Genomic DNA, 57,671 nt, shown 5'->3' on the forward strand with positions numbered 1-57,671 from the left:
CTTGCCGGCGCCGTTGGGGCCGAGCACGCCAAGCACTTCGCCGGGACGCACGTCGAGATCGACGCCCCCAAGCACCAGGGTGTCGCGACGGCGAACGTCCAGCCCACGACAGCACAACATCAGGCGCGTCCCCGCAGCAGCAGATAGAGGAAGAAGGGCGCGCCGATCATCGCGGTGACGATGCCTATCGGCAGCTCCGCGGGCGCCAGCGCCAGACGTGCGACCAGGTCGGCGAGCAGCAGCAGGCTGGCGCCGGCGAGGGCCGAAGCCGGCAGCAGGATGCGGTGATCGGGCCCGGCGATCAGGCGCACCAGGTGCGGCACCACCAGCCCGATGAAGCCGATCAGCCCGGCCGCCGCCACCGCGGCGCCGACGCCCAGCGCGGTGCAGAACACCAGCTCGCGCTTGAGTCGCTCCACCTCGAAGCCCAGGTGACGCGCCTCGGACTCACCCAGCAGCAGCGCATTCAAGGCACGCGCCCGGCGCGGCAGCCAGAGCGACACCGCCAGCGCCACGATCAGCAGGGGCCAGAGCCGCGCATAGCTGGCTCCGTTCAGGCTGCCCATGTTCCAGAAGGTCAGGCTGCGCAGCGTGCTGTCGTCCGCCATGTAGGTGAACAGTCCGATCGCCGCGCCGGCCAGCGCGGTCAGGGCGATGCCGGCAAGCAGCATGGTGGCGACGCTGGTCTGGCCATCGTGACGACCGAGCCGATAGACCAGCGCGGTCACGCCGAGTCCACCGACGAAGGCGCAGAACGACAGCAGGTAAGGCTCGAACGCCACGGGCACACCGCCCAGCGAGGCCCCGGCGACGATCGCCACCGCGGCGCCGAGGGCGGCCCCGCTGGACACGCCGACCAGGCCCGGATCGGCCAGTGGGTTGCGGAACAGCCCCTGCATCGCCACCCCGGACAGCGCCAGCACCGCGCCCACGGCGAGGCCGAGCAGCGTACGCGGCAGGCGGATCTGCCCGAGGATCAGTTCGGCCTGCTCCAGGCCGGCGGCGGAAACGGGCAGTCCCACCATCCGCAACGCGGCGCGCAGCGTATCCAGCAACGGCAGGCTGACCGGCCCAAGGGCCAGCGACAGCCAGATGGCAAGCACGAGGAGGACGCCCAGGAAGATCAGCAGCCGGCGTGAACGAACGGAAGCACTCATGGTTGGCGGTCGGCGACCTTCAACGGCGGTGCCGCAGGATAGAAGCCTGCCGACAGGTCGGCCAACGCCTGGGGAATCCGTGGTCCCAGGCCGCCGACCAGCAAGGTCGGATCGACCCAGAGGATGCGCCCGCCCTTCGCCGCCTTGGTCGAAGCCAGCGCCGGCGTGCTCTTGAGCAGCGCGGCGATGGCGTCGTCACCGCTCAGCCGGCGGTCCGCGAAGACCACCACGTCAGGGTCCAGCGCCGCCATCGACTCGGCAGAGATCGGCTTGTAGCCGTCGTGCCCGGTCAGGTTCCGGCCACCGGCGTGCTCAACGAACCAGGCAGCGGCCGTGTCCTTGCCCGCGGCCATCGGGCTGTTGCCGACGTGACCAAGGAGAAACAGCACGCGCGGCGCCGGTGCGGTAACCCGCGCCTGCTCGACCCACTGTGCCTGGCGCTGCAGGCGTGCCTCGTAGTCGGCCAGGGTTCGTGCGGCTCGCTGGGGGTCGCCGAGCAGTTCGCCGAGCCGTTTCAGATTGGCTTGCAGGGCGGGCACTTCCGGCGCGGCGGAGAGGGTTTCGATACGCACCCCGGCGGCCTTGAGCTGCGCCAGCACCGTGGGCGGGCCCATCTCCTCGCTGCCCAGCAGCAGGTCGGGCTTCAGCGCGAGGATGCCTTCCGCCGCCAGTTGGCGCTGGTAACCAATGCTCGGCAATGCGCGCAGGCTGTCGGGATGCTGGCTGGTGCTGTCGACGCCGACCAGCTTGCGCTCGCTACCGAGCGCCACGATCCATTCGCTCAGCGAGCCGCCGGCGCTGACCCAGCGCTGCGGCAGGTCTTCGGCGCCAGCCAAGCCAGGCGCTGCGAGAACACCCATGAACAGCGCGAGCGCGCCTGCGATTCGCCGCATGCTCATGCCTCCAGTACCGAAGCCTGCTCGGCCAGGGTCCGCCAGTCCTGACGTTCCGGGGTGCCGGGCTTGCGTTCGCCGAACAGTTGAAGGATCAGCTCGCCGTCGGCATCGAAGGCTTCCAGGCTGGTGACCACGCCGTCGACGCTGGGTTTGCGCACGCGCCACAGTTCGTGGACACCGGAGGTTTTCAGGTGCAGGTTGAACAGGGGGTCGAGCACGTTGAACCACTCGCCCATCCAGCGCAGGTTGCGCACCGGCCCGGTGTGGATCTGGATGCAGTGGCGGTTGCCGACGAAGACCATCACCGGCACTTCGCGCACGCCGGCCACATCCAGCGTGCGCGGCAGTTCGGCCGGCTGCAGCGGTTCGGCCCACTCAGCGCCGGCCAGGCGCAGCGCCTGGGTGCGGGCGACGGCGTGTTTCCTCAGCATCGCGTGGAAATGGTGGGTGTCCTTTAGGTCCGCCCAGTCGGCACGCAGCGCCTCGACGTCGACCGACGCGTCGGCCACGGTCGCGCTAGGCTCGGCGGCGGCCTGCTGCTCCAGCTCGGCGCTCTGCGATTCGGCACGGAAGCGCTCGATCAACGGTTCCCAGGCGGACACCTCGCTGGCCTCGGTGAGAAAGACCTTGTGCACCGCCGCGCCCTGGCGATCGAAGAACTGCAGGCTGCGGTGGGCGCCGTGGTCAGTCTGCTCGACGATGGCGAACGCGAACGTCCAGCCGGAGAGGAAGAAGCGCAGGTCGATGTCCGGCGAAACCACCAGCCCCATCTGCCCGTTCGGCGCGATGCTGACTTCGCGGTACGGGCCTTTGCGTTCATGCACGCATTGCTCGTTGCGGGTCAACGCCATCACCTGGCCGAGGTCGCCGAGCGCCGGCAGCAGCGCTGCCCACTCCGGACGCAGGCGCACCGCGTCGAGGCCGATCCGGCTGGCGATCAGTTCGGCCTCGCTGACACCCAGCGCGGCCGCGGCATCGCGGGCGCGCAGATGTGGCTGCTGCTCGCGCAGCGATTGCCAAGCCTGGTAGAGCCGCGAGGCGGACGACGCGCCGGGAGGGGAAAGACTCATCTTCGAGGTTCCTTGGACGATCAGAAAGGCGTTGGACCATAGCGCAAGCGTTTTGCACGGGTCATCCAAACTTACACTTACTGCGCCCTTATTCTCAATTGAGATTTACTTGCAATAAAGTACCGCCGCTGCTTCAGTCGAGGTCTCAGCGGCGCGAGGAACAGATGAAGCCCAAACGCCTGCGTTGACTTGCGCACATTCGGACGAATAATGCGCAGCCCGAATGGAGACCGCCGTGCACCTGCTCTGCACATCCGATCAACTGGCCGAGGGCCAGAGCCGCAGCTTCGTCTGCGCCGACCTGCCGCTGCTGGCGGTGCGCCGCGACGGCCGCGTGCACCTCTACCGCAACCGCTGCCCGCACCGCGGCGTGCGCCTCGACTGGCAACCCGACCGCTTCCTCGACGACAGCGGCAGCCTGATCCGCTGCGCCGTGCACGGAGCGTTGTTCCTCATCGAAAGCGGCGAATGCGTGACCGGCCCCTGCGAAGGCCTGGCACTGGAAGCGCTGGACTGCCTCGAGGACGAGCGCGGCATCTGGTTGAACGCGCAGCCGTAGGGCGGCTGAACCCCGCGAACGCCTGCTCGATGCAGACGTAGGGTGGGCTTCAGCCCACGCGACACACCGATGCATGGGGGGCGATGTTGGGCTGAAGCCCACCCTACGTGCAATTCACCCCTACCTGTCGATCAACGCCGTCCCAGGCGCTGCGCCGCTTCGCGCAGCACCCGCTCGGTGCCGTCCCAGCCCAGGCAGCCATCGGTGATCGAGACGCCGTAGCGCAGTTCGCAACCCAGCGACTGGCTGCCGTCGAACAGGTGGCTTTCCAGCATCACCCCACGCAGCGAGTCATCGCCGGCCAGGCGCTGGTCGATCACCGCGCGCAGCACCTCGGGCTGGCGCAGCGGGTCCTTGCCGCTGTTGGCGTGGCTGCAATCGACCATGATCCGCGCGGCGATGCCCTGGCGATGCAGGTCGGCACGGGCGCTGGCGACGCTGGCGGCATCGTAGTTCGGTCCGCGATGGCCGCCGCGCAAGACCAGATGGGTATCCGGATTACCCTGGGTGTGCACGATGGCCGGGCGGCCCTGGCCGTCGACGCCGAAATGCTGGTGCGCGTGGGCCGCCGAGCGCATGGCGTCGCAGGCGATGATGAGGCTGCCATCGGTGCCGTTCTTGAAACCTACCGGCAGATCCAGGCCGCTGACCAGTTCGCGGTGGACCTGCGATTCACTGGTCCGTGCCCCGATCGCCGCCCAGCCGAGCAGGTCGTCGAAGTAGCCGGCGAGCAGCGGCTGCAACAGTTCATTGGCTAGCGGCAGGCCCATCTCCGCGAGCCGCAGCATCAGCCCGCGCGAACGCTCCAGCCCGGCGTGCATGTCGCCGCTGCCATCCAGGTGCGGGTCGTAGACCAGGCCTTTCCAGCCGACGGTGGTGCGCGGCTTCTCGACGTAGGCGCGCATCACCAGCAGCAGGTCCTGGTCGACGTCGCGGGCCAGTCCGGCGAGTCGTTCGGCATAGTCGAGCACGGCCGTCTCGTCATGCAGCGAGCACGGGCCGACCACCACCAGCAGGCGCGGATCGCGGCCATCGAGGACGGCGCGGATGGCCTGGCGCTGTTGCTGGATCTGCTGGGTGAGGACGGGAGCGAGCGGCAGTCGCTCGCGCAGCTCCAGTGCGCTGGGCAGCGGCGAGGTGTGACGGCGGGGCTGGCTGGGGAAACTACGCAGTTCGGCGGTAGGCGGCGTGGCGAGGGTGGCGGCGGAAACGGCGGATGACATGGACGGGCTCCTTGGCCGGCGCGGGCATTGGCCGCGCGCGGCGCGCTATCGTGTGGTTGTTCGTTCGAGGGGAATGGCGGTGGCGAAGCGGGTAAATCGCCAGGCGTAGCGGGAGTCGTCGAAGGAGCGGCGGTAGGTGGTCATGGGTTGTTCCTCGGGTTGAAAAAACGTAGGGCTGAAAAAACGAAACCCCCGGTCGGGTTACCGACCGGGGGTTCTGAGAACTCTGTGGTGGCGACCCGTCTTGCCGGGCGCCTGGTGGGTATCAGGCGCGCGCGTGGCTAAACCAATACCCGTAAAAGAAGAAACGCACGGCAGCGCCGGTAGCCCGGACACGCGCGGTCGCACTGCGTTGGGCAGCGGAACGAACGAGGGGGTTGGCGGCGTTGTGCATGGTTGTCTCCGTTGAATGTGAGCCACGTTACTGCATCGCCCGGCGTCGATCAATCGCCTGTGGCTATGGCGGTGATCGATCCGGCGCGCCGTCGTAGTCCGGGAAGATCGCCTTGCGGATGATCGCGTGCACGCCGAGGTTGCCGTCCACCACCTGGGTGACGCCGAAATCCACCGCCACCGAGATCAGCGAGATTGCCTCGTCCTCGGTCAGTCCGTGAGCCTTCATCAGGTAGTGCCGGGTCTTGCGGAAGGCGTCGCGCATCGCCGCTTCCATCGAGGACTCCTTGTACACCTGGGTCTGCGCGTTCGGTCCCAGTTCGGCCTGGTAGTTGGCGAAACTCAGCCCCTGCAGCACCCACTCCTCGGCGGTTTCGAGGAACGGGTAGCTGAGCTCGGCGAGGAAGCTGCCGGCCATCTGCACCTTCTTGTGCAGCACCAGTTGGAAGACGCCGGTCAGCGAGCACTCGATGGCGGTGCCGCACAGCTCGGAGTCGCCCTGCGAGGCGTGCGGATCGCCCACCGAGAACAGCGCGCCGTCCACCGACACCGGCAGGAATACCTTGGCGCCCTTGCCGGCCCGCCAGTTGTCGAGGTTGCCGCCGAAGTAGCTGGGCGGGATCGAGTCCACCGGGCCGAACTCCTTCGGCGCCACCGCCAGCACGCCGAAATGCGGGCGCACCGGCACCACCGCCTTGGCCAGGACGCCGTACTGCCGCTCGATGGTGGCCGGGTCGACCGGCACGCCGGGATAGTCGATGGTGGCGTGGCGCACGCCGAACGGGTCGGTCTGCGGCGTCCAGCGGAAGTTGTAGAGCGCCTTGGCGTGGGGCGGATGGGTGCGCGCGTCGATCTCGTAGACGGTCACCACCTCGCGCTTCTTCGGCTCGGTGAGCAGGTCGTCGTAGTGGAAGCCCCACCAGGCCGCCGCGTTGCTGCCGAAGCTGCGGCCCTGGTGCTGCGGATGGCGACTGGGCCGCGGCAGGATGTCGAGGATGCGGATCTCCAGCACGTCGCCCGGCTCGGCACCGCGCACGTGGACCGGCCCGGTGCAGATGTGCACGCCAAAGCCTTCGCCGGCGCCGCGACCCAGAATGGAGGCGTCCATCGGGCCGGCGCCGCGGCGCTCGACGTTCTTCTTCTCGGCGCTCCAGTGGAACACGCTCTCGGCGCCGGGATCGCCTTCGATCATTCGCTCGCAGTCGTCCGAAGCGTGCTGGGTCAGCGTCTCGATGGTCAGGATGTCGCCGGAATTGACCGTCAGCACCGGCGCGATGGAGCGGCTGAAATAGCCCCAGTGCACGGTCTTCTCCGAGACCGGGATGTAGTAGTGGTTGGGCAGCGCCTCGCCGGCGGGACCTCCCGGCGAATCCTTCTCCGCCACCGCCGCCGCGCGTTTCGGCGCCAGCGCCAGGCTCAGTGCGTAGCGCGCATGGTCGTCGAGCACGCCCTGGAACGCACGGCGCTGGCGCTCGCCGGGATCGTCGCCGGGACGCGGCGGCGCCAGGTTCAGCCGCTGGCTTTGCGGTGGACGACCGCGCTGCAGCGTCTCGTGCGGATTCTTCGGCGGCTCGGCGCGGTAGGCGCGCGGCGACAGGCCGAACTGCGCGGAGAAGGCGCGGCTGAAGTTCGCCGCGTCGCCGAAGCCCCAGCGAAAGCACAGCTCGGAAATGCTGAAGTGCGCCAGCGCCGGGTTGGCCAGGTCGAGCCGGCAGCGCTCCAGCCGGCGGTTGCGCAGGTATTCGCCGAAGGTGGTGGCGCCGGTCTTGAACAGCTTCTGCAGGTAACGCACGGAAAGCCCTTCCAGACGGGCGACATCCTCGACCTGCAGCTCGGCGTCGCCGAGGCGCGCCTCGATGCAGCGGCAGACGCGGCGCAAGTGGGCCAGTTGCACGGAGGTGGAATCCTCCGGCTGGCTGCGCTCGCGGTGCGACAGGCAGGCCACCAAAAGCTCGGTAAGCGTCGCCTCCAGCGGCGGCAACTGGTCGCGGTCCAAATGGGCGAGTTCGTCGGCGATCGACTGGATCAGGTTCAGGCACACCGCGCCGACACCGTTGCGGGTGGCGATGCGGTTGAGTTCCTGGCTGCCGGTACGCACCAGCCGCAGGATGAAACTGGCCGATTCGAGCTTGACCAGCAGCGCGCGGAAATCGCTGTCCAGCTCGATGCGCCAGGCCTGCGCCGGGTCGAACAGGACGATGTCGCCGGCACCGATGGCGACACGCTGGCCGTCCTCCACCAGCGCCCCGCTGCCGCCGAGCAGGGCCAGCACCAGCACGGTGCTGCCCTGGCACAGGCGCGCGTTGTCGGGGTGCGGGCTGAGCACCTGCGGCGAGGCGCTGACCTGCAGGAACACCGAATCCAGCGCCGAACTGCACAGCGCCACATGGCCGTCGGCCGGCTGGCCGACGAGGCTGCTGGCCAGGCGCACGCGCTGGAACACCTCGTCCCAGGCGGACTGGCGCAGCTCCTCGGGGAAGGCGCTGCTGGAAAAACGGCGCAGGTCGTTGAGCATCGCTATCCCGTGCAAAAGAAAGAAGTCTGGCCAGTGTACCCACCGCGCCGCGACACCGGCCGAAGCGACCGGCATTGCGAAGCGAGGGTCATGCCAGGGCGGTTCAACCCTCGCGGGCGGGGAAGATGCTCTTCTTGATCACCGCGTGCACGCCCCAGTTGCCGTCCACCACCTGGGTGATGCCGAAGTCCACCGCCACCGACATCAGCGAGATCGCCTCGTCCTCGTCCAGGCGCTGGGTGGTCATCAGGAAGTGCCGCATCTTGTGGTACGCATCGCGCAGCGCCAGGTCCACCGAGGACTTGGAGTAGATCGACTGCTGCGCACCGGCGCCCAGCTCGGCCAGGTAGTTGGCGAAGCTGAAGCCGTGCAGCACCCAGTCGTCCTGGGTTTCCAGCAGCGGATAGTTGAGTTCCGCCAGCGGCGTGCCGGGCAGTTCGGCCTTCTTGTGCAGGACGAACTGGAAGGTGCCGGTCAGGGAGCACTCGATCGCCGTGCCGCACAGCTCGGAGTCGCCCTGCGACGCGTGCGGATCGCCCACGGAAAACATCGCGCCGGCAACCGCCACCGGGAAATACAGGGTCGCGCCCTTGCCGATGCGCCAGTTGTCGATGTTGCCGCCGGTGTAGCTGGGCGGAATCGAGGTGACCATGTCGGCCTCGGCCGGGGCCACACCGATGGTGCCGAAGTGCGGACGGATGGGGACGCGGATGTTCTTCAGCACGTTCTCGTTCTTCCTGATCGTGCTGTGGTTCACCGGAATGCCGGGGTAGTCGATGGTCGGGTGGACCACGCCGAACGGGTCGGTCTGCGGCGTCCAGCGATAGTTGTAGACCGCGCGCGCCCAGTTGCGCTCGCCGGTGGCGTCGATCTCGTAGAGGGTCACCACCTCGCGTTTCTTCGGTTCGCTGAGCAGGTCGCCGTAGTGGAACCCCCAGTTGGCGGCGGCGTTGCTGCCGAACGACTTGCCCTTGAACGCCGGGTTGGCGCTGGGCCGCAGCGCCACGTCGACGATCCGCACTTCAAGGATGTCGCCCGGTTCGGCGCCCTTGATGAACACCGGACCGGTGCAGATGTGCACGCCCTCGCCGCCGCCGGCACCGATCTTCGCGTCCATCGGCCCGGCACCGCGGCGGTTCACGCCCTTGCGCTTGGCGTCCCAGTAGAAGACGCTTTCCGCGCCCGGATCGCCCTTGACCATGCGTTCGGCATCGTCGTTGGAATGGTGGGTCAGGGTCTCGATGGTCACGTAGTCGCCGGTTTCGATCTCCACCACCGGCTTGGCCGACTTGCTGAAGTAGCCCCAGAGCACGGTCTCCGCGCTGGCCGGAATATAGTAGTGGCTGGTCGGGCCATTCCCCGGCTTGGCGCTGGCGCTCGCCGCCATCGCGCTGGGCGACATCGATACGCCCAGGGCGCCGAGCGTCGCCGCACCGCCGCCGACCACCATGGCGTCACGCAGGAAGCTGCGCCGCGCGGCGTGGAATTCACCCTTGATGTCTTTTTCGTTCTCGGCGGTAACGCCGTGCATGCAACCCGGACTGCAAACGTGATCGTCCATAGGAACCCCCTTGGTCAGCGCGAAAGGCGCCGGCACCTGGCGGGCCGGCGTGTCGATTATTCGCGGGGGTGGCGGCAAAGCGCTTGTCGGGCGCCGCACAAATCCTTGTCGCCGGCGCTAATCCAGCAGCACCGGCAACCGTCGGTCGATGAACAGGCCGTCGAGCGTCACCTGCGCAGCGTAGGCGAGGATTTCCACTCCGGCCGCGTGGGCGTCCTGCAGCGCCGCGGCATAGAGCGGGTCGATTTCCCGCGCCGGGCGCACCGCCTCGACCCCGGAGAGGTTGACGCAATACAGCTGCACCGCGCGAACCCCGGCCCGCGCCAGCGCCGCCAGCTCGCGCAGGTGACGCGCGCCGCGCAGGGTCTGCGCATCGGGGAAGGCGGCCACTGGGCTGTCGTCGAAACCGAGGGTGACGCTTTTGACTTCGACGAACGCCGGGCCGCTGGCGAACTCCAGGCGGAAATCGATGCGGCTGTTCTCCACGCCGTAGGGCACCTCGCGCTTGAGCGCCTCGAAACCGGCCAGCTCGGCGATGCGGCCGGCACGCAACGCCTCCTCGATCAGCGGGTTGGCCCGCGCGGTGTTCACGCAGGCCAGCCGGCCCTGTGGGGTTTCCGCCAGTTCCCAGGTGCCCGGCAGCTTGCGCCTGGGGTCGCTGGAACGCTGGAACCACACGCGCCCGCCGGGCGCCATGCAGTTGAGCATCGACCCGGTGTTCGGGCAGTGGATGCACAGTTCCTCGCCGCCGGCAGTGACCACGTCGGCGAGGAATCGCTTGTAGCGGCGCACCAGCAGCGCCTCTTCGAGGGGAGCGGCGAAGCGCATCAGCCCTGCCAGCTCTTCAGCCCGCGGGCGATGCGCTCGACGGCTTCCTGCAGGCGCGGCAGGCTCTGGGTGTAGGCGAAGCGCACGTGCTGGGTGGCCAGGTGGCGGCCGAAATCCAGCCCCGGCGTGATGGCGACGAACTCGGTTTCGATCATGTGCTGGCAGAACGCGAAGGCGTCGCCGCCGAACGCGGAAATATCCGCATATAGATAGAAGGCCCCTTCCGGCTCCACGGCGATGCGGAAACCCAGCTCGCGCAACGCGGGCAGGAGAAAGTCGCGGCGCCGGCCGAATTCGGCGCGACGCTCCTCGAGAATCTCCAGCGTGGCCGGCTCGAAACAGGCCAGAGCCGCGTGCTGGGCCATCGACGGCGCACTGATGTACAGGTTCTGCGCCAGCTTCTCCAGGTCGGCGACCGCCGCCGGGGGCGCCACCAGCCAGCCGAGCCGCCAGCCGGTCATGCCGAAATACTTGGAGAAACTGTTCAGCACGAACGCCTGATCGTCGACTTCCAGCACGCTGGCGGCGTCGGTGCCGTAGGTCAGCCCGTGGTAGATCTCGTCCACCACCAGATGCCCGCCACGCACCTTCAGGGCGGAGGACAGCGAGGCCAGTTCATCGCGCTGCAACAAGGTGCCGGTAGGGTTGGCCGGAGAAGCGACCAGCGCGCCGACGCTGTCGCCGTCCCAGTAGCGCTCGACCAGATCGGCGGTCAGCTGGTAGCGGGTGTCCGCGCCGACCGGGACCAGTTGCGCGGCGCCTTCCACCAGGCGCAGGAAGTGCCGGTTGCACGGATAACCGGGGTCGGCCAGCAGCCAGTGCTTGCCCGGATCGACCAGCAGGCTAGCCGCCAGCAGCAAGGCGCCGGAACCGCCGGGAGTAATCAGGATGCGTTCGGGGTCAATGCTTAACCCGTAGCGCTGCGCGTAGAAGCCGGCGATGGCCTGGCGCAGCGGTGGTAGACCGCGAGCCGCGGTGTAGCGGGTATGTCCCGCCGCCAGCGCAGCCTGCCCGGCGGCAACGATCGGCGCAGCGGTGGAGAAATCCGGCTCGCCGATTTCCAGGTGGATCACGTCATGGCCTTCACCCTGCAATTGATTGGCGCGGGCCAGCAGGGCCATGACGTGAAACGGTTCGATAGCGCGACTACGTGCGCTGTAGGACGGGGCCATTGGCCTTCCTTTATCAGGGCAAAAACGGTGATTCTAACCAAGGCTTCACCGAAGCGGCAGCATCCGGGAGTTTGGAGTAGCGCGCCCAGTTTTGATCTGGTAAGTTCGCCCGCTTGCAGACGCGGGGCCGGGTTGACCGGCGAAGGACATCTTCCTGCGCAGTGGACCAAAAAGAGTTGAGAGGCGGCCATCCATGCCCACCAAAGCTAAAGAACAGAGCAGCCAGCTGAACCGTGGCTACGAGCCCTACCAGGAAACCAAGGGCGAGGAGTACATGAGCGACAAGATGCGCGCTCACTTCACCGGCATCCTCAACAAGTGGAAAAAGGAGCTGATGGAAGAGGTCGACCGTACCGTGCATCACATGCAGGACGAAGCCGCCAACTTCCCCGATCCGGCCGACCGCGCCAGCCAGGAAGAAGAGTTCAGCCTGGAACTGCGTGCCCGTGACCGCGAGCGCAAGCTGATCAAGAAGATCGACGAGACGCTGCAGCTGATCGAAGACAACGACTACGGCTGGTGCGATTCCTGCGGCGTGGAAATCGGCATCCGCCGGCTCGAAGCCCGCCCCACCGCCACGCTCTGCATCGACTGCAAGACGCTGGCGGAAATCAAGGAAAAGCAGATCGGTTCATGATCTCGACGGGGCGCCAAGGCGCCCCGTTTCGTTTCTGCCGTTTGCCCTTCGAGCAGGCGATTTGCGTGGAACCAGGCCGTCTGGCGCAATGCCGGGCAACGCATCGATAATCCGCCGATGAACACCTCTTCCTATATAGGCCGCTTCGCGCCGACGCCCAGTGGTCATCTGCATTTCGGTTCGCTGGTCGCCGCCCTCGCCTCCTGGCTCGACGCCCGCGCGCTCGGCGGTCGCTGGCTGCTGCGCATGGAAGACCTCGACCCGCCCCGCGAAGTCCCTGGCGCCCAGGCCGGCATCCTGCAGACGCTGGAGCGCTACGGCCTGCACTGGGACGGCGAGATCGTCCGCCAGAGCGAGCGTCACGCCGCCTACCTGCAGGTCATCGAACGCCTGCAGCAGCAGGGCCTGGCCTACGCCTGCATCTGTTCGCGCAAACAGCTCGAAGGCCAGGGCGGCGTCTATCCCGGCACCTGCCGCGAAGCCCGGCACGCCAGCGAACACGCCGCGATCCGCCTGCGCGTGCCGCAGCTGGACTACCGCTTCGTCGATCGCGTGCAGGGCGAGTTCAGCCAGCACCTGGGCCGCGACGTCGGCGATTTCGTCATCCGTCGGCGCGACGGGTTGTTCGCCTACCAGTTGGCGGTGGTGCTCGACGACGCCTGGCAGGGTGTCACCGATATCGTCCGCGGCGCCGATCTGCTCGACTCGACGCCGCGCCAGCTCTACCTGCAGGAACTGCTGGGGCTGCCCCAGCCGCGTTACCTGCACGTGCCGCTGATCATCCAGCCGGACGGGCACAAGCTGGGCAAGTCGTACCGCTCGCCGCCGCTGGCCGCCGGTCAGGCATCGCCATTGCTGTTGCGCGCGCTGCGGGCGCTCGGCCAACCCACGCCGGACGCCGCCGAAGGCGCCGCCCCCGAGCAGCTGCTCGCCTGGGCCGCACGGCACTGGGACGCCGGCCTCATTCCGCGCTGTCGCACCCTGGCCGAGGCACAGCTGCGCTAGGCGCCGCCCCACGACCTTGCGCTTATAGCTTGCGGCGCGCCGCTTCCATTACCATCGCCCGACTTCCGAATCGAGACCGAGCATGTACATCTACCGACTGGTCTTGCTCCTGGTGGTGGGGATCTACCTGTTTTCCCCGGCCATCATGGATTGGTGGATCGACCCCAACGGCGCCTGGTACCGGCCGTATCTGCTCTGGCTGATCCTCATCGTGGTCACCTTCATCCTGCAGAGCCAGCGAGACGCCGATGAGCTTTAGCCTGAGCCAGCTGACGCTGGTCAGCGCCGTCTACCTGTTCGCCCTGTTCGGCGTCGCCTGGCTCAGCGAGCACGGCGTGGTGCCGAGGCGCCTGGTTCGCCACCCCCTGGTCTACACGCTGTCGCTGGGCGTCTACGCCAGCGCCTGGGCCTTCTACGGCACGGTCGGCCTGGCGTACCAGTACGGCTACGGCTTCCTCGCCAGTTACCTCGGCGTCTCCGGCGCCTTCCTGCTGGCGCCGGTGCTGCTCTATCCGATCCTGCGCATCACCCGCGCCTATCAACTGTCGTCGCTGGCCGACCTGTTCGCCTTCCGCTTCCGCAGCGGCTGGGCCGGGGCGCTGACCACGCTGTTCATGCTGATCGGCATCCTGCCGCTGCTGGCCCTGCAGATCCAGGCGGTGGCCGACTCCATCGGCATCCTCGCCGGCGAGGCACAGCAGGCGAAGATGGCACTGGGCTACTGTCTGATGATCATCCTCTTCACCATTCTCTTCGGCGCCCGCCACATCGCCACCCGCGAGAAACACGAGGGGCTGGTCTTCGCCATCGCCTTCGAGTCGATGGTCAAGCTGATCGCCCTGGGCGGCATCGGCCTGTATTCGCTGTACGGCGTGTTCGGCGGGCCGCACCAGCTGGAGGTCTGGCTGCTGCAACACCAGACGGCGCTGACCACCCTGCACACGCCGCTGCAGGAAGGGCCATGGCGCACGCTGCTGCTGGTGTTCTTCGCGTCGGCGATCGTCATGCCGCACATGTACCACATGACCTTCACCGAGAACCTCAACCCGCGCGGGCTGGTGAGCGCCAGTTGGGGCCTGCCGCTGTTCCTGCTGCTGATGAGCCTGGCGGTGCCGCCGATTCTCTGGGGCGGCCTGAAGCTGGGCGCCACCACCAACCCGGAATACTTCTCCCTGGGACTGGGCCTCGCCGCCGGCAAGCCGGCGCTGGCGATGCTCGCCTACGTCGGCGGCCTGTCCGCCTCCAGCGGGCTGATCATCGTCTCGACGCTGGCGCTCTCGGGAATGGTCCTCAACCACCTGGTGCTGCCGGCCTACCAGCCGCCGGCCGAGGGCAACATCTACCGCTGGCTGAAATGGACCCGCCGCGGCCTGATCGCCGCGATCATCCTCGCCGGCTACGGCTTCTACCTGCTGCTGGGCGCGCAGCAGGACCTCTCCAACCTGGGCATCGTATCCTTCGTCGCTACCCTGCAGTTTCTCCCTGGCGTGCTCTCGGTGCTCTACTGGCCGACCGCCAACCGGCGCGGCTTCATCGCCGGCCTGCTGGCCGGCATCGCGGTGTGGACGGTGGGCATGCTGCTGCCGCTGGTCGGCGACATGGAGGGCTTCTACCTGCCCTTCTTCGACCTCATCTACGTGCTCGACGACACCAGCTGGCACCTGGCGGCGATCGCCTCGCTGGCCGCCAACGTGCTGGTGTTCACCCTGGTTTCGCTGTTCACCGAGGGCAGCGTCGAGGAGAAGAGCGCCGCCGAGGCCTGCGCGGTGGACAACGTGCGCCGTCCGCAACGCCGCGAGCTGCTCGCCGCCTCGCCGCAGGAGTTCGCCGCCCAGCTGGCCAAGCCGCTCGGCGGCAAGACCGCGCAGAAGGAGGTGGCCCAGGCCCTGCGCGATCTGCACCTGCCCTTCGACGAGCGCCGCCCCTATGCCTTGCGCCGCCTGCGCGACCGTATCGAGGCCAACCTGTCGGGGTTGATGGGGCCGAGCGTGGCGCAGGACCTGGTGGAAGGTTTCCTGCCCTACAAATCCGGCAGCGAGGGCTATGTCACCGAGGACATCCACTTCATCGAGAGCCGCCTGGAAGACTACCAGTCGCGCCTCACCGGCCTTGCCGCCGAGCTCGACGCGCTGCGCCGCTACCACCGGCAGACCCTGCAGGAACTGCCGATGGGTGTCTGCTCGCTGGCCAAGGACCATGAAATCCTCATGTGGAACCGCGCGATGGAGGAACTCACCGAGATTCCCGCCCAGCGGGTGGTCGGCTCGCGCCTGTCGGCACTCGGCGAACCCTGGAAGAGCCTGCTGGAGAACTTCATCGCCGCCGACGACCAGCATTTGCACAAGCAGCACCTGGACCTCGCCGGGCACACGCGCTGGCTCAACCTGCACAAGGCGGCGATCGACGAGCCGCTGGCGCCGGGCAACAGCGGGCTGGTGCTGCTGGTCGAGGACCAGACCGAGACCCAGTCGCTGGAAGACAAGCTGGCGCACTCCGAACGGCTGGCCAGCATCGGCCGCCTCGCCGCCGGCGTCGCCCACGAGATCGGCAACCCGATCACCGGCATCGCCTGCCTGGCGCAGAACCTGCGCGAGGAGCGCGAGGCCGACGAGGAGCTCAGCGAAATCAGCAGCCAGATCGTCGAGCAGACCAAGCGCGTGTCGCGCATCGTCCAGTCGCTGATGAGCTTCGCCCACGCCGGTAGCCGCCAGGTCGAGAGCGAATCGGTCTGCCTGGCGGACATCGCCCAGGAAGCCATCGGCCTGCTGTCGCTGAACAAACGCAGCGTCGACGTACAGTTCTACAACCTCTGCGACCCCGCGCACTGCGCCGAAGGCGATTCGCAACGCCTGGCCCAGGTGCTGATCAACCTGCTGTCCAACGCCCGCGACGCCTCGCCGGAAGGCGGCGCGATCCGGGTACGCAGCGAGGCCAGCGAGCACAGCGTCGAGCTGATCGTCGAGGACGAAGGCGGCGGAATTCCGAAGGCGATCGCCGACCGGCTGTTCGAGCCTTTCTTCACCACCAAGGACCCCGGCAAGGGGACCGGCCTGGGGCTCGCGCTGGTCTATTCGATCGTGAAAGAGCATTATGGCCAGATAACACTCGACAGCCCGGTCGACACCGAGCACCAGCGCGGCACCCGTTTCAGGGTCCGTTTGCCGAGGTATGTCGAAGCGACGTCCGCAGTGATCCCCGGGAGCTGAAATGCAGGCTGCATGCCGCTTGGCGGCTATTTCCGCGCAGCCCCGAGACCGTCGAGAGAATTCTATTGATGCCGAATATCCTGATCGTCGAAGACGAAACAATCATCCGCTCCGCCTTGCGCCGACTGCTCGAGCGCAACCAGTACGAAGTCAGCGAAGCCGGCTCCGTGCAGGAAGCCCAGGAGCGCTTCAGCATTCCATCCTTCGACCTCATCGTCAGCGACCTACGCCTGCCGGGCGCGCCCGGTACCGAGCTGATCAAGCTCGCCCAGGGCACCCCGGTGCTGATCATGACCAGCTACGCCAGCCTGCGCTCGGCGGTGGATTCAATGAAGATGGGCGCGGTCGATTACATCGCCAAGCCGTTCGACCACGATGAAATGCTCCAGGCCGTGGCCCGCATCCTGCGCGATCGCCAGGGCGCCAGCAGCGCGCCGGCCGAACAGCCGAATGCGACGCGCGGTGCCGACAAACCGGCGTCCGCGAACGGCGAGATCGGCATCATCGGCTCCTGCGCGGCGATGCAGGACATGTACAGCAAGATCCGCAAGGTCGCGCCGACCGACTCCAACGTATTGATCCAGGGTGAATCCGGCACCGGCAAGGAGCTGGTCGCGCGCGCCCTGCACAACCTGTCCAGGCGCGCCAAGGCGCCGCTGATCTCGGTGAACTGCGCGGCGATCCCGGAGACCCTGATCGAGTCCGAACTGTTCGGCCACGAGAAAGGCGCCTTCACCGGCGCCAGCGCCGGCCGCGCCGGCCTGGTCGAAGCGGCCGACGGTGGCACGCTGTTTCTCGACGAGATCGGCGAGCTGCCGCTGGAAGCCCAGGCCCGCCTGCTGCGCGTGTTGCAGGAAGGCGAGATCCGCCGGGTCGGGTCGGTGCAGTCGCAGAAGGTCGACGTGCGCCTGATCGCCGCCACCCACCGCGACCTGAAAACCCTGGCCAAGATCGGCCAGTTCCGCGAGGACCTCTATTACCGCCTGCACGTCATCGCGCTGAAACTGCCGCCGCTGCGCGAGCGCGGCGCCGACGTCAGCGAGATCGCCCGCGCCTTCCTTGCCCGCCAATGCGCGCGCATGGGCCGCGACCTGCGCTTCGCCGCGGACGCCGAACAGGCGATTCGTCACTATTCCTGGCCGGGCAACGTGCGCGAGCTGGAGAACGCCATCGAGCGTGCGGTGATTCTCTGCGAGAGCCCGGACATCTCGGCCGACCTGCTGGGGATCGACGTGGAGCTGAGCGACCTCGACGACGACGATTTCGTGGAAAGCGCCGCGCAGGGCAGCAGCAACAGCCACGAGCCGACCGAGGACCTGTCGCTGGAGGACTACTTCCAGCACTTCGTCCTCGAACACCAGGACCACATGACCGAAACGGAACTGGCCCGCAAGCTCGGCATCAGCCGCAAGTGCCTGTGGGAACGTCGCCAGCGCCTGGGCATCCCACGCCGCAAGAGCGCCACCGCGGACGTATCCGAGATCCGGTAACGTCTCGCGACACACACATCCTGTTACCGCACACGGATGCGACGTAACAAAGCCGGGTTCATCGGTAACGGGGACCCGGCTTTTTTTCACTCCCGCCGCCGCCCATAAAAATCAAATTATTGATTTATAAGGACTTTTAAAAACTGGCACAGCTTCTGCTTTATCTATTGCACAACAACAATAACAAACGCTGAACCCCACAATAAAAACAAGACGTATCGACTCCAGCACAATAAAAACAACACGGCGGAGGCGCAGCTAACTGATTCTTTTGGAGAGGAATTGCTTTTGGGGCTTGCCCCACAGCCAGGACAAGAACAATAAAACTGCCTAGAGGCAGCGCGGACTGGTTGGATCACAAGGTCATGGCAGCGTCAGCGTCCAAAGTAATCCGTTTGCTATTAGCTCCCAGAGTGGGAGTCCGTCCTCAGGCCCCTGGCCTCGAGGAACGGGTCGGACAACAAAAACAACAAGCCGACATAATAATAAAAACAAAGAAAGCATTACTTAGGGGGAGCTTCGGCTCCCCCAGTAGCTTTACCCCCCGCAAGATCCGTCGTTCACCATCCCCCCTCGTAATGTTAGAATCCGCGAAAATCAAGCGGTCATTCTCAATCCTGGCCGATCATCCCGCCAAACAGTGCCATCCATGCTGAAGAAGCTGTTCCAGTCGTTCCGCTCACCCCTGCGCCGTGCCCAGCACCCGCGTAGCACCCCCGAGGTGCTGAGTAGTCGCCAGCATTCCCTGACCCATTCCCAGATCAGCCGTCACGCCGTGAGTGTGGTAGAGCGCCTGCAGAAGGCCGGCTACGAAGCCTACGTGGTCGGCGGTTGCGTGCGCGACCTGCTGCTCAACTACACGCCCAAGGATTTCGACGTCGCCACCAGCGCCACGCCCGAGCAGGTCCGCGCCGAGTTCCGCAACGCGCGGGTGATCGGCCGCCGCTTCAAGCTGGTCCATGTGCATTTCGGCCGCGAGATCATCGAGGTCGCGACCTTCCGCGCCAACCACCCGCAAGGCGATGACGAGGAGGACAGCAACCAGTCCTCGCGCAACGAGAGTGGGCGAATCCTGCGCGACAACGTCTACGGCACGCTGGAGGACGACGCGCAGCGCCGCGACTTCACCATCAACGCGCTTTACTACGATCCCAGCACCGAGCGCATCCTCGACTACGCGCGCGGCGTGAAGGACATCGACGATCACCTGATCCGCTTGATCGGCGTGCCGGAGCAACGCTACCAGGAAGATCCGGTGCGCATGCTGCGGGCGATCCGCTTCGCCGCCAAGCTCGACTTCGACATCGAGAAGCACAGCGCCGAGCCGATCCGCCGACTGGCTCCGATGCTGCGCGAAATCCCCTCGGCGCGGCTGTTCGACGAAGTGCTCAAGCTGTTCCTCTCCGGCGTGGCCGAGGAGACCTTCGAGCTGCTGCTCGAGTACGACCTCTACGCGCCGCTGTTCCCGGCCAGCGCGAAGGCGCTCGAGCAGCGCCCGGAGTACGCAGGCTCGCTGATTCGCCAGGCCCTGGCGAACACCGACGAACGCGTCCACCTGGGCAAACCGGTGACGCCGGCATTCCTCTTCGCCGCCTTGCTGTGGCCCGCCCTGCCGGCCCGCGTGCTGCAACTGCAGGATCGCGGCCTGCCGCCGATCGCGGCAATGCAAGAAGCCGCGCACACGCTGATCGTCGAACAGTGCCAGCGCACCGCGGTGCCGAAGCGCTTCACCATCCCGATTCGCGAAATCTGGGACATGCAGGAACGCCTGCCCCGTCGCCACGGCAAGCGCGCCGACCTGTTGCTGGAAAACCCCCGTTTCCGCGCGGGCTACGACTTCCTCCTGCTGCGCGAAAGCGCTGGCGAGGAAACCGACGGCCTGGGCGACTGGTGGACCGACTATCAGGACGCCAGCGACAGCGAACGGCGCGCCATGATCCGCGACCTCAGCGGCAAGGATGATGCCGGCGGTGCGCCACGCAAGCGTCGCCGTGGCGGCAATCGTCGCCGCCGCGGCCCGCAGGATGGCGCGCCGAGCTCGGCCGACTGATCCGTGGAACGGGTCTACCTCGGCCTGGGCAGCAACCTCGCCGAGCCACTCGCCCAGCTCGGCGCGGCGCTGCAAGCCATCGGCGAGTTGCCGCAATCGCAGCTCGTCGCCGTCTCTTCCTTCTATTCCAGCGACCCGCTCGGCCCACCGGACCAACCGCGCTACCTCAACGCCGTCGCCGCGCTCGATACCTCGCTGGCGCCCCTCGCATTGCTCGACGCACTGCAGGCCATCGAGCAGGGGCAGGGCCGCCAGCGCAAGGCCGAACGCTGGGGCCCGCGCACCCTCGACCTGGACATCCTGGCGTTCGGCGACCGGCTGATCGACGAGCCCCGGCTGCGCGTGCCGCACTACCATATGCACGCGCGGCCCTTCGTCCTCTATCCGCTGGCGGAAATCGCCCCGGGGCTGCGCCTGGCCGATGGCCGGACGCTCGACGAGCTGCTCGTCGCCTGCCCGTTCAGCGGCCTCGAGCGACTGCCGGTAACGCCGTAACACGGCGGTAACACCACCTAATTGACTTCACGCCCCCCCATCGGGACTATAGGCGTCCCGTTGCCCAGAGCCGGTGCCAAAAACCGGTGCGATCAGGACGGGTGAAGTGTCGTGCGAGCAATCCCCGCGGGCTTCCAGGCCGCCAAAACCGCCTCGTGCAGTACCATCACACCGCCTGCGAAGAGGACCTTTTCCATGCCTGAAACAACCCTGACGTCCCTGCAACAACTCAAGCTGCAGGGCGAGAAGATCGCCATGCTGACCTGTTACGACGCCACCTTCGCCGACGCCTGTTGCGCCGCTGGCGTCGAGATGCTGCTGATTGGCGACTCCCTGGGCATGGTCCTACAGGGCCACGACAGCACGCTGCCGGTCAGCGTCGAGGACATGGTCTATCACACGGCCTGCGTGAAGCGCGGCAACAAGGGCGCAATGATCGTCGCCGACCTGCCGTTCATGGCCAACGCCACGCTCGAGCAGACGCTGAACAATTCCGCGCGGCTGATGAAGGCCGGCGCACACATGGTCAAGGTGGAAGGCGCCGCCTGGCTGGCCGAGTCGATCCGGCTTCTCGCCGAGCGCGGCATTCCGGTCTGCGCGCACCTGGGCCTGACGCCGCAGGCGGTGAACATCCTCGGCGGCTACAAGGTGCAGGGACGCGGCGACGCCCAGGCGCGTCAGCTGCGCGCCGACGCCGTGGCGCTGGAACAGGCCGGCGTGGCGATGCTGCTGCTCGAATGCGTACCCAGCGAGCTGGCCGCGGAGATCACCCAGGCGGTGAAGATTCCGGTGATCGGCATCGGTGCCGGCAGCGATACCGACGGCCAGGTGCTGGTGTTGCACGACATGCTCGGGCTGTCCCTCTCCGGCCGCATGCCGAAGTTCGTGAAGAACTTCATGGAAGGCCAGAGCAGCATCCAGGGCGCCCTCGCCGCCTACGTGCGCGAGGTGAAGGCCGTCAGCTTCCCCGCCGCCGAACACGGGTTCTCCGCATGATCACCGTGCATACCGTCGCGGAACTGCGCGCCGCCGTGCTGCACGCGCGCCGCGCAGGCAAACGCATCGGCCTGGTGCCGACCATGGGCAATTTGCACGCCGGCCACGCGGCGCTGGTCGAACGGATCGCCGAGCACGCCGACTTCGTGGTCGCCAGCATCTTCGTCAATCCGCTGCAGTTCGGCCCGCGCGAAGACCTCGCGACCTACCCGCGCACGCTCCCGGCCGATCAGGAAAAGCTCCTCGCCGCAGGCTGCGACCTCTTGTTCGCGCCCAGCGTCGAGCAGATGTACCCCAACGGCGCCGATGGCCAGACCCGGGTCAGCGTGCCCGAAGTGTCCGAAGGCCTGTGCGGCGCCAGCCGGCCGGGCCACTTCGAAGGCGTGGCGACGGTAGTCAACAAGCTATTCAACATGGTCCAGCCGGATGTCGCGGTGTTCGGCCAGAAGGATTTCCAGCAACTGGCGGTGATCCGCAAGATGGTCGCCGACCTCAACCTGCCGATCGAGATCATCGGTGCGCCGACCGTGCGCGCCAGCGACGGGCTGGCGCTGTCCTCGCGCAACGGCTACCTCGACGAACGGCAGCGCGCCACGGCGCCGGCCCTGTATCGCAGCATGACGCGCCTGGCCGACGGCCTGCGCGCCGGCAACACCGACCGCGCCGCGCTGCTCGAGCAGGCACGCACCGAGCAGGAAGCGTCCGGCCTGCGCGTCGACTATCTGGAAATCCGCGAAGCCGCCCACCTGCGCGCAGCGCGTCCGGAAGACCGTAAACTGGTGATTCTGGCCGCCGCGTACCTCGGTAGCACGCGCCTGATCGATAACCTGACCGTCGAGCTGCCGCCGACCGGCTGAGCGTCGCGGGGATGCCGCCAGGCCTCCGGGCAGAGCGGCGCGCTAGATTCGAAAAGCCCCGGAACACTGGGGGCTTTTCCTGTTCCAAGCAGTTCAGCGGTATAGGACATGCGCCCGGTCGACGCGACCGCGGTGCCTGAACAAGGCTCAAGCTAAGGAAGCCGGACATTCATGGCGTACTACCAGAATCCCCTCGACGTAACTTCCCTCCCCTCCTGGAAAGCCCTCACCGATCACCGGCTGAACCTGCAGAACTTCAGCATGCGCGAGGCCTTCGCCTCGGACCCGCAGCGCTTCAGCGACTTCTCCCTGAGCGCCTGCGGCCTGTTCCTCGACTACTCGAAGAACCTGATCACCCACGAGACCCGCGACCTGCTGGTCAGCCTGGCACGCGAGGCCGGCGTCGAGCAGGCGCTGCACGCGATGTTCGAGGGCCAGCCGATCAATGCCTCGGAAAAGCGCCCGGTGCTGCACACCGCCCTGCGCCGCCCGGTGGGCGAATGCATCATGGTCGACGGGCACAACATCATCCCCGACGTGCACCAGGTGCTGAACCAGATGACCGACGTGGTCGGCCGCATCCACACCAACCAGTGGCGCGGCTACAACGACAAGACCATCACCGACGTGGTGAACATTGGCATCGGCGGCTCCTTCCTCGGCCCCCAGCTGGTTTCCGAGGCGCTGCTGCCGTTCACCCAGAACGGCGTGCGCTGCCACTACCTGGCCAACATCGACGGTAGCGAATTCCGCGAGGTGATGGCCAAGCTGAACGTCGAGACCACGCTGTTCATCATTTCCAGCAAGACCTTCAGCACCCTGGAAACCCTGAAGAACGCCCAGGCCGCGCGGGCCTGGTACCTGGCCCGTGGCGGCACCCAGGAGAAGCTCTACCGGCATTTCATCGCGGTCACCAGCAACAAGCCGGCCGCCGTGGCGTTCGGCATCCTCGAGAAGAACGTGTTCCCGATGTGGGACTGGGTCGGCGGGCGCTACTCGCTATGGTCGGCCATCGGTCTGCCGATCGCGCTGGCGGTGGGCATGTCCAACTTCAAGGAGCTGCTTTCCGGCGCCTACACCATGGATACGCACTTCCGCACCGCGCCATTCGAGAAGAACATGCCGGTGCTGCTGGCCATGCTGGGCGTCTGGTACAGCAATTTCTGGGATGCCCAGAGCCACGCCTTCCTGCCGTACGACCACTACCTGCGCAACTTCGTCAAACACCTGCAGCAGCTGGACATGGAGTCCAACGGCAAGAGCGTGCGCCAGGACGGCTCGCCGGTGTCATGCGATACCGGGCCGATCATCTGGGGCGGCGTCGGCTGCAACGGTCAGCACGCCTATCACCAGTTGCTGCACCAGGGCACGCCGCTGATCCCGTCGGACTTCATCGTGCCGGTCGTCAGCTTCAACCCGGTCGCCGACCACCACCAGTGGCTGTATGCCAACTGCCTGTCGCAGAGCCAGGCGCTGATGCGCGGCAAGACCCGCGCGGAGGCCGAGGCCGAACTGCGCGAGAAGGGCTTGGACGATGCCGAGGTGCAGCGCCTGGCGCCGCACAAGGTGATTCCCGGCAACCGCCCGAGCAACACCCTCGTGCTGGAACGCATCAGCCCGCGCCGCCTCGGCGCGCTGATCGCGCTGTACGAGCACAAGGTGTTCGTCCAGGGTGTGATCTGGGGGATCAACTCCTTCGACCAGTGGGGTGTCGAGCTGGGCAAGGAACTCGGCAAATCGGTGTACCAGAAGCTCACCGCCTACGAGGCGGACGCCGCCGAGGATGCTTCCACCCAGGGCCTGATCGACTACTTCCGCGGCCGTCACCGCGGCTGATCGCCCTTCGCGCCGCGCGGCGAATCCTCGTCGCGCGGCCGCTCCCGCCGAAACATTCCTACAACTAAAGACAGCCGTCGCCCGGCCATCGGTACTTGAATGCGCCGGCGGCGCGGGTGCACCCTACGAACACAGCGGATACAAAAACAAAGGAACCCGCCCATGTTCGAGATCAGCACCCACCCCGTCAGCGACGCGGTGCGGCAGTACGCGCACCTGGACCGCGACGACTACCAGCGCCTTTACCGGCAATCCGTCGAACAGCCCGAGACGTTCTGGGCCGAGCAGGCAACGACCTTCCTCGACTGGGTCAAGCCCTGGGACAGCCTCCACGAAAGCGACATGCGGCGCGGCCACGCCTCCTGGTTCAAGGGCGGCCAGCTCAACGTCAGCTACAACTGCATCGACCGCCACCTGGAAAAGCGCGGCGAGCAGATCGCCATCGTCTGGGAAGGTGACAATCCCGCCGAGTCGGCGCAGATCACCTACCGCAAGCTCCATCACCACGTCTGCCGCCTGGCCAACGTGCTGAAGAGCCGCGGCGTGAAGAAGGGCGACCGGGTGTGCATCTACATGCCGATGATTCCCGAAGCCGCCTACGCCATGCTCGCCTGCACGCGCATCGGCGCGATCCATTCGGTGGTGTTCGGCGGTTTCTCCCCGGACGCCCTGCGCGACCGCATCCTCGATGCCGACTGCCGCACCGTGATCACCGCCGACGAGGGCGTGCGCGGCGGCAAGTACGTGCCGCTGAAGAATAACGTCGACCAGGCCCTGCAGCGCTGCCCGGAGGTCTCCACCGTGCTGGTGGTGGAACGCACCCAGGGCGAGATCGAATGGGTCGAAGGCCGCGACCTCTGGTATCACCAGGCGGTGCGCCAGGCCTCCGCCGAATGCCCGGTGGAACCAATGGATGCCGAGGACCCGCTGTTCGTCCTCTACACCTCCGGCAGCACCGGCAAGCCGAAAGGCGTGCTGCACAGTACCGCCGGCTACCTGCTCGGCGCGGCGATGACCCACCGCTACGCGCTGGACTACCACGACGGCGAAATCCACTGGTGCACCGCCGACCTCGGCTGGATCACCGGCCACGACTACGTGGTCTACGGCCCGCTGGCGAACGGCGCCACCACCCTGATGTTCGAGGGCGTACCGAGCTACCCGGACGCCTCGCGCTTCTGGCAAGTGGTCGACAAGCATCAGGTGAACATCTTCTACACCGCGCCGACGGCGATACGCGCGCTGATGCGCGAGGGCGACGAACCGGTCCTGCGCACCTCGCGCGCCAGCCTGCGCCTGCTCGCCAGCGCTGGCGAGCCGATCAACCCGGAAGCCTGGGAATGGTTCTACGAGGTGGTGGGCGACAGCCGCTGCCCGATCGCCGACACCTGGTGGCAGACCGAGACCGGCGCCATCATGATCGCCCCGCTGCCCGGCGCCATGGCGCTCAAGCCCGGCTCCGCGACGCAGCCGTTCTTCGGCGTGCAGCCGGTGATCCTCGACGAACAGGGCCAGGAAATCGAAGGCCCCGGCGCCGGCATGCTCGCAATCAAATCAAGCTGGCCGAGCCAGATCCGCAGCATCTACGGCGATCATCAGCGGCTCATCGACACCTATTTCTCGCAGTATCCCGGCTACTACTTCACCGGCGACGGCGCGCGCCGCGACGAGGACGGCGACTACTGGATCACCGGCCGCGTCGACGACGTGATCAACGTCTCCGGCCACCGCATCGGCACCGCCGAGGTGGAAAGCGCGCTGGTCAGCCATGACGATGTCGCCGAGGCCGCGGTGGTCGGCTGCCCGCATGCGGTGAAGGGCCAGGGCCTGTACGCCTTCGTCACCCTGATGAACGGCGCCCAGCCGAGCGACGGGCTCAGGCTGGACCTGCTCAAGCGGGTGGCTGGCGAGATCGGCAGCTTCGCCAAGCCGGACGCGCTGCAATGGGCGCCGAGCCTGCCGAAGACCCGGTCCGGCAAGATCATGCGACGCATCCTGCGCAAGATCGCCTGCAACGAACTGGACGAACTCGGCGACACCTCGACCCTGGCCGACCCTGGCGTGGTCGACGACCTGATCGAGAACCGCCTGAACCGTTGAGCCGTACGCGTCGTCGGCGTACGCGCCGGCGACCTGTAACGCGCGCTGCATCCGTTATCATCGGCCGATGGAAATCCTTCGCCGCCGCATCGAAACTCAGGTCCTCAGCCTTACCGGCCTCGCGCTCGGCGGGGTCGACTTCGAGCATCCGCCGGGCGACCCCGGCCTGTTCGGTCCGGACTCGGCGTGCTGGAAGGTCCACGGCGACTTCACCTCGATGCTGATCGGCGGCATCTCCGCGCTGATGCTGCAAGCGCTGCATCCGCTGGCGCTTGCGGGCGTCTGGGACCATTCGAATTTCCGCGAGGACATGCTCGGCCGGCTGCGCCGCACCGGGCAGTTCATCTCGGCCACCACCTACGGCAGCCGCGCCGATGCCGAACGGCTGATCGAGCGGGTCCGGCGTATCCACGAGGGCGTGGTCGGGCGGGCCGCCGACGGGCGCCCCTACGCGGCCTCCGACCCGGCATTGCTGACCTGGGTCCACGTGGCCGAGGTCAGCAGCTTCCTCAAGGCCCACCTGCGTTACCTCGACCCGGATCTGCCGGGCGCCGAGCAGGACCGCTACTACGCCGAAATCGCCCGGGTCGCCGAACGCCTCGGCGCCCATGACGTGCCGCGCTCGCGGGTGGAGATCGACCACTACCTGCAAGCGCAGCGCGCGCAGTTGGTCTGCGATGGGCGCTCGCGCGAGGTGCTGCGCATTCTCCTCGATGCGCCGGCGCCCAGCCTGCTGGCCAAACCGTTCGGCACGTTGATGATGCAGGCCGGCATCGACCTGCTGCCCGACTGGGCGCACGGCATGCTCGGGTTCGACTTCGCACCCGGCAAACGCCGGCTGATCCGCGCCGGCGTGCGCAATGCCGCGCCACTGCTGCGCTGGGCCGTGCGCAATGGCTCGCTGGCGCGCGCCCGGCGACGCATGGGGCTGGCGCCGCTGCGCTGAGCTGGCCCGGTACGTGACCGCCCGGTTCGCGTTTTGAGCGCCGCCACCGGTCTGTGCCAACATAGCGAATCGTCGCGCCAGCCGCGCCCACGCTCGAGGAGTCGTCATGCAAGAAGTCGTTATCGTCGCCGCCACCCGCACCGCCGTCGGCAGCTTCCAGGGCTCGCTGGCGAACCTGCCCGCCGTCGAACTGGGCGCCGCGGTGATCCGTCGTCTGCTGGAACAGACCAGCCTCGACCCCGCCGAGGTGGACGAAGTGATCCTCGGCCAGGTGCTCACCGCCGGCGCCGGGCAGAACCCCGCCCGGCAGGCCGCGATCAAGGGCGGCCTGCCTTACTCGGTGCCGGCGCTGACCCTGAACAAGGTCTGCGGCTCCGGCCTCAAGGCGCTGCATCTCGGTGCCCAGGCGATCCGCTGTGGCGATGCCGAGGTGGTGATCGCCGGCGGCCAGGAGAACATGAGCCTGGCGCCCTACGTCATGCCCGGCGCGCGCACCGGCCTGCGCATGGGCCACGCCAAGCTGGTCGACACGATGATCGAGGACGGCCTGTGGGACGCCTTCAACGACTACCACATGGGCATCACCGCCGAGAACCTGGTGGAGAAGTACGCGCTGACCCGCGAGGAGCAGGACGCCTTCGCCGCGGCCTCGCAGCGCAAGGCCGTCGCCGCCATCGAGAGCGGACGCTTCAAGGACGAGATCACCCCGATCAGCATTCCGCAGCGCAAGGGTGAGCCGCTGGTCTTCGACACCGACGAACAGCCACGCGCCGGCACCAGCGAGGAAACCCTGGCCAAGCTCAAGCCGGCGTTCGCCAAGACCGGCTGCGTCACCGCCGGCAATGCCTCGGCGCTGAACGACGGCGCCGCCGCCGTGCTGCTGATGAGCGCTGACAAGGCCCGCGCGCTCGGCCTGCCGGTGCTGGCGCGCATCGCCGCCTACGCCAGCGCCGGCGTCGACCCGGCGATCATGGGCATCGGCCCGGTCCCGGCCACCCGGCGCTGCCTGGAAAAGGCCGGCTGGACGCTGGAACAGCTCGACCTCATCGAAGCCAACGAGGCGTTCGCCGCGCAATCGCTGTCAGTGGGCAAGGAGCTGGGCTGGGACGCCGCCAAGGTCAACGTCAACGGCGGCGCCATCGCCATCGGCCACCCGATCGGCGCATCGGGCTGCCGCGTGCTGGTCACCCTGCTCCACGAGATGCTCAAGCGCGACGCCAAGAAGGGCCTGGCAACCCTGTGCATCGGCGGCGGCCAGGGCGTGGCGCTGGCGCTCGAGCGCTAGGCCGCCGGCCCGCACGGGGCCTCGACCGGCTTTTTTCGCTACACTGCGCGGCCCTCTCTTTCGAGTCGCCGCGCATGCCCTCTCTCGATCAGGCGCTGCGCGCCGCCCTCCTCCAGCGCCAGCCGCTGCTCGCCCAACTGCACGCCCAGACCACCGACTGCTACCGGCTGTTCCACGGCAGCCAGGAAGGCGCGCCCGGCCTGACCATCGACCGCTACGGCCGCCAGTTGCTGATCCAGAGTTTCCACCAGCCGCTGGATCAGGCCCTGCTGCCGGACCTGCTCGGCCAGGTCGAGGCGGCCCTCGGTGTTCCCTTGCTGCTGGTCTACAACGACCGCTCCGGTGGCAATTCACGCATCGACCGCAGCGCCGGAGCGCACCAGCCCGACGCCGCCGCGCTGGCCGACCTCGTCGGGCGCGAATGGGGGCTGAACTATCGCGTGCGCGGTCGCCATCCCGGCCAGGACCCGCTGCTGTTTCTCGACCTGCGCAACGCGCGCGTCTGGGTCAAGGCGCACAGCGCCGGCAAGTCGGTGCTCAACCTGTTCGCCTATACCTGCGGCGTCGGGCTCTGCGCGGCGGCCGGCGGCGCGAGCGAGGTGTGCAACCTGGATTTCGCCGAAGGCAACCTGGCGGTCGGCCGGCAAAATCTGGCGCTCAATCCGGGGCTGGCGATGAGCTTCGTGCAGTCCGACTACTTCTCGGCGATCCGCCAGCTCGCCGGGCTGCCGGTCGGCAGCCGCCGTGGGCACAGGCTGCCGTCGTACCCACGCCTGGCGCAGCGCACCTTCGACCTGGTGTTCCTCGACCCGCCAGCCTGGGCGAAGAGCGCGTTCGGCACCGTCGATCTGCTGCGCGACTACCAGAGCCTGCTCAAGCCCGCGCTGCTGGCCACCGCGGAGGATGGCGTGCTGGTCTGCTGCAACAACCTGGCGAAGGTCGCCCTCGCCGACTGGCGCGAGCAGGTGCTGCGCTGCGCCAGCAAGCTCGGTCGCCGCGTGCGTGACTGCCAGCAGATCGAACCGGCGGCGGACTTTCCCTCGCGCGATGGCCAGCCGCCGCTGAAGACACTGGTGCTGCGCTTCTAGCGAAACCGCAGCGGCGCTTCGGAACCGCGACGACATGCCATACTCCAACGAACCTTTCGTCGGGACAGAAGACTACCCATGCCCAAAGGATTGAAACGCGCCGGCATCGCCGCCCTGGTCGCCCTCGCGCTGTATGCCCTGATCGGTTTCCTGATCCTGCCCGCCGTCGCGGTGCGCGTGGTCAACGCGAAGCTCGCCGAGTACGCCACGGTTCCGGCGCATCTGGAAAAGGTCCGCTTCAACCCCTTCACGCTGGAGCTGGAGCTGACCGGGCTGCGCTTCGGCGAGGTCGGCGGCGAGTCGCTGGCCTTCGCCCGGCTCTACGCCAACCTGCAGCTGAACAGCCTCTGGAGCGGTGCGCTGCACCTGGCCGATGTGGAACTCGAGCAGCCGCTGGTGGACCTGCGCTTCGCCAAGGACGGCGCGTTGAACCTCGCCCAACTGTTCAAGTTGCCGCCCGCCGAAACGGCGGCCGAAGCACCGGCCGACGCCGATGAAGGCCCGTTCCCCGTGCGCATCGACCGCCTGGCGATCGCCGGCGGCAAGCTGCACTTCGAGGACCTGCGCCCGAGTGAGCCGATCGAATTCTTCTACGACTCGCTGGAGCTCGACCTGGCGAACCTCAGCACACTGCCCGATGGCAACGCCGAGGCCACGCTGTCCGCCAGCAATCCGGCCGGTGGCCGCATCGACTGGCAGGGCCAGGTGAGCCTGGCGCCGATCCGCTCCAGCGGGCACCTGCAGGTCACCGACGTCGCCTTGAAGACGTTCTGGCCCTACGTGCGCGACGCCGCGCCGCTGGACCTCGAGGAAGGCAGCGCCAGCCTGGACAGCCGTTACGAGCTGGACCTCAGCCAGGGCACCGAGCTGCGCCTGAGCGACGCCAGCCTCAAGCTGGCGCCGTTCTCGATCAAGGCACCGGATGGCCGTCCGCTGCTCAAGCTCGCCAGCCTGGACGTGGCCAAGGTGGCGCTGGACCTGGCCCGGAGCCATGTGGAAATCGGCGAGGTGCGCAGCCAGGGCCTGGAAGCCTGGGCCGCCCGCGAGGCCGACGGCCAGATCGACTGGCAGAAGCTGTTCGCGCAGAACGCCGCCGAGCCCGCCCCGGCCGCTGCCGTCGAAGCCGCACCGTCGGCAGCGGAAGCGACGGAAGCGCAAACGCCCTGGCAGGTGCTGCTGCAGGATGCGCAGCTGCGGGGCGCGAAACTGCATCTCGCCGACCGCCAGCCGAAGCCCGCGGTCGCGCTGGAAGTCGGCCCGCTGGACCTGGACGTCAGCGCCTTCGACAGCCTCGGAACCTCGCCCTTCCAGCTCAAGCTGAACACCGCCATAGCCGGCCAGGGACGTCTGCAGGTGCAAGGCCAGGCCCAATTGCAGCCGACCAGCGCGCAACTCAAGGTCGTCAGCAAGGACATCGACCTGCGCCTGGCCCAGGCCTACCTCAGCCCGTTCATTCGCCTGGAGTTGCGCAGCGGCCTGCTGAGCAGCGATCTCGATGTCTCGCTGACCGGCACCGAGCCTCTGGCATTGAGCGTCACCGGCAGGGCCGACGTGGCCCAGTTGCATACGCTCGACACGCTCAAGGAGCGCGACTTCGTCAAATGGCGCGCGCTGGCGATCAAGGGCCTGGATTACCGCCACGGCAAGAGCCTGAGCATCGACACGGTCAATCTCGACCAGCCCTACGCACGCGTGGTGATCAACGAGGACCTCACCACCAACGTCAAGGAGCTGCTGGTTCCGCAGCCGCCCTCGAACGAGCCGGACAGCCCGCCGCTGGCGATACGCATCGGTGCGATCGGCCTCAAGGACGGTTCGGCGAACTTCGCCGACTTCAGCCTGCGCCCCAACTTCGCCACCGCCATCGGCCAGCTCAACGGAAAGATCGGCACCCTCGACAACCGCAGCAAGAAGGCCGCTGCGGTGGAAATCGCCGGCAAGGTGGACCGCTACGCGCCGGTCAGCATCCGTGGCCGCCTGGAAGCCTTCGATCCGCTTAACAGCCTGGACATCGCCACCAGCTTCCACAACGTCGAGCTGACCACGCTGACGCCCTACTCCGGCAAGTTCGCCGGCTACCGCATCCGCAAGGGCCGCCTCGACCTCGACCTGCATTACACGGTCGAGCAGGGCCGGCTGAACGCCGAGAACAAGCTGGTGCTGCATCAGCTGGAGCTGGGTGAACGGGTCGACAGCAAGGACGCGGTGGACCTGCCGGTGCGCCTGGCGGTGGCCTTGCTCAAGGACACCAAGGGCGTGATCTCCATCGAGCTGCCGGTGCAGGGCAACCTCAACGACCCACAGTTCAGCGTCATGCCGATCGTCTGGCAGACCCTGCGCAACCTGGTGCTGCGCGCGGTGCAGGCGCCCTTCAAGCTGATCGCCGGGCTGGTGCCCGGTGGCGGCGACAACCTGGATCAGGTTTCCTTCGCGCCCGGCAGCGCCGAACTGGACGACAGCGCGATGCGCTCGCTGGACACCCTCGCCGATGCGCTGAAGAAGCGCCCCGAACTGCGCTTGGAAGTCGAAGGCGTCAGCGCCCGTGCCAGCGATGGCCTGCCCCTGGCCGAGCAGCGCCTGGAGCGTGAGTACCGCACCGTCAGGTACCGCATGCTGCAGCGGCGCGGCGACAAGGTGCCGGCCAGCGCCGACGAGCTGGTGGTGGAGGACGATGACAAGCCCGCGCTGCTAGAAGGCATCTACCGCGATCGGCTCAAGCAGCAGCCGCCGGCGGAGTGGAAAGAGCTCGACCGCGAACAGCGCGTGGCGAAGATGCGCGAGGCAGTGATCGGCTCCTGGGTACAGCGCCCGACCAGCCTGCTCTCGCGCAAGCTGGCCCAGGACCGCGCCGCGAACATCAAGGATTACCTGGTGCAACGCGGCGGCCTGGAGGATCAGCGCATCTACCTGCTCGACGTCAGCCTGATCCAGGGCGAAGGAAACGGTCCAGTGCCCACCACCCTGCACCTGGATGCAGAATGAGGCGCTGGGCCATCGGTGCACTGCTGGGCGTGATGGCCTCGACGGGCATGGCCGCCGACAGCATGCGCTGCGGCAGCAACCTGGTCAGCGCCGGCGATCGCGCCTTCGAGGTGGAGAGCAAGTGCGGCGCACCCCGGGAACGCGATCTGGTCGGTTTCACCGACGGCTATTCGCGCGCCGACCTGAAGATCGAAGAGTGGATCTACGGCCCCAACAACGGGATGCTCTACATCCTCCGCTTCGAGGGAAACCGGCTGATACGAATCGAATCGCGGCGCCCCTGACAGCGCGCCAGCCTCGGGTGTAGGCTGGCCGCTCCTCATCCAGCAGCCATCCATCGTGACCTACCGTCTTCTCGCTCTTCTCTGCCTGCTGCCCCTGGCCGCCCAGACCCAGGCGTCCTCGTCGTTTCGCTGCGGCAATGCGCTGGTCACGACGGACGATCACATGGCGGAGGTGGCGGGCAAATGCGGCGATCCGGTCAGCCGCGACTTCCTCGGCTACCGCGAACGCACCGACGACTACGGCTATCGCAACGAGATGCAGGTGGAGGAGTGGCTCTACGGCCCGCGCAACGGCATGTACTACTACCTGCGCTTCGAGGGCAACCGGCTGGTCAACGTCGACAGCAAGCGCAACTAGGCGCGTTAGCCGACACTAAGCTCATCAGAGGCCACGCGCATCGGGATGCGGTGCCGACTGCTGGTGCGCGTGGCGCACCCTACTGAAATGCGGAGCCGCAGTCGGCGACGGTAGGGTGCGCCGTGCACACCCATTAGCGCGGTGTTACCCGGCGGCGCTCAGGGGCAAATCCAAGGATAGAAAACGGCGCGCACGTTCAAGCCTGTATGGCGCATGAAAAAGCCCCGCCCGGTTGCCCGGGCGGGGCTTAGTACTTCCTGTCGGTCAGCAGCGGACTGCGTTCCTGTCGCTCATCCTGAGCGGTCTTCCCTGCGACAGTCCTCGCTATGAGCGGGCTGACTGTGACCGCAATCCTCCGGATTCAGGCAGCGCCATCCTGGCTGCAGCGGTCGGCACGCGGCGTGTTACTCGGTGGACTTCAGGCCGTCTGCGGAGACAGCTTTGACACCTTTGATTGTCTTGGCTTTCTGCACGGCAAGGTCACGCTCGGCATCGCTCGGCACTACGCCGGAGAGCGAAACCACACCCTTGTTGGTTTCTACTTTGATGTCCAGGCCGCTGATGCTGTCATCGGCGAGGAAGCTGGATTTGACCTTGCTGGTGATCCAGGTATCAGAAACCGCTTCTTCGGCCTGATCGACTTTCTCGTTGGCGGCCAGCATTTGCGGCTGAGACTGAACGGGGGTAGCAGCAAACGCGGCATTGGCCAGGGGCAGGCTCAGAGCAGTGGCGGCGACAGCGGCAAAAGTCCACTTGGTGAAAGGCTGTTTCATGCGGATGTACTCCTGTTTTTCTGATAGTGCCTGCAGCTATGTCCCGCCGCAGTCCACGTATAACAGCGCAAGCGCTGTGCCATCTTCTAGACAAACATAAATCCAATAAATTCAGGCACTTGAAAAACGTTAACGAAGCGGCCTCCTTGCACTTTGCAAGTCGGCGAAATTTTACACATGCAATTTGCACTGTTTTTTCGGGGCGCCTTCGCCTGGTGCCGAAAACGAAAAAGGGCCCCGAAGGGCCCCTTTTCCTGTCGCCTGATCGATCAGACGCCCGATGCCTTGGCAGCGGCGACGTCCTTGATCGACAGCTTGATGCGGCCGCGGTTATCGACGTCCAGTACCAGCACTTCGACTTCCTGGCCTTCCTTCAGCACGTCGGTGACTTTCTCGACGCGCTGATCGCTCAGCATCGAGATGTGCACCAGGCCGTCCTTGCCCGGAAGGATGTTGACGAAGGCACCGAAGTCGACGATGCGCTCGACCTTGCCGACGTAGATCTTGCCGATCTCGGCTTCCGCGGTGATCGCCAGTACGCGCTGCTTGGCAGCCTCGGCGGCGTCCTTGGTTTCGCCAAAGATCTTGATCGAGCCATCGTCTTCGATGTCGATCGAGGCCTTGGTCTCTTCGCAGATACCACGGATGGTCGCGCCACCCTTGCCGATGACATCGCGGATTTTGTCCTGGTCGATCTTCATCGCGATCATGGTCGGCGCATTGGCCGACAGCTCGGTACGCGACTGGGCGATGACCTGATTCATCTGGCCGAGGATGTTCAGACGCGCTTCCAGAGCCTGGTTCAGCGCGATTTCCATGATCTCTTCGGTGATGCCCTGGATCTTGATGTCCATCTGCAGCGCGGTGACGCCCTTGGCGGTACCGGCCACCTTGAAGTCCATGTCGCCCAGGTGGTCTTCGTCGCCGAGGATGTCGGTCAGAACGGCGAACTTCTCGCCTTCCTTGACCAGGCCCATGGCGATACCGGCGACCGGCGCCTTCATCGGCACACCGGCATCCATCAGCGCGAGGGAAGCGCCGCAGACCGAGGCCATGGAGCTGGAGCCGTTGGACTCGGTGATCTCCGACACCACGCGAATGGTGTAGGGGAATTCGTCCGCGCTCGGCAGCATGGCGGCTACGGAACGGCGGGCCAGACGACCGTGGCCGATCTCGCGGCGGCCGGTGGCACCCATGCGACCACACTCGCCGACCGAATAGGGCGGGAAGTTGTAGTGCAGCATGAAGGGGTCTTTCTTCTCGCCTTCGAGGGTATCGAGCAGCTGTGCGTCACGCGCGGTGCCGAGGGTGGCGACGACCAGGGCCTGGGTTTCACCGCGGGTGAAGAGCGCCGAGCCGTGGGTCTTGTCGAGCACGCCGACTTCGATGTTCAGGCCGCGCACAGTGCGGGTGTCGCGACCATCGATACGCGGTTTGCCGTTGACGATGTTTTCGCGAACGGTGCGGTACTCGATCTCGCCGAAGGCATCCTTGACTTCGCCGGCGGACGGCTGGCCTTCCTCACCGGAGAACTTGGCGACGATCTGGTCGCGCAGCTCGCCGAGACGGCCGTAGCGCTCGTGCTTGACGGTGATGGTGTAGGCTTGGGAGATGGCTTCGCCGAATTCGCTGCGGATGGCGTCGAGCAGGCTGGTGTTGGCCGGCTTGGCCTGCCAGTCCCAGGTCGGTTTGCCGGCTTCGGCAGCCAGTTCGCCAACGGCCTTGATCACGGCCTGGAACTCTTCGTGGGCGAACAGCACGGCGCCCAGCATCTGGTCTTCGGTCAGTTCCTTGGCTTCGGATTCGACCATCAGCACGGCGTCCTTGGTGCCGGCCACGACCATGTCCAGGCTCGAGGCCTTGAGTTGCTCGTAGGTCGGGTTCAGCAGGTAGCCGGTGCTTTCGTGGAAGGCCACGCGAGCGGCGCCGATCGGGCCGTCGAACGGAATGCCGGAGATGGCCAAAGCGGCGGAGGTGCCGATCATCGCAGCGATGTCCGGATCGGTCTTCTTGCTGGTGGAAACGACGGTGCAGATGACCTGCACTTCGTTCATGAAGCCTTCCGGGAACAGCGGACGGATCGGACGGTCGATCAGGCGCGAGGTCAGCGTCTCTTTCTCGGACGGACGCGCTTCACGCTTGAAGAACCCACCGGGGATCTTGCCGGCGGCGTAGGTCTTTTCCTGGTAGTGCACGGACAGCGGGAAGAAGCCCTTGCTCGGATCGGCGCTCTTGGCACCGGTCACGGCGACCAGCACGGTGACGTCGTCATCGACGGTGACCAGCACAGCGCCGGAGGCTTGGCGGGCAATACGACCCGTCTCGAGGGTGACGGTCGACTGACCGAACTGGAATTTCTTGATTACCGGGTTCACGGTGTTTTCCTTCTCTTCGTTGCCTTTGGGGAAACTGCGCTTCTTGCGAAATTAGCGGGCAGTGTCGGGATTCGGACCCGAAAACCGTCCTGGTAAAAAGCCAGAAAGCTGGAAGCCTGTGAGCGGAAACCGGGAAAACCCGGCATCCAGTCGCAAACTTCCAGCTTCCGGCTCAGGCAGCGTCTTAGCGACGCAGACCCAGGCGACCGATCAGGGCGCTGTAACGAGTGGTGTCCTTACCCTTCAGGTAATCCAGCAGCTTACGGCGCTGGTTGACCATACGGATCAGACCACGACGCGAGTGGTGATCCTTGCCGTTGGCCTTGAAGTGATCCTGAAGCTTGTTGATGTTGAAGGTCAGCAGTGCAACTTGCACTTCCGGAGAACCGGTGTCGCCTTCAGCTTGCTTGTACTCGTTAACGATCTGGGATTTTTCTTCAACGCTCAGTGCCATGATTAGGGCTCCTTGAGTGAACAGGCCGGGACAGGTCCCGTGTTTTTAAAAGAGGAATGACCGTGCCTGCTGACAGCCACCCTCATTGCCCCGCGCGGACGAATCCGCACGCGGTATCGATCACTCCGATCGAATCAGTCGACGCGGCGCGATGCGCCCGTCTTCGCTCACTTCACCGATACCGATGAAGCGGCCATTGTGGTCCTGTACCCGCAACATGCCGAACTTCGGTGCCTCGGGGGCGCGAACCGGCTGGCCGTGCAGCCAGTAGTAGGCGCTGTGTTCCGACAGCTGGATCAGCGGCCAATGCTCCAGGCCGCTGTCCGACGGCAACAGGAACTGGTCCAGTGCCTCGGCGCCGCCTTCGGCATGCACCTGTTCCAGGGTTTCCAGGCTGATCGCCTGGGCCAGGGAGTAGGGGCCGGCCTGTGTTCTGCGCAGTTCGGCGACATGCGCCCCGCAGCCCAGTTGCTGACCAAGGTCCTCGACCAGCGTGCGAATGTAGGTGCCCTTGCTGCAGGCTACCGCCAGACGCGCCTTGTCGGCCTCGAAGTCGAGCAATTCCAGGCGCGCAATAGTAACAGAACGCGCCTCGCGCTCCACCACTTCGCCCGCCCGCGCCAGCTTGTACAGCGGCTGGCCATCGCGCTTGAGCGCCGAGTACATCGGCGGAATCTGCTGGATATCGCCCCGGAAGCCCGGCAGCGCGGCTTCCAGCGCCTCGCGACTGACGTCGACCGGCTGCCGATGGGTGACTTCACCCTCGGCATCGCCGGTGGTGGTGGTCACGCCGAGCTGGGCGACGGTTTCGTAACCCTTGTCGGCGTCCAGCAGGTACTGGGAAAACTTGGTCGCCTCGCCGAAGCACAGGGGCAGCACGCCGGTCGCCAGCGGGTCGAGGCTGCCGGTGTGGCCGGCCTTCTCCGCATTGAGCAGCCAGCGGACCTTCTGCAGCGCGGCGTTGGAGCTGAAGCCCCGCGGCTTGTCGAGCACCAGGATTCCGCTGACGTTGCGGCGGATTCGTTTCACCTGAGCCAAGGCTTACTCCTCGGACTCGCCGCTGTGCTTGCGGTCTTCCGCCACGGCACGCTCGATCAGCGCCGACAGCTCTACGCCGCGACGAATGCTGGCGTCGTAGTGGAAATGCATCTGCGGCACGGTGCGCAGCTTCATCGCCTTGCCCAGGTGCATGCGCAGGAAGCCGGCGGCGTCCTGCAGAATCTTCAGGTTCGACGCGATCTTGTCGTCGTCCTGCCCCATCACGGTGATGAACACCTTGGCGTGGGACAGATCGCGGCTGACCTCGACGGCGGTGATGGTCACCAGGCCGAGGCGCGGGTCCTTGATTTCACGCTGGATGAGCAGCGCCAGTTCGCGCTGCATCTGGTCGCCGATACGCTGGGTACGGCTGAATTCTTTGGCCATGTTCTGACTACCTGTACACCGGGCGGAAAGGGAAACCCGCCCGGTTCATAAGCGGCAAACGCCCGGTCAGGCAGAGCCGAACCGGGCGTTGCGTTGAGCGACGGAAGCAGCTTAGAGGCTGCGCGCCACCTGGACCTTCTCGAAGACTTCGATCTTGTCGCCGACCTTGACGTCGTTGTAGCTCTTCACGGCGATACCGCACTCCATGCCGGCCCGCACTTCGGACACGTCGTCCTTGAAGCGGCGCAGGGATTCCAGTTCGCCCTCGAAGATCACCACGTCGTCGCGCAGTACGCGGATCGGACGATTGCGGTGCACCAGACCCTCGGTGACCATGCAACCGGCGACCGCGCCGAATTTCGGCGAGCGGAACACGTCGCGAACTTCGGCGATACCGAGGATGTTCTCGCGAACATCGCTGCCAAGCATGCCGGTCAGGGCTTTCTTGACGTCTTCGATGATGTCGTAGATCACGTTGTAGTAACGCATGTCCAGGCCTTCGGCCTCGACGATCTTGCGAGCACCGGCGTCGGCACGCACGTTGAAGCCGAACAGCACCGCGTTGGAAGCCAGCGCCAGGTTGGCATCGGACTCGGTAATACCACCGACACCGCCGCCGACCACGCGCACCTGGACTTCGTCGTTGCCCAGGCCGCTGAGCGAACCCTGCAGCGCTTCCAGCGAACCACGGACGTCGGACTTGAGGACGATGTTGAGCGTCTTCTTCTCTTCCTGGCCCATGTTCTCGAAGATGTTTTCCAGCTTGCCCGCATGCGCACGAGCCAGCTTGACCTCGCGGAACTTGCCTTGACGGAACAGGGCAACCTCGCGGGCCTTCTTCTCGTCGGCGACCACGGTCATGTCGTCGCCAGCATCCGGAGTGCCGTCCAAGCCGAGGATCTCGACCGGAATCGACGGGCCGGCTTCCTTGATCGGCTTGCCGTTCTCGTCAAGCATGGCGCGCACGCGGCCAAAATTGACGCCGACCAGGACCATGTCGCCCTGACGCAGGGTGCCGTCCTGAACCAGCACAGTGGCTACCGGGCCACGGCCCTTGTCGAGACGGGATTCGACCACCACACCGCGGCCCGGGGCCGTCGGCGTAGCCTTGAGCTCGAGAACCTCGGCTTGCAGCAGTACGGCTTCCAGCAACTCGTCGACGCCGGTACCGGCCTTGGCCGAGACGCCCACGAAAGGCGCGTCGCCGCCCCACTCTTCCGGAATCACATCGAGCGCGGCCAGGCCGTTCTTGATGTTGTCCGGGTTGGCTTCCGGCTTGTCCATCTTGTTGATCGCGACCACGATCGGAACCCCGGCTGCCTTGGCATGCTGCACGGCTTCCTGGGTCTGCGGCATCACGCCGTCGTCGGCTGCCACCACGAGGATGACGATATCGGTAGCCTGGGCACCACGGGCACGCATCTGGGTGAACGCAGCGTGACCGGGGGTATCGAGGAAGGTGACCATGCCGCGGTCGGTTTCCACGTGGTAGGCACCGATGTGCTGGGTGATACCGCCGGCTTCGCCAGCGGCCACCTTGGCGCGACGAATATAGTCGAGCAGCGAGGTCTTGCCGTGGTCGACGTGACCCATGACGGTAACGACCGGCGCACGGTGGAAGGATTCACCTTCGAACTTCAGCGATTCGGCCAGTTGCTCTTCCAGGGCGTTGTCGCTGACCAGCTTGACCTTGTGGCCGAACTCTTCGGCGATCAGTTGGGCAGTCTCCTGATCCAGCACCTGGTTGATGGTCACCGGGGTGCCCATCTTGAACATGAACTTGACGATTTCAGCGCCCTTGACCGCCATCTGTGCAGCCAGGTCGGCCACGGTGATGGTTTCACCGATATTCACGTCGCGCACGATGGGTCCTGTTGGGCTCTGGAACCCATGCTGATTGCGTTTCTTCAGCTTCGCCTTGCCGCGGCCACCACGACGGCCAAAGCTGTCGCTTTCGTCGTCGGTGCTGCGTGGTGCGACACGCGGAGCGGGCACCTTGTCTTTCGGCGCGGGGCGATGCTGGGTGTGCTTGCGATCACGACGTTCGTCGTCATCGCTGCGCGCCTTCTCGGGGCGCCGCACTTCTTCCTTCTTGCGCTCTTCGACGGGTGCCGCAGCGACTGGAAGCTCGACGGAGACGACTTCGGCGACGGCCGCGGCAGGCACGGCTGCGCCCACTTCTTCGACGGAAGGTTGCGCCTGCTGGCGGCGCGCTTCTTCTTCGGCGCGACGCTTGGCTTCTTCCTCGGCCTTCAGGCGAGCCGCCTCTTCCGCAGCGCGCTGCTCTTCCAGCTCGCGTTGCTTCTCGGCTTCGATCTCGTCAGGGCTGCGCTTGACGTAGGTCTTCTTCTTGCGCACTTCGACGCTGATGGTCTTGCTACCGGCAACCCGCAGGGTCGTGGTGGTCTTGCGCTGCAAGGTGATCTTGCGCGGCTCTTCCAGTTTCTCGCCGTGGCTGCCCTTCAGATGGGCCAGCAGGGCCTGCTTTTCGTTATCGGTCACTACTTGCTCGGCGCTGGTGTGCGACAGACCTGCCTCACGCATCTGCAGCAGCAGGCGCTCGACCGGTGTGTCGACCACTTGGGCCAGTTCTTTCACCGTGACTTGCGTCATGCATCTCTCTCCTCGACCGCGACTGCTTACTCGAACCAATGGGCTCGGGCGGCCATGATCAGCTTGCCGGCACGCTCTTCATCCATGCCGTCTATGTCGAGCAAGTCGTCGATCGACTGCTCGGCCAAATCTTCGCGGGTGATGACCCCGCGCATTGCCAGTTCCAACGCCAGGTCCTTCTCCATACCCTCGAGCGAGAGCAGGTCTTCGGCCGGCTGGGCATCCGCCAACTTCTCTTCGTTGGCGATGGCCTTGGTCAGCAGGCGATCCTTGGCACGGGAACGCAGCTCATTGACGATGTCTTCGTCGAAGCCATCGATGTTGAGCATCTCTTCCATCGGCACGTAGGCGATCTCTTCCAGACTGGTGAAACCCTCTTCAACCAGTACCTGGGCGAGCTCCTCGTCGACTTCCAGTTCATCGATGAAGGCCTGCATGATGTCGCCGGTCTCGGCCTGCTGCTTGGCCTGGATATCGGCCTCGGTCATCACGTTCAGCGTCCAGCCGGTCAACTGACTGGCAAGGCGAACGTTCTGGCCGCCGCGCCCGATGGCCTGGGCGAGATTGTCTTCGCCAACGGCGATGTCCATCGCGTGGGCGTCTTCGTCGACGATGATCGCCGCCACTTCGGCCGGGGCCATGGCGTTGATCACGAACTGCGCGGCATTGTCGTCCCACAACACGATGTCGACACGCTCGCCGCCCAGTTCGCCGGACACCGCCTGCACGCGCGAACCGCGCATGCCGATGCAGGCGCCCTGCGGATCGATGCGCTTGTCCTTGGAGCGGACGGCGATCTTGGCGCGCGAACCCGGATCACGCGAGGCGGCCATCACTTCGATGAGCTCTTCGGCGATTTCCGGTACTTCAATGCGGAACAGCTCGATCAGCATCGCCGGCGCGGTGCGCGACAGGATCAACTGAGGACCACGGTTTTCGGCGCGAATTTCCTTGAGCAGCGCACGCACGCGGGCGCCGACTCGGAAAGTCTCACGCGGGATGATATCTTCGCGGGCCAGCAGCGCTTCGGCGTTGTTGCCGAGGTCGACGATGACGTTGTCGCGGGTGACCTTCTTCACGGTGCCGAAGATGATGTCGCCAACGCGGTCGCGATAGGCCTCGACCACTTGCGCACGCTCGGCTTCGCGCACCTTCTGCACGATGACCTGCTTGGCGGTCTGCGCAGCGATGCGGCCGAACTCGATGGAATCGATCTTCTCTTCGAACACGTCGCCGTACTGGGCGTCGGCCTTGCGCTCCTGCGCCTGGTCCAGGGTGTACTGGGCCGCCGGCTCCTCGAACTCCTCGTCGGGGACCACGGTCCAGCGACGGAACGTCTCGTAGTTACCGGTCTGGCGATTGATCTCCACCCGCAACTCGACGTCATCTTCATAGCGTTTCTTGGTCGCCGTGGCCAAGGCCAACTCAAGCGCCTCGAAAATCACACTGGCCGGTACGCCCTTTTCATTGGACACCGACTCAACAACCAGCAGTACTTCTTTGCTCATCGTACGCCTCGCCTCTCGCAATCCATTGGACCCGCGGGGATCCGCCCCTCAGTCAAAACGGGGAATAATGTTGGCTTTGTCGACCGAATCGATCGGCAACAGGTATTCGTGATCGTCGACCAGCACCACTACGTCCTGTTCTTCCGTACCGCGGAGGATGCCCTGAAAATTGCGCCGCCCCTCGAAGGGCGAACGCAGCTTGATCTTGACCTGCTCACCGGCATGAGCGGCGAACTGTTCCAAGGTGAACAGTGGCCGGTCCATTCCCGGAGAGGAGACTTCGAGGGTGTACTCGCTGGCGATGGGATCTTCCACATCGAGCACGCCGCTGATCTGGCGACTGACCTTTTCGCAGTCCTCGACCAGAATTCCATCGGCGCTATCGATATAGACCCGCAGCAGCGAATGCTTACCCTGAGAAATGAATTCGACGCCCCAGCATTGGTAACCCAGGGCTTCCACTACCGGCGCCAACATGGCCTGCAACTGTTCTAGCTTGCTCGACACGAAAGCCCCTCGCGCATGCTGTGCAAATAAAAAATGGGCGAAACGCCCATCCCTTGAAGCCGCCTGGAGTTGCCCGGCGGCAGACTGTCCAGCTAGCAAAAAGCCCCTGAAAAGGGGCTTCGCTACTACTGGTTGCGGGGGCTGGATTTGAACCAACGACCTTCGGGTTATGAGCCCGACGAGCTACCAAACTGCTCCACCCCGCGACAAAGCTGGGGCGAAAGTATACGGTTATTTACCCTTTCAGGTCAACCGAACCTCCGCTAACAGCAAAGCCCGCTATTGCGGGCTTTGCTGAGTATTGGTACCGAGGAGGGGACTCGAACCCCTACAGCCTATGGCCACTACCACCTCAAGGTAGCGTGTCTACCAATTCCACCACCTCGGCAAAACTTGCCTTCTACTTCTGCTCTGGAGCCTGAGGTACGTCAGCGCCATCGTTGGCCGCTGGCTTTTGCTCTTCGAGCACCGGCACATCACTTGCTGCCGATTCTTTCTTCTGCACTTCCATGACCGCCGGATCAGGCAGGCCGACGTTAGTCAGCGCTTCAGCCTTTTCCTTAGCAAAGTAACCTAAGCCCAAGCTGGTCAAGAAAAAAACGGTGGCCAGTATAGCAGTAACTCGACTCAGAAAGGTAGAGGAACCTTGGCCGCCAAATACAGTTGCGGAAGCACCGGAGCCAAAAGAGGCACCCGCATCCGCACCTTTCCCCTGCTGCAGAAGCACCAGGGCGATAACGCTCAGAGCCCCCAGCAGGTGAACAACGATTACGACAGTTTGCAGCATTTCATCAGCATCCCGCGGCGCGACAGATCGCACCGAATTCATCCGCATTCAAGGAGGCACCACCAATCAGCCCCCCATCGATATCCGCCATGCCAAACAGCTCGGCGGCATTGGTGGCCTTGACGCTGCCGCCGTAAAGAATCCTCATACCCTGCGCCACTTCGGTGCTCTCACCCGCCAACTGCGCGCGAATCGCCGCATGGACCGCTTGCGCCTGGGCCGGCGTCGCAGTTAGTCCGGTACCAATGGCCCAGACCGGCTCATAGGCGATCACCGCATTGAAGAAGGCACCGATACCCAATTCATGGATGATGCTGCCCAACTGCTCGGACACCACTTCGAGCGTCCGTCCCGCCTGACGCTGCTCCAGCGTCTCGCCGACACAGAGGATGGGCACCAACCCATGCGACTGCGCCGCGATGAACTTGCGGCTGAGCAACTCGTCACTCTCGCCGAACAGCTGGCGGCGCTCGGAATGCCCGATCAACACCAGCTTGCAACCTGCATCAGCCAACTGAGCCGCGGAAACTTCTCCCGTCAGCGCACCTTGCCAAGGCTCTTTCGCGCAGTTTTGCGCACCGACCGCTATGGGCGAATCGGCGAGAACCTCGAGCACGCGCTCTACATGGAGAAAAGGCGGCAGTACGGCGACTTCGACCGAATCCGGTATCGCCAGCTGGCGAACACCTTGGGCGAGCGCATCAGCGCTGGCGCGGGTACCGTGCATTTTCCAGTTACCAGCAACCATCGGGCGACGCATGCTCAACCTCGTCGATCAAAGTGGGCGCAGATGTTAACCAAGAGCTTGCGGACTGGCAAGCGAATCAAGCACATACCTCTGTCACGACCTTCGCCAGCTCATCGGCGTAGCCGCGCACTTGGGCTTCATCGTCACCTTCGACCATCACCCGCACCAGCGGCTCGGTGCCCGACTTGCGCAACAGCACGCGGCCGCGCCCCGCCATGCGCTCCTGAACACGCTCGCAGGCGTCCTGGACAGCCGGGTGCTCGACCGGATCCAGATCGCCGGAAAAACGCACGTTGACCAGAACCTGCGGGCACTTGCGCAGTGCCTGGCGCGCTTCGGCCAGCGTCTGCCCGCGACGCTTGAGCGCCATCAGCACCTGCAGTGCGGCGATGATCGCGTCGCCGGTGGTGGTGTACTGGCAGCAGACGATGTGCCCGGAGTTCTCGCCACCCAGCTGCCAGCCACGCGACAGCAGCTCGCTCATCACGTACCGGTCGCCCACCTTGGCGCGCACGAACGGAATGTCCAGCTCCTTGAATGCAAGTTCGAGCCCCAGGTTGCTCATCAGGGTGCCGACTACCCCCCCCTGCAACCGACCCTGCTCGCGCAGATCGCGAGCGATCACGTAGAGCAGCTCGTCACCGTCGACGATGGCACCGGTGTGATCGACCATCAGCACGCGATCGCCGTCGCCATCGAAGGCGATGCCGAGGTCGGCGTGCTGCTCGATGACGGTCGCCTGCAACGACTCCACATGGGTCGAACCGCACTGGTCGTTTATGTTCAGGCCATTGGGCTGGGCGGCAAGGACGCTGACCTCGGCACCCAACTCGCGGAACACGTTCGGCGCCACCTTGTAGGTCGCCCCGTGGGCACAGTCGACGACGATCTTCAGCCCGGCGAAATCGGTACTGGTCGGCACGCTGCTCTTGCAGAACTCGATGTAGCGTCCGGCGGCGTCGTTGATCCGCGAGACCTTGCCCAGCTTGGCGGAATCCACCACCACCATCGGCGTATCGAGCAGTTCCTCGATCATCAGTTCTACCTCGTCGGGCAGCTTGGTGCCGTGGCCGGAGAAGAACTTGATGCCGTTGTCGTAGTGCGGGTTGTGCGAGGCGCTGATGACGATACCCGCCTCGGCGTGGAAGGTGCGGGTCAGATAGGCAATGGCGGGTGTCGGCATGGGCCCGAGCAGCAACACATCGGCGCCGGCCGCGGACAACCCGGCCTCCAGCGCGGATTCGAACATGTACCCGGAGATGCGCGTGTCCTTGCCCACCAGAATCCGGCAGGCGCCCTGGCGACGGAACGCCATTCCAGCGGCCCAGCCGAGCTTGAGCATGAAGTCCGGCGTAATGGGAAATTGCCCGACCAGTCCGCGAATACCGTCGGTGCCGAAATACTTTCTGCTCATAACCGCTCCATCAAATTCATTCCGCCGCTTCCACCGCGGCGATCATTCGAACCACATCGACCGTCTCGGCGACGTCATGCACCCGCAGGATATGGGCGCCCTTGGCCACCGCAAGGGCCGCCAGGGCCAGGCCACCATACAGGCGGCCTTCGACGCCACATCCAAGCGCCTGGCCGATCATGCTCTTGCGCGAGACGCCCACCAGCAGCGGTAGCCCGAACCGCAACAGGGCGTCGAGGTGCTTGAACAGGCTCAAATTATGCGCCAGGTTCTTGGCAAAGCCGAACCCAGGATCGAGGAGCAGCCTTTCACGGCCGATTCCCGCGGCCTCGCACAGCGCGACGCGCGCCCCCAGATAGTCACAGACCTCTTCGACGACATCCCCATAAGCCGGACGGTCCTGCATGGTCGCCGGCTCGCCACGCATATGCATCAGGCAGACCGCCAGGCCACTCTCGGCAGCCGCCTGCAGGGCGCCCTCGCGACTCAGCGAACGCACGTCGTTGATCAAGCCCGCACCCTGCCGGGCGCTTTCGCGCATCACCTGGGGGGTGGAGGTATCCACCGAGATGATCACGTCGAGCTCGGCCGCGATCGCCTGGACGACCGGAATGACGCGCTCGAGCTCATCGTCGACGGATACGATGGCGGCGCCCGGACGGGTCGACTCGCCACCGACATCGATCAGCGTCGCCCCCGCTGCAACCATCGCTTCGGCGTGCCGCAACGCATCGTCGAGCGCATTGAAGCGGCCGCCGTCGGAAAAGGAATCGGGGGTAACGTTGAGAATGCCCATGACATGCGGGCGGCTTAAATCAAGAACCCGGTTGCCGCAAGGCAACCGGGTCTGGTTTTGCTGAAAGATCATGACTGCCTTAGTGTTCGCCGGCCGGACCACCGATCGGGGTTTCCGGGCGATCACCCTCAGGGCGTGTCACGGTCGGACCCGAGGCGCCGCCCGTACCGTCCTGCCAGTCACGCGGCTCGCGCGGTATACGACCGGCCATGATGTCGTCGATCTGGTCGGCATCGATGGTTTCGTACTTCATCAGCGCTTCGGCCATGCGATCGAGCTTGTCGCGGTTCTCCACCAGAAGCTGCTTGGCGGTGCCGTAGCAGGTGTCGATGATGCTGCGGATTTCCAGATCGATCAGCTTGGCGGTATCCGCTGACATGCTGGCGTTCTGGCTGCTGCCGCCACGACCGAGGTAACCCTCGTTCTCGTCCTCGGCATACATCAGCGGGCCGAGCTTCTCGGACAGGCCCCACTTGGTGACCATGTTCTTCGCCAACTGGGTGGCGCGCATGATGTCGTTCGAGGCACCGGTGGTGACGCCGTCGAAGCCCAGCGTCATCTCTTCGGCGATACGGCCGCCGAACAGCGAGCAGATCTGGCCGATCAGCGCACGCTTGGACAGGCTGTAGCGGTCTTCCTCGGGGAGGAACATGGTCACGCCCAGAGCGCGGCCACGCGGGATGATCGAGACCTTGTAGACCGGATCATGCTCGGGAACCAGGCGCCCTACGATGGCATGGCCGGCTTCGTGGTAGGCCGTATTGAGCTTTTCCTTGTCCGACATGACCATGGTCTTGCGCTCGGCCCCCATCATGATCTTGTCTTTGGCCAGCTCGAATTCCTTCATGTCGACGACACGCTTGCCGGAGCGCGCGGCGAACAGCGACGCCTCGTTGACCAGGTTGGCCAGATCGGCGCCGGAGAAGCCCGGCGTACCGCGCGCGATGACCGCTGCCTTGACGTTCTCGCCCATCGGCACCTTGCGCATGTGCACGTTGAGGATCTGCTCGCGGCCACGGATGTCCGGCAGGCCGACCACCACCTGGCGGTCGAAACGGCCCGGACGCAGCAGCGCGGGGTCGAGTACGTCGGGACGGTTGGTCGCGGCGATGACGATAATGCCGTCGTTCATCTCGAAGCCGTCCATCTCAACCAGCAACTGGTTGAGGGTTTGCTCGCGCTCGTCGTGACCGCCGCCCATGCCGGCGCCACGGTGGCGGCCGACGGCATCGATCTCGTCGATGAAGATGATGCAGGGCGCGTGTTTCTTCGCCTGGTCGAACATGTCACGAACGCGGGATGCACCCACGCCGACGAACATCTCGACGAAGTCGGAACCGGAAATGGTGAAGAACGGCACCTTGGCCTCGCCGGCAACGGCTTTGGCCAGCAGCGTCTTGCCGGTACCCGGCGAGCCGACCATCAGCACGCCGCGCGGAATACGCCCGCCCAGGCGCTGGAACTTGCCCGGATCGCGCAGGAACTCGACCAGCTCGCTGACCTCCTCCTTGGCCTCGTCGCACCCGGCGACGTCGGCGAAGGTGGTTTTCACCTGGTCCTCGGAGAGCAGGCGCGCCTTGGACTTGCCGAAGCTCATCGGCCCACCCTTGCCGCCGGCGCCGCCCTGCATCTGGCGCATGAAGAACATGAACACCGCGATGATCACCAGGATCGGGAAGCTCGCCACCAGCAGTTGAGTCCAAATGCTCTGCTGCTCGGGCTGCTTGCCTTCGATGACCACGTTGTTGTCGATCAGGTCACCGATCAGACCGCCGTCCTGGATCGCCGGGCGGATGGTCTTGAAGGTATCGCCGTCGGCACGCTTGCCGGTGATGACGTAGCCATCCACGGTGACGCGCTCGACCTTGCCGTCCTTGACCTGCCCGATGAAGTCCGAGTAGTTCAGCGTCTGCGGCTCGGTGGGGCTGGAGAAGTTGTTCATCACGGTCACCAGGACGGCCGCGATGATCAACCACAGAATCAGATTCTTTGCCATGTCGTTCAATTCTCTAACCCTCTGGAGCAGGCCAATTCGACCTCGTACCCGCATGACGGCTGGTTGGTAACCCGCCTAACTTACTATACAACCCCACCCCGGGCGGGAGGTGTCTGTAACCCTTTATATCGTTGAGACTGCCAGAAAAGCGCTTTAGTGCAATCACTCTCCGCGGAAACCGCGGGCCAGCAGGTACTGCTCACGGGAGCGATCGCGAGAGGACAGCGGCTTGCGCATCTGCACCTTGTCGAACTGCTCGCGAACCTGCTTGTGGTAAAGATCGAAACCTTCACCCTGGAAAATCTTGATCAGGAAATCGCCACCCGGACGCAATACCCGGCCGGCGAGATCCAGTGCCAGCTCGCACAGATACATGGCGCGCGGCTGATCAGAAGCTCTCACTCCACTCATATTGGGGGCCATGTCGGAAATCACAAGGTCCACCGGGTTTTCGCCAATGGCTTCGAGGATACGGGCGAACACCGCATCGTCGGTGAAGTCACCCTGAATGAAGGTCACGTCGGGGATGCTATCCATCTCCAGGATGTCGGAGGCGATTAACCGGCCACGGTCGCCAATGACCCGGCTGGTGACCTGCGACCACCCTCCGGGCGCCGCGCCGAGATCGACGACGGTGATACCGGGACGCAGGATGCGGTCCTTCTCCTGGATTTCCAGCAGCTTGTAGCTGGCGCGCGAACGGTAGCCGTCCTTCTGCGCCATCTTCACGTAGGGGTCGTCGAAATGTTCTTTCAGCCAACGAGGGCTAGTCTTGGAACGGGCCACGAGGCACCTCGGGTAACGAATGTGATTGGCTGAGCGCGGCCCGAATCGCTCGGGTAAACTACGCCACTTTTTTGCAAAACGAATCGAACAGGGGTCGGATTATGGCGCTCACTCAAGAGCAGAAGAAGCAATACAAATCTATCGGCCACCACCTGAAACCGGTATTGATCGTCGCCGAGAACGGCCTCAGCGAAGGCGTCGCCGCCGAGCTCGACCGCGCGCTGAACGATCACGAGCTGATCAAGGTGCAGTTCCGCATCACCGAACGCGAAGAACGTATCGCCCTGATCGAAGCGGTGTGCAAGAGCGGCCGGGCCCAGCTGGTGCAGATGATCGGCAAGATGGCGCTCATCTATCGCAAGAACCCGCAGCCGAACAAGAACCTCTCCAACCTGCACCGCCACCAGGCCTGACACCGCCAGGCGGAGCCTTCAGCTCCGCGGCTGGCCCGGCACCGGCTGCAACACCAGCAGCGCACCGCAAAAACCCAACAGCAGGTAGACGAAGCGCGGGGCGAACTCCGCGCCGGGCAAGCCTGCGCGCAGCAGCGGGTAGGTTGCCGAGATCAGCAGGATACCCAGCAGCAGCCGACCGCGCGTTTGCTGCCACAGGCTCGGGAAACCCTCGGCCTGCGCCAGGATCAAGCCCTGCAGCACCACGCAGAACGCCGCGAAGGCTACCAGCAGTGCACGCAGCCCGGCGCCAACCTCCTCGACCAGCAAGGGCGCCAGACCGATGCGCTGCAGCGCGGGCACCATCACGAAGTGCAGCAGCCACAGGCCGCCGACCCAGAAGGTCTGCGCCAACCGCCAGGCGGCGGCGCCGGCCCGCAGGCGCAGGTCAGATATGGCGAACCTCGACGATCTCGTACTCGACCAGACCGCTGGGCGTCTTCACGCCCACGGCGTCGCCTTCTAGCTTGCCGATCAGCGCCCGGGCTATCGGTGAACTGACCGACAGCTTGCCCTGCTTCACGTCGGCCTCGTCCTCGCCGACGATCTGGTAGGTGACGCTCTCGTCGGTCTCGACATTGGCGATCTCCACGGTGCTGCCGAAGATCACCTTGCCGGTGTGCTCGATGGTCGTCACATCGATCACCACCGAGTTCTGCAGGCGGCCTTCGATGTCGCGGATGCGCGCCTCGACCATGCCCTGCTGCTCGCGGGCGGCGTGGTATTCGGCGTTTTCCTTGAGGTCACCCAGCTCGCGAGCGGTGCCGATGTCCTGGCTCAGCTTCGGACGGACGACCTTGGTCAGGTGGGCGAGTTCTTCTTCCAGGGCGCGAGCGCCCTGCACGGTCATGGGGTACTTGGTCATGCGTTGATTCCTGCGTGAAGGTCCTGCAGACGGCGCACGGTCTTTTCTGGACCGAATTTGAGCGCTTCACAGATCGCCTGGCCACCGGCGATGGTGGTGGTGATGCAGATCTTGTGCTGCAGGGCGTTACGACGGATGGAATAGGAGTCGGCGATGGATTGGCGACCCTCGGTGGTGTTGATGATCAGGGTGACTTCGTCGTTCTTGATCATGTCGACCACGTGAGGACGGCCCTCGGTCACCTTGTTGACGCGCCGCACCGGCAGGCCGGCGGCCTCGATGATACGCGCCGTGCCGGCGGTGGCGACTACTTCGAAGCCGAGACCGAGCAGGTCGCGGGCAACCTGCTCGACGAACGGCTTGTCGTCGTCGCGCACGCTGATGAAGGCGCAGCCGGCGTTCGGCAGGATTTCGCTGGCGCCCAGCTGGGCCTTGGCGAAGGCCTCGGCGAAGTTGTCGCCGACACCCATCACTTCGCCGGTGGATTTCATCTCGGGGCCGAGGATCGGGTCCACGCCGGGGAACTTGGCGAAGGGGAACACCGCTTCCTTGACGCTGAAGAACGGCGGGATGATCTCGGTGGTGAAGCCGATTTCCTTGAGCGACTTGCCGGCCATGACCCGCGCGGCGATCTTCGCCAGCGAGGTGCCGATGCACTTGGACACGAACGGCACGGTGCGCGAGGCACGCGGGTTCACTTCGAGCACGTAGATATCTTCGCCCTGGACGGCCATCTGCACGTTCATCAGGCCGATCACGCCGAGCTCCAGCGCCATCTTCTTGACCTGGCTGCGGATCTCGTCCTGGATCGCCATCGGCAGCGAGTACGGCGGCAGCGAGCACGCCGAGTCGCCGGAGTGAACGCCGGCCTGCTCGATGTGCTGCATGATCGCACCGATCACCACATCTTCGCCGTCGCATACGGCGTCGATGTCGACCTCGATGGCGCAGTTGAGGAAGTGGTCGAGCAGCACCGGGCTGTCGTTGGACACCTGCACCGCCTCACGCATGTAGCGCTTGAGCTCATCCTCTTCGTAAACGATCTCCATCGCGCGGCCGCCCAGCACGTAGGACGGGCGCACCACCAGCGGGTAACCGATGCGCTTGGACGCGGCGATCGCCTCGTCTTCGCTGCGCGCGGTGGCGTTCGGCGGCTGGCGCAGGTTCAGGCGCTCGACCATCTGCTGGAAGCGCTCGCGGTCTTCGGCGCGGTCGATGGCGTCCGGGCTGGTGCCGATGATCGGCACGCCGGCTTCTTCCAGCGCGCGGCAGATCTTCAGCGGAGTCTGCCCGCCGTACTGAACGATCACGCCTTTCGGCTGCTCGACGCGGACGATTTCCAGCACGTCCTCCAGGGTCACCGGTTCGAAGTACAGGCGGTCCGAGGTGTCGTAGTCCGTGGAAACGGTCTCCGGGTTGCAGTTGACCATGATGGTCTCGTAGCCGTCTTCACGCATCGCCAGCGCCGCGTGCACGCAGCAGTAGTCGAACTCGATGCCCTGGCCGATACGGTTCGGCCCGCCGCCGATCACCATGATCTTGTCGCGGGTCGACGGATTGGCCTCGCACTCTTCCTCGTAGGTCGAGTAGAGGTAGGCGGTATCGGTGGCGAACTCGGCGGCGCAGGTATCGACGCGCTTGTACACCGGCAGCACCTTCAGCTTGTGACGGTGGCTACGCAGGTTCTTCTCGGTAACACCGAGCAGCTTGGCCAGGCGGGCGTCGGAGAAGCCCTTGCGCTTGAGCCGGCGCATCAGCTCGTAGTCGATGCTGGAAAGGCCGAGGGTCTTGACCTTCTCCTCCTCCTTGACCAGGTCCTCGATCTGCACGAGGAACCAGGGATCGATCTTGGTCAGGCCGAAGATCTTCTCCATCGAGTAGCCGGCGCGGAAGGCATCGGCGAGGTACCAGACGCGGTCGGCGCTGGGCACGGTCAGTTCGCGCTTGAGGATGCTGTCGGCTTCCGGATTGCTCAGGTCGAGCTTCGGATCGAAGCCGGCGGCACCGACCTCGAGGCCGCGCAGCGCCTTGTGCATGGACTCCTGGAAGGTGCGGCCGATGGCCATGACTTCACCGACGGACTTCATCTGGGTGGTCAGGCGGGCGTCGGCCTTGGGGAATTTCTCGAAGGCGAAACGCGGGATCTTGGTGACGACGTAATCGATGGCCGGCTCGAACGAAGCCGGGGTGCGACCGCCGGTGATGTCGTTCTGCAGTTCGTCGAGGGTGTAACCGACGGCCAGCTTGGCGGCGATCTTGGCGATCGGGAAGCCGGTGGCCTTGGAAGCCAGTGCCGAGGAGCGCGACACGCGCGGGTTCATCTCGATGACGACCATGCGGCCGGTGTCCGGGCAGATGCCGAACTGCACGTTGGAGCCGCCGGTTTCCACGCCGATCTCGCGCAGCACCGCCAGGGAGGCGTTGCGCAGGATCTGGTATTCCTTGTCAGTCAGGGTCTGCGCCGGCGCCACGGTGATCGAGTCGCCGGTGTGCACGCCCATCGGGTCGAAGTTCTCGATGGAGCAGACGATGATGCAGTTATCCTTCTTGTCGCGGACCACCTCCATCTCGTACTCCTTCCAGCCGATCAGCGATTCGTCGATCAACAGTTCGGAAGTCGGCGACAGGTCAAGGCCGCGGGCGCAGATTTCCTCGAACTCCTCGCGGTTGTAGGCAATGCCGCCACCGGTGCCGCCCATGGTGAAGGACGGCCGGATGATGCACGGGAAGCCGACCTTGTCGAGGACGCCGTAGGCTTCTTCCATGTTGTGGGCGATGCCGGAAACCGGACAGGCCAGGCCGATGTCCTTCATCGCCTTGTCGAAGCGCGAGCGGTCTTCGGCCTTGTCGATGGTGTCGGCGTTGGCACCGATCATCTCGACGCCGAACTTTTCCAGGACGCCGTGTTTTTCCAGGTCGAGCGCGCAGTTCAGCGCGGTCTGGCCACCCATCGTCGGCAGCAGCGCGTCGGGGCGCTCCTTCTCGATGATCTTGGCCACGGTGGCCCACTTGATCGGCTCGATGTAGGTGGCGTCGGCCATGGCCGGGTCGGTCATGATGGTGGCCGGGTTGGAGTTCACCAGGATGACGCGGAAACCCTCTTCCTTCAGCGCCTTGCACGCCTGCGCGCCGGAGTAGTCGAACTCGCAGGCCTGGCCGATGACGATGGGGCCGGCGCCGAGGATCAGGATGCTTTTGATGTCTGTACGCTTGGGCATGGGACTCTCGTGCTCTACAAATCAGGTCAGGGTTGCGCCGGCCAGCTTGATGCCGAAACCGACGAACATGGCGCCCACGCCGGAGGTGGCTCCGGCAGACAGGCGTTGGCGCTGGCGGAACCACTCGGCCAGACGCACACCGCAAAAAATCAGGAAACTCAGGTACAGGAAGCTGATCGCTTCGAGGATGGTTCCCAGCACCAGGAACGACAGACCGGGGTAGGCATAGGCCGGGTCGACGAACTGGATGAAGAAGGAGATGAAAAACAGGATCGCCTTCGGGTTGGACAGGCTGAGGAACAGCGCACGACCGAACGGGTTGTTCACCGGCTCATGGCTCTCCAGCGCCTGCGACGACACTTCCGGCGCATGCAGCTTGCGCCAGGCGCCGCGCAGCATGCCGATGCCGAGATAGAACAGATAGGCCGCGCCCAGGTACTTGAGCACCACGAACAGCATCGGCACGGTCTTCAGCAGCGAGGCGATACCCAGCGCCGAGAGCAGCATCAGGATCGCGTCACCGAGGAACACCGCGCTGGCCGCCCTGTAGCCGCGCGCCACGCCATGCTGCGCCGAGGTGGCGAGCACGAACAGCGAGTTCGGCCCCGGCAGCAGGACGACGAACAACGCACCCAGCACGTAGGTACAGAGGTCGGTGATTCCCAGGCTTGGCAGCATCTCGTCTACCTCAGCGGCGCTCGGCCATGGCCGCGATGAAACGGTCGAACAGCGGCGCCACGTCATGCGGGCCGGGGCTCGCTTCCGGGTGACCCTGGAAGCTGAAGGCGACCTTGTCGGTACGCTCGATGCCCTGCAGGGTGCCGTCGAACAGCGACTTGTGGGTCGCCCGCACGTTGGCCGGCAGGCTCGCCTCGTCCACCGCGAAACCGTGGTTCTGGCTGGTGATCATCACCACGCCGGTCTTCAGATCCTGCACCGGATGGTTGGCGCCGTGGTGGCCGTTGGGCATCTTCACGGTCTTCGCGCCGGAGGCCAGCGCCAGCAGTTGGTGACCCAGGCAGATGCCGAACACCGGGATCTCGGTCTGCAGGACTTCCTGGATGGCCGAGATCGCGTAGTCGCACGGCTCCGGATCGCCCGGGCCGTTGGCCAGGAACACGCCGTCCGGGTTCAGCGCCAGGGCTTCGCTGGCGGGCGTTTGCGCCGGCAGCACGGTGATCCGGCAGCCACGCGCCACCAGCATGCGCAGGATGTTGGTCTTCACGCCGAAATCATAGGCGACCACATGATACGGCAGCTCGTCGGCGGGGATCTCCGCGTGATCGTCGGTGCCCAGGCTCCAGACGCTGGAACGCCACTCGTAACGCTGCTTGACCGACACTTCCTTCGCCAGGTCCATGCCCTTGAGGCCAGGGAAGCTGCGTGCCAGCTCGAGCGCGCGCTCTTCGGTGGCGTCTTCGCCGGCGAGGATGCAGCCGTTCTGTGCGCCTTTCTCACGCAGGATGCGGGTCAGGCGGCGGGTATCGATACCGGCGATCGCGACAGTGCCGCTGGCTTCGAGGTAGTCGGGCAGCGACTGCTTGTTGCGCCAGTTGCTGGCCAGCAGCGGCAGGTCGCGGATCACCAGACCAGCGGCCCAGACCTGGCCCGATTCGGCGTCCTGCGGCGTGGTGCCGGTGTTGCCGATGTGCGGATAGGTCAGGGTGACGATCTGCTGGGCGTAGGATGGATCGGTGAGGATTTCCTGATAGCCGGTCATGGCGGTGTTGAACACCACTTCGCCGACGGTTTGCCCGTTGGCGCCAATGGATTCGCCGCGAAAAATGCTGCCGTCGGCGAGGGCCAGAATGGCAGGTTTAGGGGCAGGCATAGTCAGAAGACCTCCGGTAGATCAGGGCTGGAGCAAAACGCAGGTTGTAAAAAAGCGGGATGACGTGTGAAGGTCATCCCGCTTTTTTGTTAATAGCCATCTGCGTAACTTTTAGTGGGCACACTAAAGCGGGCAGCTTACAGAAAAAGCCTTTCCCGGTCCAGCCGAAACCCGGGAAGAGCTCCAGGCCAGGGCGAAAAACGCGGCGCCTGGCGGGCCTGGGCGTAGACGCCGCTCAGGCCAGGCCGAGCACATCCTGCATGTCATAAAGCCCCGCTTCACGTCCTTCGAGCCACAGCGCCGCACGCACCGCACCTTTGGCGAAGGTCATCCGACTGGACGCCTTGTGGGTGATCTCGACGCGCTCACCGTCCGCCGCGAACAGCACGGTGTGGTCGCCGACGATGTCGCCCGCGCGCACCGTGGCGAAGCCGATGGTCTGCCGATCGCGTGCGCCGGTCTGCCCTTCGCGGCCGTACACCGCCACTTCGCGCAGATCGCGACCGAGCGCCTCTGCGACCACTTCACCCATGCGCAAGGCGGTGCCCGAAGGCGCATCGACCTTGTGCCGGTGGTGCGCCTCGACGATCTCGATGTCCACCTCGTCGCCCAGTACCCGCGCGGCGGTGTCGAGCAGCTTCAGGCAGAGGTTCACGCCGACGCTGAAGTTGGCGGCGAACACCAGCGGTACGTCCTTCGCCGCCGCGACCAGTTGCTGTTTCTCTTCCTGGCTCAGCCCGGTGGTGCCAATGACCATGGCCTTGCCGGCACGCCGGCAGACTTCCAGATTCTTCAGCGTCACCGACGGGTGAGTGAAGTCGATCAGCACGTCGAACTCGTCGACGACCCGGCTCAGGTCGCCGGACAGCGGCACGCCAATGCGGCCGATGCCGGCCAGCTCACCGGCATCGGCGCCGACCAGGGTGCTGTCGGGGCGATCCACAGCCGCGGTCAGCCCGGCGGCGCCCGCGGTCTGCTGCACCGCCTCGATGAGGATCTTGCCCATGCGCCCGGCGGCGCCCATTACTGCAATACGTCGCATACATCAGCTCCAGCTGAGCGCGTCGGCCCGCGGCGTTCACACCACGACCCGACGCGAGGATTTACAGGTCGCCGAAGAAACGCTTCATGCCTTCGAACCAGCCACTGGCCTTGGGCGAGTGCGAGCTGTCGCTTTGCAGGCTGCCGCGGAACTCTTCGAGCAGTTCGCGCTGGCGCTTGCTCAGGTTCACCGGGGTTTCCACCTGCACCTTGCACATCAGGTCGCCGGCACCGCCTCCGCGAACCGGCGCCACGCCCTTGCCGCGCAGGCGGAACAGCTTGCCGGTCTGGGTGCTTTCCGGAATCTTCAGCTTCACGCGACCGTCCAGGGTCGGCACTTCCAGCTCGCCACCGAGTGCGGCGTCGGCGAAACTGATCGGCACCTCGCAATAGAGGTGCTTGCCATCACGCTGGAAGATCGGGTGCTCGCGCACGTTGACCACCACGTAGAGATCGCCCGCAGGACCGCCCATCGCGCCGGCCTCGCCTTCGCCGGACAGGCGAATGCGGTCGCCGGTATCGACGCCCGGCGGCACCTTGACCGACAGCGTCTTGTGCTCCTCTACGCGCCCCTGCCCATGGCAGGCCTCGCAGGGGTCGGGAATGATCTTGCCGGCGCCATGGCAGCGCGGGCAGGTCTGCTGCACGGAAAAGAAGCCCTGCTGCATGCGCACCTGGCCGATGCCGCCGCAGGTCGGGCAACCGACGGGCGTCGAGCCCTTCTTCGCGCCGCTGCCTTCGCAGACCTTGCAGTTGACCAGCGTCGGCACGCGGATGGTCACCGTGGTGCCGCGCACCGCTTCTTCCAGGTCCAGCTCGAGGGTGTAGCGCAGGTCATTGCCCCGCGCCGGGCCACCGCGCGAACCGCCGCGGGCACCGCCGAAGAAGTCGCTGAACACGTCGCCAAAAATGTCGGAGAAGCTGGCGTTGTTGCCGAAGCCGCCACCACCGCCCATCTGCGGATCGACTCCGGCATGGCCGTACTGGTCATAGGCCGCGCGCTTGCTGGCATCGGAAAGCACTTCGTAGGCCTCGCTGGCCTCCTTGAACTTCTCTTCCGCCGCCTTATCGTCCGGGTTGCGGTCGGGGTGGT

General features: G+C 65.6%; 48 protein-coding genes, 2 tRNA genes and 1 pseudogene (1 of these 51 running past the window's edge). 19 read left to right on the forward strand and 32 right to left on the reverse strand.

What is annotated here, in order from left to right:
- The 4 genes and pseudogenes from B2X67_RS09360 to B2X67_RS09375 all read right to left on the reverse strand — a co-directional run.
- Positions 1 to 120 (reverse strand): annotated as a pseudogene (locus tag B2X67_RS09360) (heme ABC transporter ATP-binding protein); the annotation flags it as partial.
- Complete coding sequence (locus tag B2X67_RS09365; RefSeq protein ID WP_282339662.1) at positions 120 to 1,103, reverse strand: FecCD family ABC transporter permease; 984 nt, start codon at positions 1,101 to 1,103, stop codon at positions 120 to 122. The gene B2X67_RS09365 and the pseudogene B2X67_RS09360, both read right to left, overlap by 1 nt.
- 50 nt (positions 1,104 to 1,153) lie before the next feature.
- Positions 1,154 to 2,056, reverse strand: coding sequence for a heme/hemin ABC transporter substrate-binding protein (locus B2X67_RS09370; protein WP_282339571.1), 903 nt, complete (start codon positions 2,054 to 2,056; stop codon positions 1,154 to 1,156).
- A complete protein-coding gene (locus B2X67_RS09375) occupies positions 2,053 to 3,123 on the reverse strand; it encodes a hemin-degrading factor (RefSeq protein WP_286785314.1) in 1,071 nt (356 codons plus the stop codon). Before B2X67_RS09375 ends, B2X67_RS09370 begins: the two co-directional genes overlap by 4 nt.
- 235 nt (positions 3,124 to 3,358) lie before the next feature.
- Here B2X67_RS09375 and B2X67_RS09380 point away from each other — a divergent pair, with 235 nt between their 5' ends.
- A complete protein-coding gene (locus B2X67_RS09380; protein ID WP_286785315.1) occupies positions 3,359 to 3,682 on the forward strand; it encodes a Rieske (2Fe-2S) protein in 324 nt (107 codons plus the stop codon).
- A 131-nt stretch (positions 3,683 to 3,813) separates the two neighbouring features.
- Here the strand turns inward: B2X67_RS09380 and B2X67_RS09385 are convergent, their stop codons facing one another.
- The 5 genes from B2X67_RS09385 to B2X67_RS09405 form a co-directional block, all read right to left on the reverse strand.
- Positions 3,814 to 4,905, reverse strand: a complete 1,092-nt coding sequence (locus B2X67_RS09385; RefSeq protein ID WP_286785316.1) for a 3-deoxy-7-phosphoheptulonate synthase — start codon at positions 4,903 to 4,905, stop codon at positions 3,814 to 3,816.
- A gap of 457 nt (positions 4,906 to 5,362) precedes the next feature.
- Entirely contained in the window at positions 5,363 to 7,813 is a 2,451-nt protein-coding gene (locus B2X67_RS09390) for an acetamidase/formamidase family protein (protein WP_286785317.1), read from the reverse strand.
- A 103-nt stretch (positions 7,814 to 7,916) separates the two neighbouring features.
- Positions 7,917 to 9,374 (reverse strand): acetamidase/formamidase family protein, encoded by a 1,458-nt coding sequence (locus tag B2X67_RS09395; protein WP_286785318.1) that lies wholly within the window; start codon positions 9,372 to 9,374, stop codon positions 7,917 to 7,919.
- A gap of 117 nt (positions 9,375 to 9,491) precedes the next feature.
- The gene (gene sfsA / locus B2X67_RS09400; RefSeq protein WP_286785319.1) at positions 9,492 to 10,202 is read right to left on the reverse strand and encodes a DNA/RNA nuclease SfsA; all 711 of its coding nucleotides are present in this window, start codon (positions 10,200 to 10,202) and stop codon (positions 9,492 to 9,494) included.
- The gene (locus B2X67_RS09405) at positions 10,202 to 11,374 is read right to left on the reverse strand and encodes a pyridoxal phosphate-dependent aminotransferase (protein WP_286785320.1); all 1,173 of its coding nucleotides are present in this window, start codon (positions 11,372 to 11,374) and stop codon (positions 10,202 to 10,204) included. The genes sfsA and B2X67_RS09405 overlap by 1 nt, the downstream gene beginning before the upstream one ends.
- Before the next feature lie 193 nt (positions 11,375 to 11,567).
- Between B2X67_RS09405 and dksA the strand changes: the two genes are divergently transcribed.
- The 17 genes from dksA (at position 11,568) to B2X67_RS09490 (ending at position 32,989) form a co-directional block, all read left to right on the forward strand.
- A complete protein-coding gene (gene dksA / locus B2X67_RS09410; protein WP_090223573.1) occupies positions 11,568 to 12,011 on the forward strand; it encodes an RNA polymerase-binding protein DksA in 444 nt (147 codons plus the stop codon).
- Between the two features lie 117 nt (positions 12,012 to 12,128).
- Positions 12,129 to 13,016 (forward strand): tRNA glutamyl-Q(34) synthetase GluQRS, encoded by an 888-nt coding sequence (gene gluQRS, locus B2X67_RS09415; protein ID WP_286785321.1) that lies wholly within the window; start codon positions 12,129 to 12,131, stop codon positions 13,014 to 13,016.
- Positions 13,017 to 13,098: 82 nt separating this feature from the next.
- Positions 13,099 to 13,275, forward strand: coding sequence for a hypothetical protein (locus B2X67_RS09420; RefSeq protein WP_003095129.1), 177 nt, complete (start codon positions 13,099 to 13,101; stop codon positions 13,273 to 13,275).
- The gene (locus B2X67_RS09425; RefSeq protein WP_282339590.1) at positions 13,265 to 16,222 is read left to right on the forward strand and encodes a sensor histidine kinase; all 2,958 of its coding nucleotides are present in this window, start codon (positions 13,265 to 13,267) and stop codon (positions 16,220 to 16,222) included. The genes B2X67_RS09420 and B2X67_RS09425 overlap by 11 nt, the downstream gene beginning before the upstream one ends.
- Positions 16,223 to 16,290: 68 nt before the next feature.
- The gene (locus B2X67_RS09430; protein WP_282339591.1) at positions 16,291 to 17,712 is read left to right on the forward strand and encodes a sigma-54-dependent transcriptional regulator; all 1,422 of its coding nucleotides are present in this window, start codon (positions 16,291 to 16,293) and stop codon (positions 17,710 to 17,712) included.
- Positions 17,713 to 18,361: 649 nt separating this feature from the next.
- Complete coding sequence (locus B2X67_RS09435; protein WP_282339593.1) at positions 18,362 to 19,762, forward strand: polynucleotide adenylyltransferase PcnB; 1,401 nt, start codon at positions 18,362 to 18,364, stop codon at positions 19,760 to 19,762.
- 3 nt (positions 19,763 to 19,765) lie between these two features.
- Complete coding sequence (folK, locus tag B2X67_RS09440; protein ID WP_286785322.1) at positions 19,766 to 20,257, forward strand: 2-amino-4-hydroxy-6-hydroxymethyldihydropteridine diphosphokinase; 492 nt, start codon at positions 19,766 to 19,768, stop codon at positions 20,255 to 20,257.
- A gap of 195 nt (positions 20,258 to 20,452) precedes the next feature.
- The gene (gene panB / locus B2X67_RS09445; RefSeq protein WP_090223584.1) at positions 20,453 to 21,253 is read left to right on the forward strand and encodes a 3-methyl-2-oxobutanoate hydroxymethyltransferase; all 801 of its coding nucleotides are present in this window, start codon (positions 20,453 to 20,455) and stop codon (positions 21,251 to 21,253) included.
- Positions 21,250 to 22,110: a pantoate--beta-alanine ligase gene (panC, locus tag B2X67_RS09450; RefSeq protein WP_090223585.1), complete on the forward strand. Its 861-nt coding sequence runs from the start codon at positions 21,250 to 21,252 to the stop codon at positions 22,108 to 22,110. The genes panB and panC overlap by 4 nt, the downstream gene beginning before the upstream one ends.
- Positions 22,111 to 22,281: 171 nt before the next feature.
- Positions 22,282 to 23,946, forward strand: a complete 1,665-nt coding sequence (gene pgi / locus B2X67_RS09455) for a glucose-6-phosphate isomerase (RefSeq protein WP_282339598.1) — start codon at positions 22,282 to 22,284, stop codon at positions 23,944 to 23,946.
- Positions 23,947 to 24,108: 162 nt separating this feature from the next.
- On the forward strand, positions 24,109 to 26,046 hold the full coding sequence (gene acs, locus B2X67_RS09460) for an acetate--CoA ligase (protein ID WP_282339600.1): 1,938 nt from the start codon (positions 24,109 to 24,111) through the stop codon (positions 26,044 to 26,046).
- 67 nt (positions 26,047 to 26,113) lie between these two features.
- Complete coding sequence (locus tag B2X67_RS09465) at positions 26,114 to 26,992, forward strand: oxygenase MpaB family protein (RefSeq protein WP_286785323.1); 879 nt, start codon at positions 26,114 to 26,116, stop codon at positions 26,990 to 26,992.
- 106 nt (positions 26,993 to 27,098) lie between these two features.
- Complete coding sequence (locus B2X67_RS09470) at positions 27,099 to 28,277, forward strand: acetyl-CoA C-acetyltransferase (RefSeq protein ID WP_286785324.1); 1,179 nt, start codon at positions 27,099 to 27,101, stop codon at positions 28,275 to 28,277.
- Positions 28,278 to 28,351: 74 nt separating this feature from the next.
- Positions 28,352 to 29,365, forward strand: a complete 1,014-nt coding sequence (locus B2X67_RS09475; protein ID WP_286785325.1) for a class I SAM-dependent rRNA methyltransferase — start codon at positions 28,352 to 28,354, stop codon at positions 29,363 to 29,365.
- Positions 29,366 to 29,443: 78 nt separating this feature from the next.
- Positions 29,444 to 32,347, forward strand: coding sequence for a DUF748 domain-containing protein (locus tag B2X67_RS09480; RefSeq protein WP_286785326.1), 2,904 nt, complete (start codon positions 29,444 to 29,446; stop codon positions 32,345 to 32,347).
- On the forward strand, positions 32,344 to 32,631 hold the full coding sequence (locus B2X67_RS09485; RefSeq protein WP_286785327.1) for a DUF2845 domain-containing protein: 288 nt from the start codon (positions 32,344 to 32,346) through the stop codon (positions 32,629 to 32,631). The genes B2X67_RS09480 and B2X67_RS09485 overlap by 4 nt, the downstream gene beginning before the upstream one ends.
- A 55-nt stretch (positions 32,632 to 32,686) precedes the next feature.
- The gene (locus B2X67_RS09490; RefSeq protein WP_286785328.1) at positions 32,687 to 32,989 is read left to right on the forward strand and encodes a DUF2845 domain-containing protein; all 303 of its coding nucleotides are present in this window, start codon (positions 32,687 to 32,689) and stop codon (positions 32,987 to 32,989) included.
- Positions 32,990 to 33,393: 404 nt separating this feature from the next.
- On the opposite strand, the gene B2X67_RS09495 is transcribed toward B2X67_RS09490, so the two are convergent.
- The 16 genes from B2X67_RS09495 to rlmE form a co-directional block, all read right to left on the reverse strand.
- Positions 33,394 to 33,762: a BON domain-containing protein gene (locus B2X67_RS09495; RefSeq protein ID WP_090223602.1), complete on the reverse strand. Its 369-nt coding sequence runs from the start codon at positions 33,760 to 33,762 to the stop codon at positions 33,394 to 33,396.
- A 269-nt stretch (positions 33,763 to 34,031) separates the two neighbouring features.
- Positions 34,032 to 36,137, reverse strand: coding sequence for a polyribonucleotide nucleotidyltransferase (gene pnp, locus B2X67_RS09500; protein ID WP_273234274.1), 2,106 nt, complete (start codon positions 36,135 to 36,137; stop codon positions 34,032 to 34,034).
- Positions 36,138 to 36,321: 184 nt separating this feature from the next.
- Positions 36,322 to 36,591: a 30S ribosomal protein S15 gene (rpsO, locus tag B2X67_RS09505; protein WP_090223605.1), complete on the reverse strand. Its 270-nt coding sequence runs from the start codon at positions 36,589 to 36,591 to the stop codon at positions 36,322 to 36,324.
- 120 nt (positions 36,592 to 36,711) lie between these two features.
- Positions 36,712 to 37,629 carry a tRNA pseudouridine(55) synthase TruB gene (truB, locus tag B2X67_RS09510; RefSeq protein ID WP_286785329.1) on the reverse strand — a complete coding sequence of 306 codons (918 nt, stop codon included), beginning with the start codon at positions 37,627 to 37,629 and terminating at the stop codon, positions 36,712 to 36,714.
- A gap of 3 nt (positions 37,630 to 37,632) precedes the next feature.
- A complete protein-coding gene (rbfA, locus tag B2X67_RS09515; RefSeq protein ID WP_090223609.1) occupies positions 37,633 to 38,016 on the reverse strand; it encodes a 30S ribosome-binding factor RbfA in 384 nt (127 codons plus the stop codon).
- A 111-nt stretch (positions 38,017 to 38,127) separates the two neighbouring features.
- A complete protein-coding gene (gene infB, locus B2X67_RS09520; RefSeq protein WP_286785330.1) occupies positions 38,128 to 40,629 on the reverse strand; it encodes a translation initiation factor IF-2 in 2,502 nt (833 codons plus the stop codon).
- Between the two features lie 26 nt (positions 40,630 to 40,655).
- Entirely contained in the window at positions 40,656 to 42,137 is a 1,482-nt protein-coding gene (gene nusA / locus B2X67_RS09525) for a transcription termination factor NusA (RefSeq protein ID WP_273234266.1), read from the reverse strand.
- A 48-nt stretch (positions 42,138 to 42,185) separates the two neighbouring features.
- Complete coding sequence (rimP, locus tag B2X67_RS09530) at positions 42,186 to 42,644, reverse strand: ribosome maturation factor RimP (RefSeq protein WP_282339622.1); 459 nt, start codon at positions 42,642 to 42,644, stop codon at positions 42,186 to 42,188.
- A gap of 129 nt (positions 42,645 to 42,773) precedes the next feature.
- Positions 42,774 to 42,850: transfer RNA gene (locus B2X67_RS09535), tRNA-Met, on the reverse strand.
- A 96-nt stretch (positions 42,851 to 42,946) separates the two neighbouring features.
- Positions 42,947 to 43,032 (reverse strand) — tRNA-Leu (locus tag B2X67_RS09540).
- A 12-nt stretch (positions 43,033 to 43,044) separates the two neighbouring features.
- A complete protein-coding gene (secG, locus tag B2X67_RS09545) occupies positions 43,045 to 43,431 on the reverse strand; it encodes a preprotein translocase subunit SecG (protein WP_273234262.1) in 387 nt (128 codons plus the stop codon).
- Positions 43,432 to 43,435: 4 nt separating this feature from the next.
- Positions 43,436 to 44,191 (reverse strand): triose-phosphate isomerase, encoded by a 756-nt coding sequence (gene tpiA / locus B2X67_RS09550; RefSeq protein WP_286785331.1) that lies wholly within the window; start codon positions 44,189 to 44,191, stop codon positions 43,436 to 43,438.
- Positions 44,192 to 44,255: 64 nt separating this feature from the next.
- Positions 44,256 to 45,593 carry a phosphoglucosamine mutase gene (gene glmM / locus B2X67_RS09555; protein WP_282339628.1) on the reverse strand — a complete coding sequence of 446 codons (1,338 nt, stop codon included), beginning with the start codon at positions 45,591 to 45,593 and terminating at the stop codon, positions 44,256 to 44,258.
- A gap of 16 nt (positions 45,594 to 45,609) precedes the next feature.
- Complete coding sequence (folP, locus tag B2X67_RS09560) at positions 45,610 to 46,461, reverse strand: dihydropteroate synthase (protein ID WP_286785332.1); 852 nt, start codon at positions 46,459 to 46,461, stop codon at positions 45,610 to 45,612.
- A 7-nt stretch (positions 46,462 to 46,468) separates the two neighbouring features.
- Positions 46,469 to 48,385: an ATP-dependent zinc metalloprotease FtsH gene (gene ftsH / locus B2X67_RS09565; protein ID WP_282339631.1), complete on the reverse strand. Its 1,917-nt coding sequence runs from the start codon at positions 48,383 to 48,385 to the stop codon at positions 46,469 to 46,471.
- A 162-nt stretch (positions 48,386 to 48,547) separates the two neighbouring features.
- Positions 48,548 to 49,171 carry a 23S rRNA (uridine(2552)-2'-O)-methyltransferase RlmE gene (gene rlmE / locus B2X67_RS09570; RefSeq protein WP_090223625.1) on the reverse strand — a complete coding sequence of 208 codons (624 nt, stop codon included), beginning with the start codon at positions 49,169 to 49,171 and terminating at the stop codon, positions 48,548 to 48,550.
- Positions 49,172 to 49,272: 101 nt separating this feature from the next.
- Between rlmE and yhbY the strand changes: the two genes are divergently transcribed.
- Complete coding sequence (gene yhbY, locus B2X67_RS09575) at positions 49,273 to 49,584, forward strand: ribosome assembly RNA-binding protein YhbY (RefSeq protein ID WP_090223626.1); 312 nt, start codon at positions 49,273 to 49,275, stop codon at positions 49,582 to 49,584.
- An 18-nt stretch (positions 49,585 to 49,602) separates the two neighbouring features.
- Here the strand turns inward: yhbY and B2X67_RS09580 are convergent, their stop codons facing one another.
- From B2X67_RS09580 to dnaJ, 7 genes are all read right to left on the reverse strand, one after another.
- Positions 49,603 to 49,977 carry a DUF4149 domain-containing protein gene (locus B2X67_RS09580; protein ID WP_312206580.1) on the reverse strand — a complete coding sequence of 125 codons (375 nt, stop codon included), beginning with the start codon at positions 49,975 to 49,977 and terminating at the stop codon, positions 49,603 to 49,605.
- 34 nt (positions 49,978 to 50,011) lie between these two features.
- Entirely contained in the window at positions 50,012 to 50,488 is a 477-nt protein-coding gene (gene greA, locus B2X67_RS09585; protein WP_090223630.1) for a transcription elongation factor GreA, read from the reverse strand.
- Positions 50,485 to 53,706: a carbamoyl-phosphate synthase large subunit gene (gene carB, locus B2X67_RS09590; protein WP_286785333.1), complete on the reverse strand. Its 3,222-nt coding sequence runs from the start codon at positions 53,704 to 53,706 to the stop codon at positions 50,485 to 50,487. The genes greA and carB overlap by 4 nt, the downstream gene beginning before the upstream one ends.
- Positions 53,707 to 53,727: 21 nt before the next feature.
- The gene (gene leuE / locus B2X67_RS09595) at positions 53,728 to 54,381 is read right to left on the reverse strand and encodes a leucine efflux protein LeuE (protein WP_286785370.1); all 654 of its coding nucleotides are present in this window, start codon (positions 54,379 to 54,381) and stop codon (positions 53,728 to 53,730) included.
- A gap of 13 nt (positions 54,382 to 54,394) precedes the next feature.
- Positions 54,395 to 55,537, reverse strand: coding sequence for a glutamine-hydrolyzing carbamoyl-phosphate synthase small subunit (carA, locus tag B2X67_RS09600; RefSeq protein ID WP_286785334.1), 1,143 nt, complete (start codon positions 55,535 to 55,537; stop codon positions 54,395 to 54,397).
- Between the two features lie 235 nt (positions 55,538 to 55,772).
- Complete coding sequence (gene dapB, locus B2X67_RS09605) at positions 55,773 to 56,579, reverse strand: 4-hydroxy-tetrahydrodipicolinate reductase (protein WP_286785335.1); 807 nt, start codon at positions 56,577 to 56,579, stop codon at positions 55,773 to 55,775.
- Positions 56,580 to 56,640: 61 nt separating this feature from the next.
- Positions 56,641 to 57,671: the 3' portion of a molecular chaperone DnaJ gene (dnaJ, locus tag B2X67_RS09610; protein WP_090223637.1), read on the reverse strand. The gene runs 94 nt beyond the window's last position; the window shows 1,031 of its 1,125 coding nt (coding positions 95-1,125); its start codon lies beyond the right edge, outside the window — the gene reads right to left on this strand; its stop codon occupies positions 56,641 to 56,643.

It is taken from the genome of Pseudomonas sp. UBA3153 (assembly GCF_002364635.1).
GTDB lineage: Bacteria > Pseudomonadota > Gammaproteobacteria > Pseudomonadales > Pseudomonadaceae > Pseudomonas_O > Pseudomonas_O kuykendallii.

What these genes read in the sequence shown, in the direction of transcription:
- B2X67_RS09370 (WP_282339571.1), bottom strand. Translation starts at nt 2,056, where the DNA reads ATGAGCATGCGGCGAATCGCAGGCGCGCTCGCGCTGTTCATGGGTGTT.
- B2X67_RS09375 (WP_286785314.1), bottom strand. Translation starts at nt 3,123, where the DNA reads ATGAGTCTTTCCCCTCCCGGCGCGTCGTCCGCCTCGCGGCTCTACCAG.
- B2X67_RS09385 (WP_286785316.1), bottom strand. Translation starts at nt 4,905, where the DNA reads ATGTCATCCGCCGTTTCCGCCGCCACCCTCGCCACGCCGCCTACCGCC.
- B2X67_RS09390 (WP_286785317.1), bottom strand. Translation starts at nt 7,813, where the DNA reads ATGCTCAACGACCTGCGCCGTTTTTCCAGCAGCGCCTTCCCCGAGGAG.
- B2X67_RS09395 (WP_286785318.1), bottom strand. Translation starts at nt 9,374, where the DNA reads ATGGACGATCACGTTTGCAGTCCGGGTTGCATGCACGGCGTTACCGCC.
- sfsA (WP_286785319.1), bottom strand. Translation starts at nt 10,202, where the DNA reads ATGCGCTTCGCCGCTCCCCTCGAAGAGGCGCTGCTGGTGCGCCGCTAC.
- B2X67_RS09405 (WP_286785320.1), bottom strand. Translation starts at nt 11,374, where the DNA reads ATGGCCCCGTCCTACAGCGCACGTAGTCGCGCTATCGAACCGTTTCAC.
- dksA (WP_090223573.1), top strand. Translation starts at nt 11,568, where the DNA reads ATGCCCACCAAAGCTAAAGAACAGAGCAGCCAGCTGAACCGTGGCTAC.
- gluQRS (WP_286785321.1), top strand. Translation starts at nt 12,129, where the DNA reads ATGAACACCTCTTCCTATATAGGCCGCTTCGCGCCGACGCCCAGTGGT.
- B2X67_RS09420 (WP_003095129.1), top strand. Translation starts at nt 13,099, where the DNA reads ATGTACATCTACCGACTGGTCTTGCTCCTGGTGGTGGGGATCTACCTG.
- B2X67_RS09425 (WP_282339590.1), top strand. Translation starts at nt 13,265, where the DNA reads ATGAGCTTTAGCCTGAGCCAGCTGACGCTGGTCAGCGCCGTCTACCTG.
- B2X67_RS09430 (WP_282339591.1), top strand. Translation starts at nt 16,291, where the DNA reads ATGCCGAATATCCTGATCGTCGAAGACGAAACAATCATCCGCTCCGCC.
- B2X67_RS09435 (WP_282339593.1), top strand. Translation starts at nt 18,362, where the DNA reads ATGCTGAAGAAGCTGTTCCAGTCGTTCCGCTCACCCCTGCGCCGTGCC.
- panB (WP_090223584.1), top strand. Translation starts at nt 20,453, where the DNA reads ATGCCTGAAACAACCCTGACGTCCCTGCAACAACTCAAGCTGCAGGGC.
- panC (WP_090223585.1), top strand. Translation starts at nt 21,250, where the DNA reads ATGATCACCGTGCATACCGTCGCGGAACTGCGCGCCGCCGTGCTGCAC.
- pgi (WP_282339598.1), top strand. Translation starts at nt 22,282, where the DNA reads ATGGCGTACTACCAGAATCCCCTCGACGTAACTTCCCTCCCCTCCTGG.
- acs (WP_282339600.1), top strand. Translation starts at nt 24,109, where the DNA reads ATGTTCGAGATCAGCACCCACCCCGTCAGCGACGCGGTGCGGCAGTAC.
- B2X67_RS09465 (WP_286785323.1), top strand. Translation starts at nt 26,114, where the DNA reads ATGGAAATCCTTCGCCGCCGCATCGAAACTCAGGTCCTCAGCCTTACC.
- B2X67_RS09470 (WP_286785324.1), top strand. Translation starts at nt 27,099, where the DNA reads ATGCAAGAAGTCGTTATCGTCGCCGCCACCCGCACCGCCGTCGGCAGC.
- B2X67_RS09475 (WP_286785325.1), top strand. Translation starts at nt 28,352, where the DNA reads ATGCCCTCTCTCGATCAGGCGCTGCGCGCCGCCCTCCTCCAGCGCCAG.
- B2X67_RS09480 (WP_286785326.1), top strand. Translation starts at nt 29,444, where the DNA reads ATGCCCAAAGGATTGAAACGCGCCGGCATCGCCGCCCTGGTCGCCCTC.
- B2X67_RS09485 (WP_286785327.1), top strand. Translation starts at nt 32,344, where the DNA reads ATGAGGCGCTGGGCCATCGGTGCACTGCTGGGCGTGATGGCCTCGACG.
- B2X67_RS09495 (WP_090223602.1), bottom strand. Translation starts at nt 33,762, where the DNA reads ATGAAACAGCCTTTCACCAAGTGGACTTTTGCCGCTGTCGCCGCCACT.
- rpsO (WP_090223605.1), bottom strand. Translation starts at nt 36,591, where the DNA reads ATGGCACTGAGCGTTGAAGAAAAATCCCAGATCGTTAACGAGTACAAG.
- rbfA (WP_090223609.1), bottom strand. Translation starts at nt 38,016, where the DNA reads ATGGCCAAAGAATTCAGCCGTACCCAGCGTATCGGCGACCAGATGCAG.
- infB (WP_286785330.1), bottom strand. Translation starts at nt 40,629, where the DNA reads ATGACGCAAGTCACGGTGAAAGAACTGGCCCAAGTGGTCGACACACCG.
- nusA (WP_273234266.1), bottom strand. Translation starts at nt 42,137, where the DNA reads ATGAGCAAAGAAGTACTGCTGGTTGTTGAGTCGGTGTCCAATGAAAAG.
- secG (WP_273234262.1), bottom strand. Translation starts at nt 43,431, where the DNA reads ATGCTGCAAACTGTCGTAATCGTTGTTCACCTGCTGGGGGCTCTGAGC.
- tpiA (WP_286785331.1), bottom strand. Translation starts at nt 44,191, where the DNA reads ATGCGTCGCCCGATGGTTGCTGGTAACTGGAAAATGCACGGTACCCGC.
- glmM (WP_282339628.1), bottom strand. Translation starts at nt 45,593, where the DNA reads ATGAGCAGAAAGTATTTCGGCACCGACGGTATTCGCGGACTGGTCGGG.
- folP (WP_286785332.1), bottom strand. Translation starts at nt 46,461, where the DNA reads ATGATCTTTCAGCAAAACCAGACCCGGTTGCCTTGCGGCAACCGGGTT.
- ftsH (WP_282339631.1), bottom strand. Translation starts at nt 48,385, where the DNA reads ATGGCAAAGAATCTGATTCTGTGGTTGATCATCGCGGCCGTCCTGGTG.
- yhbY (WP_090223626.1), top strand. Translation starts at nt 49,273, where the DNA reads ATGGCGCTCACTCAAGAGCAGAAGAAGCAATACAAATCTATCGGCCAC.
- greA (WP_090223630.1), bottom strand. Translation starts at nt 50,488, where the DNA reads ATGACCAAGTACCCCATGACCGTGCAGGGCGCTCGCGCCCTGGAAGAA.
- carB (WP_286785333.1), bottom strand. Translation starts at nt 53,706, where the DNA reads ATGCCCAAGCGTACAGACATCAAAAGCATCCTGATCCTCGGCGCCGGC.
- carA (WP_286785334.1), bottom strand. Translation starts at nt 55,537, where the DNA reads ATGCCTGCCCCTAAACCTGCCATTCTGGCCCTCGCCGACGGCAGCATT.
- dapB (WP_286785335.1), bottom strand. Translation starts at nt 56,579, where the DNA reads ATGCGACGTATTGCAGTAATGGGCGCCGCCGGGCGCATGGGCAAGATC.